Genomic DNA, 54,930 nt, shown 5'->3' on the forward strand with positions numbered 1-54,930 from the left:
CCGCCGCCAGCGCCTCACGATCGACAACCCCGCCCGAACTCATACCGCCAAACTAGGACCACCCACCGACAGAAATCGCTGGCTTGTGACCACAGAAACCAAAGTGACACAAGTGATTACAAAAGGGTGGCGTCTAGCTCCCGTCGGGCCACGGCCCGGCCGTGCTCATTACATCGGCGCCGTCGTCAGTGATGGCGACGGTGTCTCTGCGAAAGACCGCCCCGACGCCCTCCTGCCACACGTAGCCGGTGATCGCCAGCACCATCCCGGCATCGAGTTGATCGTGTTCGCCCGCGGCCCAAAGCGTCTCGGATACCACCGGCGCGTCGAATCCCAACCCCAGCCCGTGTGCGACGGGCATCGGCGGCACCGGCTCACCGGCCGCCGCATAGGCGGCGAGCAGCTCGTGAGTCGACGCGCCGGGACGGCACGCGGCAATCATGGTGTCGTACAGCGTCTTTGACCGATCGAAGAGGTCGCGGACCGGTCCGTCGTCGGTGCCGCCGGCGGGGCGGGTCCGGCCAACCTCGGCGACATAACCGCCCGCCAGGGCGCCGGCCGCGAAGGCGACAAGGTCGTCGGAGCGTACCTCGGTGTGCCGGGCGCGCCGCCACGGGTGTTCCCGCGAGGTCACCCAGGCGCCGTCCTGGGTGGCCGGCGTGCTCACCCCGCCCGCGGCCATGGCCTCCAGCAACGCCCCGGTCAACGTCCGCTCGGACACCCCCGGCCGCAATTCGCCGACGGCAGCGGCGAGTCCGGCCTGGGCGACGCGAAGCGCCTCGCCGATCGCCGCGACTTCATCGGTCGTCTTGATGCGGCGCGCCGCGCGCATCGCGAGCTCGGCGTCGACGATCTCGGCATGCGGAAACGCGTCGGGCAGCAAGGCCGCGAAAGTCGGTGTGAGCGCATCGGTTCCGACCCGGCGCGCCGCTTCGGCGCCGTCGATCTTCTTCAGGACGTCGATGAGCGTCATCGGGTTCCAGGCCAGCCCGTACAGGTGGTCGTGGCCGATCTCTTCGGGGACCCCTTCGTCGTCGGTGCTGTTCAGGTAGATGTCCCCAGTCGCGCGCACCACCACACACATCGGTCCGAACGGTCGCGTCCCGGCGATCCACAGCTGCGGGGCTCCGGTGACGTAACGAATATTGGCTTGCCGGCCGAGGACCAAGATGTCGAGGTCGTGGGCGTCCATCTGGGCCAGCGCCCGCTCCCGGCGACCGGTCCGCAAGGCCAGCGCGTCGGCCGAAACTTCAGTCGCCATAAGGGGAGTAGGGGTAGTCGGTGATCGGCGTGAAGCCGTCTTCGTTGATCACCACGATCTCTTCACTGCGGTAGCCGCCGGTCCCGTCCTCCCACACCACCGGCTCCAAAACCAGCACCATGCCCGGCGGAAAGACGAAGTTGTCGTCGAACTCCGCACCGAGATCCGTTCCGATCATCGGGGTTTCGGCGGGGTAGGTGCCGATGCCGTGGCCGAGGTAGAAGTGCGGCAGCCACGGCTTGCGGCCGCCGTTGGCGGCGATCGCCGCCCGCGCGAGATCGCCCGACGTCGCACCGGCTTTGGTCACCGCGAGCACGGCGTCCAGGATGTCTCGCCACTGCCGGAATTGATCTTGTTGCCGTTGCGTGGGTTGCTCGCCGACGACCCAGGTGCGGCCGAAGTCCGAGCAATACCCGGCGTAGGTGATGCTGATGTCGGTCCACAGCACATCGCCGGCGGTCAGTTCACGATCGGTGGGCAGCAGCGGCAGCGCGAGATCGCCGTGGGTCGTCCATACTCCCGCGTCCCGCGAACTCGGCATCACCTGCCAGATCGCGTCCAGCATGTTGGTGGTGGCGCCCAGCTCGAATGCGCGCCGCACCAGCGTGGCGGACAGCTCCGTCTGCCGTACGCCCGGCGCCAACGCGCGCTGCACATCCACGATCGCTTCTTCGGTGATGCGGGAGGCCCTGCGCAGACAGGAAAGCTCATCCCGCGTCTTGACCAACTGCGCCGCACCGACCACGATCGCCGCATCCATGGGCTCGCCCGCCGGGAAGAGCTTTCGAGCCGCGCGGCGCATTGCGCCGGTCAGCTCGTCGACCGCGATGCGCGCCCCCGCGGGGACCAGCTCGGCCAACTCGGCGGCGAAATGCTCTACGCCGTAGTCGAATTCGAGATAGGCCGGGCCGTGAAGGTGGTCGTCGGGCACCGGTGATTCCGCGGACGCACCGCTGCGGAAAGGCATGAAAAAATGCGGATGCTCGTCATCGGCCAGCACGACCGCCACCGGGCGCTCCACGTGCGAGAGGCCCGCATCCAAAAGCGGCCAGCTGACACCCGTCGCATACGTGACGTAGCCGTTCATCAAGAGGATCAGCGCGTCGATCCGATGGTCGGCCATCGCCGACCGCAGCCGCGCGCCGGTCTCCGCGCGCAAGCGGTCCCAGTCCGGCTCATCAGGAATGTCGATGACCGAGCCGCGGGCGGCGAGAGAGTTTGCCATCGGTCAACAGGATACGCAGGCCGGACCGCCGGGTAATAAGGTGAAGCGCGTGAATCCGCTGCAGCGGGTGGCGCGAAATCCAGCGGCGTACCGGCGGCTGTTCTTGCCGGGACGGGCCATCGCCGAGGCGCTCGAATCCCTGCTGCGCTTCGCCAGCAATGGGCGGTTCGGGGTGCTGGACCTTGCCGGGCTGCCCAACGTGCAGATCACGACCTCCGGCCGCAAAACGGGCCTTGCCCGCACAGCGACGGTCCAATACGTCCCCGACGGGGACGGGATGGTGCTGGTCGGGTCCAACTGGGGCCGCGAGCGCCACCCGTCGTGGTCGGCGAATCTCAAAGCGACAGAACGTGTCATCGTGCGCCGCAGCGGCCATCGGTTCGTCGCGAAGGTGCGTTTACTCACCGGCCTCGAACGCGATAGGGCCTGGGCCACGGTCGTCGCGCACTGGCCCAACTATCAAATCGCGCAGGACCACGCCGAGCCGCGTCAGTTCAGGCTGTTTCTCCTCACGCCGGCGCCGTGATTCAGGCCGCGGCGAGCGCGTCGAAGATCCCGGTGGCGTAGGTCGCGGTGCGCTCCGAACCGAGGATTCCGGGCCCCATCTTGTTCATGACGTAGGCGACGGTGGCACGCCGATCGGGCCACATCAACACCATCGAGCCACCCCATCCGCCCCAGAAGCAGATCTTCTCGTCCGGAACGTACGGGAGGGCCTCCGTCCCGGCCAGTCCGTATCCGAGGCCCCAGCGCAGCGCCGCCGGTATGACGAGGTCGGTCCCGTTGGCCTGCTCGTCGAAGATCATCTCGATGGTCTCCGGCCGCAGGAGTTGCACGCCACGAACGGTGCCTCCCAACGAGATCACCGACAGGATGGCGGCCAGGGAACGCGCATTCCCGTGGCCGTTGAGGGCGCCCATGTCGGCGTCGCGCCATGCCGGTGTGTTCGCGGCGTCGGCGTTGGGCGGCGGACCGCTGAACGTCTTGCGCATCGGGCTCTCTTCGGGCAGCAGGTCGAGCGGCAGCTCGAGGGGAGGCGGCGCGATGACCTCGGCGATGCGGTCGTAATCGGCAGGCACGGCGCCGATCTGGAAGTCGGCACCAAGCGGGCGGGCGATCTCGTCACGGACGAATTCCTTGAGCGTGCTCCCGGTGACACGCCGGATCACCTCGCCGATGAGGTGGCCTTGATTGTGCGCGTGGTATCCGGACGCCGTGCCCGGTTCCCACCAGGGCGCTTGCCGGGCGAGGGCCGCGGTCGACTTGTCCCAGTCGTACATGTCCTCGGTGGTAAACGGTAGGTCCCAGCCGGACACCCCGGACGTGTGCGACAGGATGTGACGAATCTCGATGTCCTGCTTGCCATTTGCGGCGAACTCCGGCCAGTAGGCGCAGACCGGTGCCGCGGGATCGACCAGGCCGCGGTCGATGAGCATCAGGGCGGCCAGGCTGGTGACGGTCTTCGTGGAGGACCACACGTTGACGATCGTGTCCTCGGTCCAGGCGGTTGTCCGCGCGGCGTCGGTGAAGCCGCCCCAGATGTCGACGACGGGTTCGCCGTCGATGTCCACGGCGATGCACGCGCCGACCTCCTCACCGGAGACGATGTTCTCGGCCAGAGCGACCCGGACTTTGTCGAAGCGCTCGTCGCATTGTCCGTGAATCGCGTCCATGGCTGCTACCGTAGCCCGCTTGCGGCCTTCAGATCGCGGCGAAGTTAATCCAGCGCAGGCTTGCCCCGTCCGGGCGACAATGGTCGTCATGACGGAGTCCGCTGCGCTGTGGGGCAAGCGCGACGACATGATCGTGCGCGGTCGTCTGCCGTACAACGCCGAGCCGCCGGCCGCGGTGTTGGCGCGCAGCGACATCACTCCGATCGACGCGTTCTACGCGCGCAACCACGGCCCGATCCCCGACATCTCGCCGCGGCAATGGCGACTCAGGGTGGACGGGTGCGTGGACGAGCCGCTCACCCTGACCTACGACCGGCTCACGACGGAGTTCGACCGGCACAGCGTGGTGGCGACGCTCGCATGCGCCGGCAATCGGCGTGCCGAGATGCTGCGGGTGCGACCGATCCCGGGCAAAGACCCGTGGGCGCACGGCGCGATCTCAACCGCGCGGTGGGGCGGGGTGCGCCTGGCGGACGTCCTCGCGGCCGCGCGATACCACGATGACGACGGCCTGCACGTCGCGTTCGAAGCGCCGGACAGCGCCGAGGAGGCCCGACCCGTTCAGTGCTACGGCAGCTCGATCCCGCTGAGCAAAGCGCTGTCAGGGGAAGTGCTGCTGGCGTTTCAGATGAACTCCGAACCGCTCCCGCGCGCCCACGGCGGCCCGGTTCGCGTTGTGGTGCCCGGGTATGTCGGCGCGCGCAGCGTCAAATGGGTCACCGGCATCCGGGTGCAATCCGGCCCGTCCGACAACTACTTCCAGGCCCACGATTACCGCATCCTTCCGCCGGAGACCGACGCGGACACCGTCGGGCCGGGTGAGGGCATTCCGCTGTCGTCGCTCGCGCTCAACTGCGACATCCTCGAGCCCACCGACGGCGACCAGGTACCGGCGGGTGAGCTGACCATCCGCGGCTACGGGATCGCCGGCGACGGCCGCAGCGTCGAGCGCGTCGACGTATCGGTCGACAACGGGCTCACGTGGCGGCAGGCCGACCTGCACCCGGCGCCCAGCAAATGGTCGTGGCGGCCGTGGTCGCTGCGCGTCGACGTCGAACCGGGGCCGTTGTGCATCGCCGCGCGCGCCTGGGACGACACCGGTGCGTTGCAACCGGAATCGGTGGCGTCGCTGTGGAATCCGCGGGGATACGGCAACAATGCCTGGGCCGTAGTCCCCGTGCGTGTCGCGTGACGGACGGCGACCCCGGCTTAGCCGCCCAGCCCCTTCTTGACGGCCGCGTCCTGCTTCTGGGCGACATCGTTGACGAAGTCGTCGGGCGGCAATGAGTCGGTCGGCCCATAGAACTCGAGCGTGACGAACGCCTTGCCCTCGGTGAACAGCAGGATCAACACGCCCTTCGACTTGTCCGGGGCGTTCCCCGACAGCGTGGTTGCGCCGGTCCCGACGTTGACGGTCCCCGTCTGCGGGTCTTTGATGTTGGCGGCCAGGCCCGGCTTCGCCGCGTTCAGCGCATCGGTAGCCGCGGCGGGGTCGCTCAGCACCTGGATGGTGTCCTTGATGACGTGGCTGTTGTCTTGGGTGCTGAACGTCGTGGCGACCCCGGGTTGACCGTTCGGGTTGCTCACCGGCGGGCTGCCGTTGAACTGCACCGGCGCGTTGATATCGGTCGCCTGGATCAGCAGCCCGGTGTAGTCGCTGGGCGCCGACGAAGCCGGCGCCGAGCTGCTTGCCGAGGTGGCGGACGTGGCCGACCCCGACTTCGTGGTCGACGTGGGCGACGACGTCTTGTTGCCGCCGCATCCGGCCACCGACACCGTCAGCGCGGTTGCCGCGGCTACGGCCGCGACCACCGTCCGGGAAATCCTCATCGCACCATGCTCCTTCCGGGTTGCCTGGGGCGACGCACTCGACTTCGTCCGCCCGAAACGCACAGTACAGTGCGCGCGTCGAGCAGGGGCCCGGTGAGCCCGTTACTCCAGCCGATCCCGCAGGGATCGCAGGGTGTTGGCCAGGATGCGCGAAACCTGCATTTGTGAGACGCCGATTCGCTCCGCGATCTGGCTTTGGGTCATCGATTCGAAGAACCGCATGTGCAAAACCTCGCGTTCACGCTGCGGCAGGGCGGACACCAGCTCGCGCACGGCCTCCCGGTTGGTGATGTGGTCGATCTGGGGGTCGATAGCGCCGATCGCGTCGGCCACCAGACGCGGCTTGCCCGAGCCGTCACCCACTGGGGCGTCCAGGGACTCCAGCTGGTAAGCGTCCCCGGCAACGAGGCATTCGATGACCTCCTCGCGGGGGACTCCCAGCGCGTGCGACAGCTCGGAGGCGGTGGGCGCTCGCCCGAGCGTTTGGACCAGATCGGCCGTCGTTCTGCTGATCTGGATGTGGAGCTCGCGCAGCCGGCGCGGTACGCGCATGCCCCAGCTGTAGTCGCGGAAATAGCGCCGGACCTCACCCATCATGGTGGGGATCGCGAAGCCGATGAAGCTCGGTCCCTTGGCCGGGTCGAACCGGTTGATGGCGTTCATCAGCCCCAGGCGTGCCACCTGGGTCAGGTCGTCGAGGCTTTCGCCGCGGCGCCCGAAGTGCCGGGCGACGTGGTCGGCCAGGGGTAGGCATCGGGCAACGATGCGTTCGCGCTGCTGCCGATATTCGTGCGATTCGGCGGGTAGCTCGCGCAGATCCAGGAACATGCCGACGACGTCGTCGTATGAATCGTCGGATTGTGTGGTGGCCGATCGGTTAGGGCGGGGTGGAGCAATTACGTCGATCATCTGCTGAACCGCCTCCTGCAGACTCAGCTAGTAGTGAAGACGCAGACGCGCGGACAGGTTTGCACCGCACACACTCCCTCTGAGCGTGCGCCGCTAGACTGTGCGCGCAGTCGTCCACCACTACACCCGTTTCAATGACGGGTCGGTTGTCAACAAGCGCACCCGATACTGCGGGAGAGGTGGCGTAAACGCTGTCGCCGTAGCCACGCAAGCCCAGCAGCCGTGTGTGCTGATTGGCCGCTTTGAGCTAAACGGCGACATGTCCAGAACGGACGTCGCCTTTGATAGTACCTCTCATGGCATGAACCGGCGATCGGGCACCGGGGTCGATCTTGAAAACAAGTAGATCTTGCGCGCGCGTAAATCATGCGGTAAGCACCCACAACGGTGCGCGACGGAACGCATCCTTTGAGCTGAGTGTGGAATGGGTGCCATGAGTGATCGCGGCCTATTGACCGGGCGTGGCGCGGTGGTCTCCGGCGGCAGCCGCGGTATCGGGCGCGCCGTCGCCGAACTGCTCGGCAACCTCGGCGCCGGCGTGGTGGTCAACGGGCGCGACGGCGACGCGGTGCGGGAGACCGTCGCGGCGATCACCGCATCGGAAGGACGGGCCGCGCCGGTGGTCGGAGCCGCGGACGACGAGCGCATTGCCGCCGCCCTCGTCGACGCATGCATGCAGACGTTCGGGCGACTCGACATCCTGATCAACTGCGCCGGCATCGCCGAGCCGACCGGTTCCTCGATCCTGACCATCGCGCCCGACGAATTCGATCGCCTGATCACCGCCCACCTCGGCACGGCGTTTCACACCTGTCGGATCGCGGCGCGTGTCATGGCGGCCCAGGGGCACGGGACGATCGTCAACACCAGCTCGGTGGCCTTCTTAGGTGACTACGGCGGCACCGGCTACCCGGCGGGCAAGGGCGCCGTCAACGCGCTGACCATGGCCATCGCCGCGGAACTCAAAGCCCACGGCGTGCGGGCCAACGTGGTGTGCCCCGGCGCGAGGACGCGGTTATCGACCGGCGCCGATTACGAGGCGCACATCGAGGACCTGCACCGGCGCGGGTTGCTCGACGAGATGACCATGCAAGCGTCGCTGGACGCCGCTGCGCCGGCGTTTGTGGCCCCGCTCTACGCCTACCTCGCCAGCGACCTGGCCCGGGATGTGACGGGCCAGATTTTCGTTGCCGCAGGCGGTTTCGTCGGCCAGTTCGACCGCCCGGCGCCGCGCGTGTTGGGTTATCGCGACCATCACGAAGCCGAACCGTGGTCGATTGCGCAGCTGCGCAAGATGATCGGCGGCGACTAAGCGATCAGCGGGAAGGCCACGAGTAGCGCCCCGTAAGCGATGGCGATCACCGTCGCACCGGCCAGGCTGATCCGCCCCGACGCCCCGTCGATGGGGTCCAGCCAGCGCCGGAAGGGCCGCGAAACGGCCGGGACGAGCACCCACTGCAGCAACGCGATGCTGATCACATTGCCGACGAACACCGACAGCGACTGCCCGACGCCCAGTCGGCTGAGCGCCGGCGACAGCCACGTGGAGAGCACCATGACGGTCGGGTAGAGGCACAGCAGCACCAGCATCGCGGTCTTCCACCCCGGCGTAATCCTGGTGTGCCCCTGGTCAATTCGGATCGTGGAGCCGAATGGGGCGTTGTGCGGAAGCTCGGCGAAGTCTCTGGTCAGTTTCCCCCGCAGGCGGGGCAGGGCTTCCTGACGTTCCCGCGAGCCGACCCACGCCGCCAGCTGCTGAGCTGTACGGAACCGCAGCACCGACATCCACTGCCCCGCGGAATCCGCCGGAAAGACCGCGGTGCCTTGGTATCCGGGAAAGACGGAGCTGCTGCGAGTCAGATCACCCTGCGCGGCAGTGAATTCGGATTCGCTTCCGGCGGCCACGCTGTGCAGAAAGATACCGACGTTACCCGGCGGTGGCTCACCCTCGACAAGGATCAAGTCGGAGTCGCAGCGCCAGTAGCCCTGGGCTTCGCCGTCGCTGAGTACCGCTTGGCGTTCAGGGCCGTCCAGCCATGCGTCGAGCCGATCCGCACGGTCGAACGTGACCTCGACGGCCCAATCGAGCCGGCTTCCTTGAACCGATTCGCGCGCGCTTACGTATCCAAGGGAGTGACGGGCGCACGCTTCGTACGCGGCTACCCACCCGCTGAACCGCTCGGGGTTGGAGGGCGGATGGAAGATCGTGATCGCGGAGGCCCCAGCAGACATACGAGCTGTCTACCACCACCGAGACGCCCGCTTCGGGTTCTTGTCGTCGGCGCGGGTGTCAGCGGGATCTCGGTCGCCAGGGGATTGCTGCGCGACGGCCACGACGTCACGGTTTTCGACCAGCGCACCGACACACGGGCGGGGGGCGGCGCCGTGACCATCTGGTCCAACGGCGAGACCGTGCTACGGCAGCTCGGCGTCGACATGGACGGCGCCGGTCAGCTGCTGTCCGGCGTGCAGGTCCTGACCTCACGCGGGCACCGCATCGCCAACCTCGACGTGACCACGATGGTGAAACGGCTGGGCGCGCCCGTCCGGATGGTGCCACGCCAGGTCCTCCTGGAAAGGCTGTTGGCCGGCTTCCCGACCCATCGCATTCGATGCGGCTCCCGCGCGGTGGGGATCGCCACCACCTCCACCGGTGTGCGGGTCGAATTCGAGGACGGCTCCGCGGTCGAGGGCGACTTGTTGATCGGAGCCGACGGCCTGCATTCGATGGTTCGCGACGTGGTTGGAGCGGAAGCGGCGCGGCCGACCGGGTGGTGCAGCTGGCAGGGACTCGTCACCGCTCCGGAGCTACCCGACAATGGCCTCGCGCTCATCGTGATCGGCGACCGCGGGAACACCGGCGTGTGGCCGGCGGGCGGCTCCGCGGTGCAGTGGTGGTTCGATCTGCCGTGGTCCGACGGCTTCGTGCGGCCACACCGTCCGGTCGAGGTGATCCGCTCCAACTTCACCGGCTGGTCCGACGCGGTCGATCTGGTGCTGGCGAAGTTGACCGACGAACATCTGGCCGGCTCGCCGTACCCGCATTTTCAGCATCCGATTCCCCGACCGCTGCACGCCGGTGCGGTGACGTTGCTCGGCGACGCCGCGCACACCATGCCGCCTACGCTCGCTCAGGGGACCAATCAGGCTCTGCTCGACACCATGGTGTTGTGCAAGGCGCTGTCGGATTTCCGGGCGAACGGCGGCACTGGCGAGCTGTCCGGGGCGTTGCGCTGGTACGAGCGCACCAGGCGGCGCCGGGTCAGGGCCGTATCCCGCGTGGCGTCGCTGCAGGTGGCCCACGGCGAGTCCGTGCTGCGACCGGCGACCTTGATATCCGACCGGTTGCATACCTGGACCCTGACGACCTTTTTGCGCTTGACCAGTCACCGCCGAATATCCGCGGAAATCGATCGCCGCCTTGGCGACCCGACCCCCGTCGCGGCATGCCCTCCGTGACCGAGCCCCTCACCGTTCGGGGCGATTACGACGCACCTTCGCGCTGGCTCTGGCTCGTCAAGTGGTGCGTGCTGGCCGTCCCGCACTACCCCATATTGATCGTTCTGTACCTGGTGTATCCGCCGCTCACCCTCGTGGCCGGCGTGGCGATCTTGTGCACCGGGCGGTATCCGCGGCCCATCTTCGACTTCAACGTGGGAGTGCTGCGCTGGTCGTGGCGCGTCATGAATTACCGGTTCCCGATGAACAGCACCGACAAATACCCGCCCTTCACCCTGAAGTCCCGGCCGGACTATCCGGGCGACCTCGAAGTCAACTATCCGCAGCGGCTGACTCGATGGGCGGTCCTGGTCAAATCGTGGCTGCTGGCGCTCCCGCAGATACTGCTGTGCTGGGCGATGGAACCCCTGCTGCAGGTGCTCACCGTCATCGCCGCCGTTACGCTCTTGTGCACCGGGACGATCCCGTCCGGAATGTTCGATCTCCTGATGGGCATCGTTCGGTGGCGCTACCGGGTGGCGGTGTATGTTTCGTTGATGAGCGACGAGTATCCGCCGTTCCGAATGGATCTAGGTAGCCGATAACGCGCGCTAATCCGTTGTTCCCCTACGTATATCGGTTTGGTCAGCCAATCTTCGACCGGCTCTTCTACAACCGATATCGTCGAGGCGCGCTCGCACACGCGGCAGGCCGGCTGCTGTTGGTCGGACTGGGGCCCGGGGCCGATCTGAAGTTTCTGCCGCCCGCGGTGACCTCGGTCGCGGCGGTGGAGCCGGTGGCCGCGTTCCGGCGAATGGCGTCGCGGCTCGCCGCTCGCCGCGGCATTGCCGCCGACATCGTCGACGGGGCCGGCGAGTCGATCCCGTTCGCGGACAACAGTTTTGACTCGGTTCACCTCGGGCTGGTGCTGTGCTCGGTGGACGATGTGGCCGCGACACTGCGCGAGATCCGGCGGGTGCTGGTGCCGGGCGGCAGGTTGGTCGTCCTCGAGCACGTCCGCGGGGACGGCGCCACGGGCCGCTTGCAGGACCTGATCGCGACGCCATGGTCCTGGGCGGCCGGGGGGTGCAAGCCGAATCGCCGGACCGGCGAGGCGATTGCCGCGGCCGGGTTCGACATCGCGGGACTGCGCGCCGTCTTGACTCCGGTGCCGTTCCCGTGCAAACCGCATCTGCAGGGATTCGCCACCATGGTGGACTAGCCGGGTGGACTAGCCGGGTGGACTAGCCCGCTACTCGACGCCTACCGCTTCGATGATGTTGAGTCGCGCGGCGCGCCGCGCGGGCGGCGCCGAGCCGAGCAGGCTGATCGCCACCGTCCCGAGGGTGAAGGCAAGCGCCGTCGGGCTGGGCCTGAAGGCGACCTGAAAATTCATCATGTCGCCGCTGACGAGGCTGAACAGCCATTGGTCCGCACACCCGAACGCCAGGCCCAAGGCGCCGCCGACAACGCCGATGCCCGTCGCCTCGACCAGCACCATCTGCAGGGTGAATCGGCGGCTGGCGCCCATCGCACGCAACACGCCGATTTCGCGGCGCCGTTCGAGCACCGACAGCGTCAGCGTGTTCAGCAGCGCCACCGCGGCCACGAGGACGACGATGATCCACACGGCGTTGGCGATGAACATGCTCTGATGCATCGGTGCCTCCAGGCCGGCGAGCTCGGCGCGGCCGTCATAGACATAGGTCGGCGCGGGCACCACGCGGCGGACGTCGGCCAGCAGTCGGTGCGGATCCACGCCTGGCGCGGCGGCGATCTGCAATGTCGTCGTCACCGGGCGGTCGAACCAGGCGCGCATCTGATCGAGGCCCATCCCGACGGTGCCGATGACCGTCGAGAAGTAGGGCACGAGCGCCAGCACGGTTGCCTGCTGCACCCCGTGCGGCGTCTGCATCCGTAGTTGATCGCCGACCCGGACGTGCAGAACCTTGCCCAGGTTCTGTGACAGCACCACGCCCCGGCCGTCCAGCAGCCGGTTGCGCACCCCCTCGTCAAGCGCGCGATACAGCGGGTCGGCGGATCCGGGGGAGAAGCCGTCCAGCATCACCCGGGCGCCCCCGACTTCCGCGAAACCGAACGCGCCTTCGATGACGCGGCCGACGCCCGGCACCGCGGCCACCTTCTCGGAAATCCCTTGCGGCAGCGGATCGGTGGGGAAGCTGTCGGGAGGATTTGCGCTCACCCAGACGGGGACGCCGGCGACCGGGGCGAAGATGCTTCGCGCAGATCGGATCATGTCGTTGTTCGTGCCGGTAATCGCGACGGTGGTGACCACCGCGATCAGCACGGTCATCACCGTCGCCCATACCCGTCGCGGTGCGCGCTCGATGGTCGCCGCCGCCAACGCCCCGACGGAGCCGAAGATGCGCGCGGTCGCGGCCGTCGCGTTGACGATGGGTACGGTCAGCGCGAAACCGAGCGCGACCTCGGCCGAGAACACCGCGGACATCGCAACAAAAGCCGCGACGCCCCGTTGGGTAATGACCACGAAAAGCGCCACCGCGAAGACGGCGACGGCCATTATCCCGGTCGTGATCCGCAGCCAGCGGGGCACGCGGTCCGCCGCGGAAACCCCGGCGGGCGCCAGCGCCTCGATCGGTGCCACCTTGTACACCTGCCGCGCGGCCATCGCCGACGCGATCACACTGGTGAGCGCGGTGGCCACGACGGCGGCCGGTATCGCGTAGCCGGGCAGCCAGTACTCGACACGCGCTTCGAGCCCCTGGGTCATGGCCGGCGGCAAACGGCCAATCGCGATGCGTCCCATCAGTATTCCGATGCCAGACCCGATGGCACCGCCGATCGTTCCCAGCAGCGCCGCCTCGGCGAGCATGTCCCGAACGATGATCGTGCGGCGGCCGCCGATGGCGCGCAGCATCGAGATGACCGGCCGGCGCTGCGTGATCGCCATGGTCATCGTGGTGTAGATCAGAAACGCACCGACCATCAGCGCGACCATCGCGCCCATCAGCGCCATGTAGTTCATCAGCTTGACACCGTCGCCGGCCCGGGTCGCCCTCATACTCGGATCGGCGACGATGGCTCTTCCGTTCACCGCGGCGCTGACCGCGGCGCGAACCTGGGCTAGGTCCGCGCCGGGATTGACGGTGATCAGGATCGAATCGAGCTGCCCCTGACGCCCGGTTATGTTCTGCGCCAACGCAAGTGGGGCGAGAACGTAGTGTCCGCCGTTGAGGGCCGCAACCTGCTTGCCCGTGAGCACCTCGGTCACCGTGACCGAACCGGAGCCGAGTTGAAAGGTCTCGTCTTTGGCGTGACCCACGCCCGGTCCGATGCGGACTCCGTTCGCCGGCCCGGCCGGCTGCGCAGCCCCGCCGCCCTTCAAGGCGTCTTTTAGGGCGCCGCCCAACGCCGCGACACGGTCGTCGGCGCCGAACAGCAGAACCGGTCCCGACGATGTGGACGCCGACGTGCGAATCATCGGCGCCGCAATCGCCACGCCGGGTACGCCGGCCACGTCGGCGGCTATCGTGTCGGGAAAACCCGCGTCGGTGATGCCCGACACCTCGAGCGAAGCGATGCCGGCGATGCCGTCGGCGAGGCGGTTGACCGATCCGGTGATCGAGCCGAAGATGCCGAACACGGCGACCAGATACATTGCGGATACCGCCATTACGGCGATCGACGCCAGCGTGCGCCGCCGATGCACGGCGAGTTCACGCAGGCTGAACACGCGCAGCCGGCTCGCCGCGGCACCGATTGCCCGGGCCGGTCTCACACCAGGACCGCCGAGCGGTCGTGTGAGACGACGCGGCCGTCCTGCAGCATGATCATCCGATCCGTCGCTTCGGCGGCCTCCGGATTGTGCGTCACCATCACCACCATCCGGCCACGGCCGGGTTCGTGCGCCACGTCGCGCAGCAGCGTCAAAATCGAAGCCCCCGTTGTGGAATCGAGGTTCCCGGTCGGTTCGTCGGCGAGAATCAGCGGCGGGTCCATCATCAGCGCGCGAGCCACGGCGACGCGCTGCATCTGGCCACCGGACAGCTCCGCGGGGCGGTGCTGGGTCCGGTTGCCCAGCCCCACTCGTTCGAGCAGCCGCATCGCCTCCGGTTTGGCCTTGCCCAGCCGGACGCCGTCGAGCAGCTTCGGCACCGCCACGTTCTCCCACGCCGACAGGGTTGGCAGCAGATTGAAGAACTGGAATATGAAGCCCACGCGATGATGGCGAAACTCCGACTGCTGCCCGTCGGAAAGTTGGCCGATCTCGTCGCCGTCGAATTCGATCGAACCGGAGTCCGGCGAGTCCAACGCGCCGAGCAGATGCAGCAATGTGCTCTTGCCCGCCCCCGACGGCCCGACCATCGAGATGAACTGCCCACCCTCGAGCCGCAGGCTGATCTTGTCGAGCGCGCGCACGGTTTGGCCGCCTATCCGGTACTCGCGCACCACGTCCAGGAGATCGATGGTCAGCAGTTTGTGTTTGGGACCGGCGCAGGTGTCGACCCGTCTGAACATGATCCTCCCGCGAGTCCGCACGGCGCTGATATCCGACATAACGAGTCCGAACCCCGATCGGTTCAGCCGGCGGCAGCGGGCGCGAGGGTCGGCCAGGCTCTGATGTTTAGGTTCCTCGCCGTTCGGGGAAGTCCGTCCGTCAACAACTGGGTGCGGGCGCGCCCGGGATGTCGTTGTGTCCGAATCCGCGAAATCGCATCGCGCTCATAGGGATTTAACGCGAAAAGACCTGTCAGACGGTGGATCTCCACATCTCTGCTACTTAAACTCTGTTGGGGAACCGGGGGTTCTCGACATCAATAGTCGAGAAGGCGAGTATGGAACGACTGAGTGGGCTTGACGCGTTCTTCCTCTATATGGAAACGCCGACGCAGCCGCTAAACGTGTGTTGCATCTTGGAGCTGGACACGTCGACGATGCCCGGCGGCTATACGTACCGCCGTTACCGCGCCGCACTGGCGAAGCACGTGAGGGCCGTACCGGAATTCCGCATGAAGCTCGCCGACAACCAGCTGAACCTGGACCACCCGGTGTGGGTGGACGACGAGAAGTTCCAACTGAGGCGCCACCTGCATCGTCTCGACGTGCCCGGGCCTGGGGGCCGCCGCGACCTGGCGGAGATCTGCGGGTATATCGCCGGGTTGCCGCTGGATCGCCATCGCCCGCTGTGGGAGATGTGGGTGCTCGAGGGCGGCGTACGGAGTGACGCGGTGACGGTGATGCTCAAGGTTCATCACGCCATCGTCGACGGGGTTGGGGGCGCGAACCTGCTCGCCCAACTCTGCAGCCTGCAGCCCGACGCGCCGGCACCCAGGGCAGTCCGGGGCGCCGGTGGCGGCAATCCGCTGCAGATCGCCGCGAGCGGACTGATGGGATTCGCGATGCGACCGTTGCGCCTGGCGACTGTGGTCCCCGCAACGATGCGAACACTGATACAGACGGCTCTGCGCGCGCGCGAAGGCCGCACCATGGCCGCGCCCTTCAATGCCCCACCGACCCCGTTCAATGGCCCGGTCGGTTCGACTCGCAACATCGCTTACACCCAGCTCGACATGCGCGACGTCAAGAGGGTCAAGGAGCGGTTCGGGGTGACCATCAACGACGTGGTGGTGGCCCTGTGCGCGGGGGTGTTGCGGCGATTCCTGCTCGAGCGCGGCGAGCTGCCCGACACCCCGCTGGTGGCCGCAGTGCCGGTGTCGGTGCACGGCAAATCCGACCGACCCGGGCGCAACCACACCACATGGATGTTCTGCCGCGTGGAGAGCCAGATCAGCGACCCCGCCACGCGCATTCACACGATCGCCACTGGAAACGCCGCCGCAAAGGACCACACCACGGCGATGGGTCCTACCTTGCTGCACGACTGGACTCAGTTCGGCGGCCCGACGATGTTCGGGACCGCCATGCGGATCCTGCCCCGTATTCCGCACAGTCCCGTCTACAACCTGATCCTGTCGAATGTGCCCGGACCGCAGGCCCAGTTGTATTTCCTCGGTTGCCAAGTCGACACGATGTATCCGCTCGGCCCGGTCCTCGGCTTCGCCGGACTCAACATCACCGTCATGTCGCTCAACACTGGACTCGGTATCGGCATCATCGCCTGCCCCGACCTGGTGCCGGACCTGTGGGGTATCGCCGACGCGTTTCCCGATGCGCTCAAAGAGTTGCTGGAATGCCCTGCAGGGCAACCGGAAGATAGCTGATGTCGCCGGTTAGTCGCCGGTTAGTCGCCGGTTAGAGGTGTGTGTGAGCCTCCTGCGTCCTACGCTGTGCGGGACCCAGGAGGATATTTGCCAATGCAACCGAACCCGCTCGACCCTGTCGCCAGCGAACGGCTGTCGCACGCCGGGAAGGTCTTTACATCTGACCTGTCGATCAATGAATTCGCCTTGCTGCATGGGGCGGGTTTCGAGCCGATTGAACTCGTGATGGGCGTCTCCGTCTATCACGTCGGCTACCAATTCACCGGCATCAGGCAACAATCGGAGTTGCCCGTGCTCACCGACGCGACGTACCGCGCGCGCTGGAACGCGATGTCGCGGATGCAGGCCGAGGCCGATTCGCTGGGTGCGGACGGCGTGGTGGGTGTGCGGCTCGAATGGCGTCATCAAGAGGGCGAACACCTCGAGTTCATCGCCGTCGGTACGGCCGTGCGCTACACGGCCAAGCCGGGGGCCTTTCGACGCGGCAACGGGCAGGCCTTCACCAGCCACCTGTCCGGACAGGATCTGACGACGCTGCTGCGCTCCGGGTATACGCCGGTTGCGTTCGTGATGGGCAACTGCGTGTTCCACGTTGCCGTGCAAGGGTTTTTGACGATGCTGAAGCAGGTGGGCCGCAACGCGGAGATGCCGCAGTGGACGCAGGGCAGCTACCAGGCCCGTGAACTGGCGATGTCACGCATGCAGAGCGAGGCCGAGCGAGACGGCGGCAACGGTATCGTCGGCGTGCATTTCGCCGTCTCCAACTATGCCTGGGGACATCACACCGTCGAGTTCTATGTTGCGGGAACCGCCGTGCGCCGCAACGGCGAACCCCAGACCATCACACCGTCGTTCGTGTTGCCGATGAGCGAGTGATGACGGGCTTCGACCACGACCGGGTCAGCCGCGCCGTCGGAACCGCGTTGGCCGGTCCCGGGGGGGTTGGGCTAGTGGTCAGGGTGTTCTGTGGTGTGCCGGGAGTGATCCTGACCCCGGCACGGCGGGGATTTTTCCGCTCGCAGCCCGAGCGCATCCAGATCGGTGACTGGCGCTACGAGCTCACCGCAGACGGGCGGCTCGCCGCGGCCCACGTGGTGAATGGCATCGTGCTGGCCGAGGAGGTCCTCGCCGCGGCCGCCGTCGGCCCGCACATCGCCCGCGCGCTCGGGCAGGTGGTGAGCAACTACGGTCCGACGATCATGCCCAACATCGACGCGGCCCTCGAAATGCTCGAGGCGGGGAGCTTCGGGTGATGGATCGTCAAGCGATGCAACTCATTTCGGCGCCTACGCCGTGTCGCGCGGGCCCGCCTGGTCGATCGCCAGCACCCACCGGCTGAATTTCCACATGCGGTCCTCCTTGACCGCGGTGAACTCGTAGCAGCCCGACAGGTCGGGGGTCGGCGGGCCGCCGTCCCGGATCGCGAACACCTGGACATAGCAGTATCCGGTCGCTTCGGTCGCGCCCTGGCTGGAGAACCAGAACGAATTCAGTGCGTGCCGGCGCTGGTTGTTCTCGGCCTTGAAGTCCTCTTTTCGGACTGCGAGCAACTTCATCACCGTGTCGACGTCTCCCGAGAGCGTTTTGCCCTCGTGCTGCAGGACGAGTTGCGGCGACTCGGTGAACAGCGCGCGGAAGTCGTCGAGGAGGTTCTCGTCATAGGTGTAGGCGTACGCGCCGAACAGGTTGATGATGGCCAACCGATCCGCCACGTCGAAGTCGGCGGTGCCGACGTCTCCCACCGACCGCAGCCCATCGTCCACGGTTCGACCTCCTCGATCTCGCCGCCCGTCACAGCGGCCCTCTATCGAGTGTGCGCTGACGGCTTCGAGTGTGCAGCGACGGCGCCGTGGGGGCACAGCCGTCCGGCGTTTCAGGCGACGGATGCCCCGAGTATGAGGTTGACCGCCTCGTCGAGTTGGCCGGCGATTTCGTCGTAGCTGACGAACCGCGCCGTCATCAGGGCACCGGCGAAAGTCATTTGCAGGGTGGATTTCACCGCGCGCGGCCAGCCCGGGCCCAGCGCGGCCCCGATCCGTCTGGACACCTCTTCGCCGATCTGTTCGCGCAGCGGCTTGACCGCCGGATCGTCGGCCATCAGCGCCGCCCCGCATGCGATGGTCAACTCCGGCTCGTCGGCGACGACCATCGCCATGTCCCGCATCGTCGCACTGACCCGGGTCTTGGTGGTGTCGTTGTGGGTGTGCAGCGGAAGTTCCCGCAGTAAGCGCAGATACACGGCCGCCACCAACGCGCTTTTCGACGGAAAGTACGTGTAGGCGCTGGCCGGCGATACACCGGCCCGGCTGGCGACGGCACGCATGGTCAGGGTGGCGTAGGACGATTCGCGCAATTCCGCCAGACCGGCGTCGAGTACTTTGCGGATCGTCTGCCCGGGCCGGCGGTCGGACCGGCGGGATGTGCGTGCCCCAGCGCGGACGGGAGGAGCAACGTCTCTAGACACCCGTCCAGTGTAGGGAACAAAAGGTAGAGCCGACAATTCTGCGCGCGGGCGGCGCCGATCCACCTATTACGGCGAATACGGCGTCCTTTCGCAGTTTGGTTGACCTTGCCCGCTGGCGGTGAAGCCGCTAGCCTCGGGCACCAAATACAGACATCTGTCCAGAAATTTGTCGAGGGGGGCCGCCATGACCGATAGTTGTGTTCTCGTTACGGGGGCATTCGGCCTGGTCGGCTCGGCGGTGGTGGCCGAGCTCGCCAGCCAGGGTTGCCGGGTTGTCGCGACGGATCTCGACGTTCCCGCGAATCGCAAACGCGCCGACGCCTTCACCGCCCGCCCCGGGGTGGACGTACGGTGGGCCGACCTGACCTCGGCGACGGACGTGGACGCCCTGCTCGCCGACGTAACACCCACGGCCGTCATTCATTTGGCCGCCATCATTCCGCCTTTCTGCTATGCGCGCCCCGGGCTGGCACACGCGGTCAATGTGGACGCCACCGCGAGCCTGGTCCGGGCGGCCTCGGCGATGCCGACCCCGCCGCGTTTCGTGCAAGCGTCCAGCGTCGCGGTCTACGGCGCCCGCAATCCGCACCGCACCGATGAGTTGTTGACGACGTCGACGCCGACGCAACCCAGCGACCTCTACGGCGCCCACAAGGTCCTGGCGGAGGAGTGCGTGACCAATTCGGAGCTGGACTGGGTGATACTCCGGCTCGGCGGGGTGCTCCTGGCCGAACCGCAGTGGGCACTGGACCGCGACCTGATCTTCTTCGAAGCGGTACTGCCCTCCGACGGACGCATCCAAACCGTCGACGTGCGCGACGTCGCCCGCGCGTTTCGCGCGGCCACCGAAACCGAGCACGTCCGCGAAATATTTCTCGTCGGCGGCGACGACACCCACCGCGTCACGCAGGCCAACGTGACCACCGAGGCCGTCGCGGCAATGGGCTTGCGGGGCGGGTTGCCGGCGGGACGGCCGGGCAACCCCGACGACGACCGGGCCTGGTTCGCCACCGACTGGATGGACACCGAGCACGCTCAGAATGTGCTTGGCTACCAACGCCATTCGCTGCCCGCCATGTACGCCGAGATCCGCGCCAGGGTCGGGTGGCGCCGCTGGCTGCTGCGGCCGCTCGCGCCCCTGCTGCGCTGGTATCTCAGACGGCGCTCGCCGTATCGCGGATTCCCCGGTCACCACGCGGACCCGTGGGGAGCGATCGCGAAACGCTGGGGCGACCCCCGTCCGGCGACCCATGTCGACGCGGAGACACCGGCCGTGCGGCGGTAGGCACCCACGCGCTTAAGGTGGCGCCTGTGAGCAGGGAGGACCGCCACCGCTGGGATCAGCGGTACACCAGCCGGGGCCCGGCCGACGCCGGCGACCCCGACCCACCCGGCGTGTTCGCCGGCTATGCGGAGGCATTCCCGACCGCGGGCCGGGCCCTCGATGTGGCATGCGGCCAGGGGCTCGGCGCGGTCTGGCTGGCCCGCCGAGGCTTGACCGTCTGGGGGCTGGACGTCTCTCCGGTGGCCATCACCCAGGCGCGGCATCTGGCCGAGCGACGCGGCGTCGCCGATCGCTGCCGGTTCGATGTCGTCGATCTCGACGACGGTCTGCCGGACGGGCCGCCCGTCGACGTCGTCCTCTGCCACAAATTCCGCGACCGCCGCCTGGACGGGGCAATCATCGGGCGGCTTGCGCCCGGCGGCTTGCTCGCGATCGCGGCACTCAGCGAAGTAGGGGCCGAGCCAGGGCCATTCCGTGCCACGCCCGGCGAGCTGCCCGCGGCATTCGCCGCACTCAACGTGGTGGCCGCCGGCGAAGGGGAGGGCTGCGCCTGGTTGCTGGCCCGCGCTTGACGACTCAGGCCTCCAGCCTGGCCCGCACCACGGCCATTCGCTCTTCGAGCTCCGCCTCGCCGATGACGCCACGCGCCACCAGCGAGTGCGCCAGCGCAACCAGCCGGTTCTCGGGGTAGGGCAGATTCGAGTAAACGGTTGCCGACAACGCGTCCTCTTCGTCACGCCGATCGACGAAGCTGAGTATTTCTGGGCCGCAAGCACTTTGGTCGAGCGCATCGCACATGCCGTCGAGGCTCGTCTTCCACGGCGGCACGGGGTTATCGACGCCATGCTTGGCCGCCATGCGGCTCCAGACCTGGTTGCGTTCAACAATTTTGGACAACGGTGCGATCGAATTGCTCATCTGTCGCTAGTCCACGGGATGGATGGCCGGGCGCGTTTGGGTGATCACGTTGGAGGTCACCCCCGCTTTGGGCAAAGCGACACCGATCAGGCAATCGCGGGTGACGATTTCGGCGAGCTGGTCTTCGGTCCAGCCCTCGGTTCCTTCAGGACGGACGGGCATCACCATGAAACGGTGCTTCTGGTTGGAATCCTCCACGCGAATCTCGACCTCTTCCGGGAGGTACAGCCCGAACTCCGCCAGCACTTGCCGCGGCCAGCGCACGATGCGGCGGCGGAAGTTGGGTGTGCGGTACCACTCGGGTGAATTGCCAAGAATGGGGCGCGGATAGCAGGAGCACAACGTGCACACGATGACGTGGTGCAGGGTGGGCGTGTCTTCGAGCACGTGAAAGGCCGTGAAGTCACTCGGTGTTCCGAAACCCGTCGGTTGCAGCCAGTCGACACCGACTTCCCTACTGGCCGCAAGCGGGTCGGAGAGGGCCAGCTTCTTGAAGCCAGGATCGAGCCATGCCCGGGCCACGAGGTGAGCGGCGGGCGTCGGGCCGATCTGCTCGGCGAATTCGGTGAAGCGGCGATGGTCCTCAGCGGTGAAAATCCCCTTCTCGATACATAATTCGCGAAGGGCGATCTCGAGTACTTCGAAGTCGGTGATCTCATCCACCATCGGTGCGGCGGTACGGTCGTGGTCGTGGTCGTGGTCGTGTGCGGTCACGCTGAGGTCCTTTCGCCGGCCGCTTCGAGCCACCGCTCGGGGATTTCCGTCTGCACCGTGTCAGTGTCCGGCCCGGTATAGCCGTGCCACAGCTCGGCGAGGTTGAACCGAACGATGTAGAACCATTCGGGCTTCTGGTCGGGCCCGTCCCAGGTTTCATCCTCGGCAGCGGGGCTTTCGTACGAGACGACGGCGATCTCGCCCTTGGCGCCACGCACATACTCCTGGGTGCGGGTATAGAACAGGATGGGCAGGTCCCGAACGACGACCTGGTCGCCGACCCGGAACTTCGGTTCGCCCGCTTGTCCGGCGTACACCTGGGGGTCGCCCTTGCCGACCGCGTGCGTGTGGTGACGGTTGCGGTCGACGGTGGACGGATCGCCTTCGAACTTCGGCTTGGCCTCGAGGGGCTTGCCCCGCAGGCCACCTTGATACCGGCCCTTCACCTCGGCCATCCGTTCGGCCAACTCGGTCAGGCCGATGTGATGCTTCTCGACAAGGATGCGCGCCACGGCCAGCAGCCAGCGCCCGTAGTAGGGCAGTCCGAGGTAGATCGTGCGACCGAGGTCGACGTTGCCCATCCGGCGGCGTTCCTCCGACAGCCAGATTCCGCGCCAGCCGAGAACCTCACACATGACATAGGTGTTTTCTTCCCATGCCTCGTATTGCTTGTTCTCCCACGGGATCGGGGCATCCGGTTCGCCGCCGACGTCGTGCGGGGTCTTGGTATACGCGTCGAACCGCTCGTGGTCGATCAGATCGGGCGTCGGCGCGTCGGGAAGTTCTGGGTAGGAGGATTTGAGCCGGGCAACCAGGTCGAGACGGGCTACCCGGTCCGACGGAGTCGTCATGGCCTACAGCTCACTCCTAGCGCCGAGATCGCGCAACCACTAAGCGAATCCCGTGTCCGGTAATGTCACGAAGATGGAGCGGCGCGAGCTCGAAGCGGTCATTTACGAACGCGAACCGCCGATTGCCCGGATCATTCTGAATCGGCCCGAAAAGGCCAACACCAAAGATGCGGTTCTGGTCACCGAAGTCGACGGCTGCCTGAAGGAGGCCGACCGCGACAAGGAGATCAAGGTCGTCATTCTCAAGGCCAACGGCAAGGGCTTCTGCGGCGGCCACGTGGCCCGCTGGGGTCCGGACGAGAACCCGTACCCGGATTTCGGGAATACGTTCGAGGATCTCTATAAGGGCACCGCGGACCTGTTCCTGTGGCCGACGCTGTATTTGTGGGAATTCCCCAAACCGACGATCTCGCAGATCCACGGTTATTGCATGGGCGGCGGGATTTATCTCGGGCTGCTGACGGATTTCTGCGTGGCGTCCGAGGACGCGTATTTCCAGATGCCGCTGGCCCAAAGCCTCGGGGAACCCGGCGGCCACACCATGATCGAGCCGTGGTTGATGATGAACTGGCACCGGACCATGGACTGGTTGTTGCTGGCGCCGACGCTGTCCGCGCAGCAAGCCCTGGATTGGGGCCTGCTCAACAGGGTGGTGCCACGCGAAGATCTCGAGGACACCGTCGAGGAGATGGCGCGCAAGATCGCGCAAATCCCGTTGACCACGCTGATGGCGGTGAAGAGCAACGTCAAGCGGGCCTGGGAGCTGATGGGCATGCGGGTACATCTGCAGGTCAGCCACATCCTGACCAACATGGTCGGTGCGGCGTCCGATGTTCAGGCGCGGCGGGCCGAGCTCATGCAGTCGGGCATGAAGCCGCGCGAATTTATCGGCCGCGACGAGACGGACTCGGGGGACTAGCCCCGCGAACGTGACGCTGCAGTCACGTTCGAGGCCGAGCGTGACGCTGCAGTCACGTTGGAGCCGGGCGCGGGGAGTTAGCGGCTCATCTCGCCGGCGATCTTGCGGCCCGCGGCATGGCGCGCCGCGACGTAACCGAACACCATCGTGTTGGCGATGCTCGCGCCGGCGCCCGGATACGTCCGGCCCATCACCGTCGCGGTGGTATTGCCGGTGGCGTACAGACCCTCGATCACCCGGTCCTGCTCGTCGAGGACCTGCGCGTATTCGTTGGTAATCACACCGCCACACGTCCCGACGTCCGCCGGGAGCACCCTGGTGGCGTAGTACGGCGCGCGGTCGAGCGGGCCGACCGCAGCGTTCGGGCGGTAGCCGGGATCGCCCAGGCAGTCGTTGTAGGCCGACTGCCCGCGGCCGAAGTCGGGGTCCAGGCCCTTGGCGGCGAACCGGTTGAACCGCGCGACGGTGCGCGCCAGTTCGTCTGCGGGAAGGTCGATTTCACGGGCGAGGTCGCCGATGGTGTCGGCCCGCTTCACCGCGCCGCCCTCGATCAGCTCGGGCGGCAGCTGCCGGTTGCGTTTGAGGGGATTGCTGCTGGTGACGTATCGGCGAACGTAACCCTCGTCGAAGATCATCCAGCACGGCACCGCCTTGTTGGCATACATCGCTTTGCCGACCTCGACGTAGGAGTTGGACTCGTTGCAGAACCGCCTGCCCGTCGAGTCGACGTAGATGGCCCCGGGTCGCTGCCTTCCCGACCCGAGTGACGCGGCCGCGGCGCCACCGTTGGCGATGAAAACCGAAGGCAGCCACCATGCTTCGTCCAGCAGATCGGTTTTGGCGCCCAGGCGCATCGCCGTCTGCAACACCTCGCCGGTGTCCCCGGCGTTGGCGATCGACCACTGCGCCTCGTTCGGCTGGTCCCCGCTGTATTTGCGCCGCATCTCCTTGTTGTGGCCAAAGCCGCCGGCGGCCAGCAGCACACCCTTGCGCGCCTCGATGTTCAGCGTTTCGCCGTCGTGGCGGACGCGGGCGCCGACGACCCGGCCGTCTTCGACGATGAGGTCCTCCATCGGGGCATCGGTCCACAACGGAGGCTCGCCCCCAGGATCCCCGCCGAGATCGATCAGCGCCTTCAACATCTGGGCAATCAGCGAGGCGCCGTTGGTCAGGATCTGGCGCCGGCGGATCCGCGCGGATGCGGTGCGCAGGAACACCTTTGTCGCCACCGCGAACGCGCGCGGCGAACGGTTGAAATACTGAACCGAGCGCAGCTCGTTGGTCAGCACCACGTACCCGTAGTTCTTCGCCAGCGGCGGCTGCACCTTGTCGTGCCAGCTCCCGAGCTCGGCGGCGTCGAAGGGAACGCCTTCGACCGCGCGTCCGGACTCGTTGCCGCCCTTATGGTTTGGGTAGTAGTCGCTCCAGCCGGCGCATCGGATCAGCCGGACCCCTTTGCGAACAAGGAAATTGATCATCTCGAAGCCGGCGGTGAGAAAGACTTCACGACGTGCGGGCGAGGACGCGGCGCCGATGTCGCCGACCACGTCGGCCAGATAAGCCAAACCGGCCTCGTGTGAATCGGCGATTCCGTCGGCCCGCATCAACGGGTTGTTCGGCATCCACACGATGCCGCCCGAGAGTCCGGTGGAACCGCCCACGAGGGCCTGCTTCTCGACGATCAGCGGCTCCAGCCCAGAGTCGAGCGCGGCCAGCCCGGCGACCATGCCACCGCCGCCGCTTCCGGCGATGAGCAGGTCGACGGAGCGGTCCCAACGGGTCGTCATCGTGCCTCCGCGGCGGTGCTCGAGCCAAAGCCGAGGTCGGCGACCGGAACGTCAATGGTGGTGTTGGTCTTCTGAATCGCGGGCACCAGCGATTCGTACGGCAGGCCGGCGAGGAAGCCGTCGACGACGCGTTCGAAATTGGAGATCAGTCCCTCGATCCGATTCGACAGCCGCATGTATTCGAATCCCTTGGAGTGCAGCCCTTTTTGCTGACGCGGCAGGTTCGAGAAGTCCTGGGCGGGGATCGGTGGCCAGCGCGGATCGTCGGGCGCCATCGGCTCGGGTGGTGTCGGCTTGCCCGCGGACCAGTCCGCGGGCAAACGCGTCAACGACCAGATTTCGAACAACGTTTCCTCGGGGCCCAGCGGGCGGATCCGGTACGACGAGGCGCTGCTGTAGGTGGGCAGGATGAAGTGGTGCGGGAAGCAGAAGCCGATCGCGTCGGTGATCCCGCGGCGGATCAGATCGTTGAGGTCCGGCATGTCGCTGCCGCGGGCCCGGTGCCAGCCGACCACGGCGTCGTTGAGGGCGCTACGCCAGGCGGTCATCGCCTCGGCCGGATCGGACGGAAGCGCGATGGTCTGCAGCCCCTCGGCGATGCGGATGTCGTTCTCGTGGGTCATGCCGCCCATGCCGTCGCCGAGGGTGCGCATGAAGTACAGGCTGCTGGCGACGACGGGATGCACCGCCTCGGACGGGCTGCCCGTCTGCGCCGAGGGGAGCAGCTGCGGGTGCGTCTGCGGGACGTGGTAGCCCTCCATGAACGCCGCCGTCGCGAGCTTCCAGTTCACCGGTAGTCGACACGATTGCCACCACTCGACGCGCAGCGATTCCACCTTCCAGGCGTCATAGATCGAGGCGAACGGCTCCATGCAGTCCCGCAACGGGGGCGCGCCGTCGTCGAGGTTGATCCATGCGCAGCCACCCCAAAGCTCGCACCGGACGGAGACGAGTTGCAGGTCGTGCGGGCGCAGGTTCTCCTCGGCGAACTCCTCCGGTCGCAACACGAACGTGTTGCGGCCGTCGATGCCCCAGCACCAGCCGTGGAACGGGCAGACGAAGGTACGCCGATTTCCGTTGCCCTCCACCAGCTTTACCCCGCGGTGACGGCACGCATTGTGGTACGCGCGGACGTTCTGGGCGTCGACTCGCACCACGATGATCGACTCGTCGAGGATCTCGTACTCCACGAAGTCGCCGGGCTTGGGGATTTCCTCGAGCCGGCAGGCCATCTGCCACACGCGCGGCCAGAACATCTCCTTCTCCAGCGCGTAGAACTCCGGATCGTAGTAGCGCTGCTTGGGAATCCGGTCGACCGTCTCCACCGCCCACGGCACCGGCAGCGGCGTCCAGTGCACATCGGTGCTCACCATTTTCGTTCCCTCGTTCATAGGATGCGCGACGCCCTGCCCTGCCAATAGCGTTCGCGGATACGCCTTTTGTAGAGCTTTCCGTTCGGGTCCCGGGGCAGTTCGGGCTCGAATTCGACGGTGCGCGGGCACTTGTAGCCGGCCAGGTGTGCCCGGCAGTATTCGATGAGCTCCGCCTCGAGATCGGGCCCGGGCGTGACGCCTTCGGCCGGTTGTACGACGGCCTTGACCTCTTCGCCGAACTCGTCGTTGGGCACGCCGAAAACCGCCGCATCGACCAGTTTCGGATGCATCACCAGGACGTTCTCGGCCTCCTGCGGGTAGATGTTCACCCCTCCGGAGACGATCATGAACGTCGATCGGTCGGTCAGGTACATGTACCCGTCCTCGTCGACGTAGCCCATGTCGCCCAGCGACCGCCAGCCGCGGTCGTTGGACACCGACGCGGTCTTCGCTGGGTCCTTGAAGTACTCGAAATCGGGCCCACCTTCGAAGTAAAGCTCTCCAGGCTGCCCCGTGGGAAGCTCCCGTCCGTCCTCGTCGAGGACGTGCACCGGCGCCATCGGTATGCCCACCGAACCGGGATGGGCCAGCCACTCCTCGGGACCGATCGTGGTACCCGCGAATCCCTCAGTGCCCCCGTAGTATTCGTGGATGATGGGCCCGAACCACTTCATCATCTGATGCTTGACGTCGACCGGGCAAGGGGCGGCCGCGTGGATGACACACCGCAGGCTGGAGACGTTGTATTTGTCGCGGACGGCCCTGGGCAGCTTGAGCATCCGGACGAACATCGTCGGCACGAACTGCGCGTGGGTGACGCCGTGCGTCTCGATCAGTCGCAAAACGGTCTCGGCGTCGAATTTCGCCATGACGATCGCCGCGGCGCCCACCCGATGGACCGCCATGGTGTAGTTCACCCCGGCGGCGTGGTAGAGCGGCGCGGGGGAGAGGTACACGCTCGATCGGTCCATCCCGTACTTGTGGGTGAGCGCCAGCTCCAGCACGGACTGGGCCCACGAGCCGTTGCCGTCGCCCGGAAGCGGACGGCGAACGGCCTTGGGACGTCCCGTGGTGCCCGACGAGTAGAGCATCTCCGAGCCGTCCGCCGTCGGCGGCGGATCACCGGCCGCGGCCAGCGCGTCCTCATAGGCCCGCCAGCCCGGCGGCGCGGCACCCCCGACGACCAGGTGGACCTCGACCGCCGCGTTGACGTCGCGAACGTGAGCCGCGAGTTCGCCCATCGAGGCATCGACAAAGACCGCCTTGGCGTCGGAGTCGTCGATGACATAGCAGACTTCTTCGGCAGTGAAGTGCGTGTTGACCGGCGTGTAGTAGAGCCCGGAAAGCTGGCAGCCCCAGGTGATTTCGAAGAACTCGGGCCGGTTCGGCAGCACCAGGGCGACCCCGTCGCCACGGCGCAGCCCGGCGCCGTGCAGCATCGCGGCGACCCGGAGGCTGCGGGCGTGCAACTCGCCGAACGAGATCGTGGGGCCGCCGGCCATGATCAAGGCCGGCGCCTCGGTGGCAGCGATCGCGTGATCGGCGATGTTCACCAGCGAACCTCGAACGGTTACGTGGTCGCGGCGCCGTCGGTCGACGCGGCCGCCGCGGCCTGGCGCCGGGCCTGCTCGGACGGCAGCACCTTGTCCTTGAACACCTGCTGTATCAGCTCCTGCACGTCCCTGCTGATCGAGGCCAACGCGACGAGGTCGTTGGAGCTTTGCCAGTGCACCCGCATTCCCATCAGCTCCCAGGCCCGCTTGAGGTTGGCCTTGGTCGCCAGCAACGTCGTCAGCGGTGCCTGGGCGATGTGGCGGGCGATGGCGTCGGCGCGCGCTTCCAGTTGGTCGTTCGGCACCACCTCGTTGACCAGGCCGACCTCCAGCGCCTTCTTGGCGTCGATGACCTCGGCGAGGTACAGGTAATAGGCCGCCCGGCGCCAGTTCATGAAGACCCACGGCTCGATCGAGCATTCGCCCGACGGCATGCCGAAGCCCTGCAGCGGCGGGTAGGAGAAGTAGGCGTCCTCGGCGGCGATGACGATGTCGGTGGTCAGCCCGTAGTGGGTGCCGCCGCCGACGCAGTAGCCGTGAACCGCCGCGATGGTCGGCTTGGAGAACTCCCACAGGTTCAGGATGGGCTTGACGAACAGGTCGGTCTGCGGCTTCCACGGTGTGCCCATATGTTTGGCGCCCTCGACGAACTCCGGGTAGTCGACCGCGTTGTTGCCGATGGCGTGCCCCGAGCAGAAGCCCTTGCCGTTGGCCTTGAGGATCAGCACCTTGATGTCGTAGTCGCGGTCCGCGTCCAGCAGTGCCGCGTCGACCTCTTCGGCCAGCTTCTGGTCCTGGGCGTTGGCCTTCTCGGGCCAGTTCAGCGTGACCCGTGCGATGGGGCCTTCCTTTTCGTAGATGATTCTCTCGCGAGTCTCGTTGAGGTCCATGTGTCTGCGTACCTTTCGCTTTGCCGATTACGAAGTAATGACGCCGATTTCGGCGCCGATGTCGTAGGTGGTGCCGAGCTGGCCCGTCCACTGCACGGTGCCCGACGCCCCGGCTTCGATTTCCTGCTCCACCTTTTCGGTGGCGATCACGTAGATCGGGGTGCCCTCTTCGACATGCTCACCGGCATCGACCAGGAAGTCGGTCAGCTCGGCTTCCGAGACGGCCACCGATACTCGTGGGATGCGAATGACGAAGTCAGCCACGGGCTTCCGCCCTGTCCAGGGTTCGCTGCGCGGCCGCTACGATCCGGGCCGGCGACGGGTACATCTGCGCCTCGAGCGCGGCCGCGGCCGGGTTGGGGACAAACCTGGCGCCGACCCGCTCGACGGGGGCGGCCAGCTCACCGAACAACTCCGATTGCAGAATCGCGGCGATTTCCGCTCCGGGCCCGGCGAATTGCACCGCGTCGTGGACGATTACGGCTCGGTGGGTGCGGCGCGCGGAATCGACGATCGTCTCGACGTCGAGGGGGACGAGGGTGCGCAGGTCGACGACCTCCGCGCTCACGCCCTGCTCGGCCAGCGTGTCCGCGGCCGCGAGCGCGTCGTGCACCGGGCGTCCGTAGGCGATCAGCGTCACGTCGGTGCCGGGGCGCTTGATGTCGGCCTGGCCGAGCGGAATCGAGAATTCCGGGTCGAGCGGAACCGGGCCCTTCTTCCCCTGTAGCCGGATCGTCTCGACGAACAGGCAGGGGTCCTCGTCGAAGATCGCCGATGTGAGAAGGCCTTTCCCGTCGCGGGGTGTGGAGGGCACGATCACCTTCATCCCGGGGATGTGCATGAACCACGCCTCCAGGCTCTGCGAGTGCGTGGCGCCGGTGGCCAGTCCCGCGTAGACCTGGGTGCGGACGGTGATCGGCGCCGTCGTGCGCCCGCCGGTCATGAATCGCAGTTTGGCGGCGTTGTTGATCAGCTGGTCGGCCGCGATGCCGATGAAGTCCATGATCATGATCTCGGCCACCGGCAGCAGTCCGTCGATCGCGGCGCCGATCGCCGCGCCGACGATCGCGGCTTCCGAGATCGGCGTGTCCAGGACACGGTCGTGGCCGTACTTCGTCGACAGCCCGGCGGTCGGACCGGAAGCCCCCGGATCGGCAATGTCCTCGCCCAGCAAGAAGACTCGGTCATCGGTCGCCAGCGCCTCGTCCAGCGCAAGGTTCAGCGCCTCGCGCATGGTCATCTCTTTGTCGTCCATGTCCTTACACCGGGAACTTGATCGGGGTTGCGTACACGTCCTGGTCGAGTTCCTCGCTCGACGGGGATTCCGCGCCCATGACGGTTTTCAACGCCGCCTCCACGGCCGCGACGGCATGGGTGTCGATGCGGTCGAGCTCGTCTTCGGTGCAGATGCCGGCTTCGGCGAGGTGGCCGCGGAACCGCGGCACCGGGTCGGCCGCCATCGCCTCCGCCAGTTGGTCCTTGGGGATGTACGGCATCCGATCGCCGAAGTAGTGGCCGCGGAAGCGGAACGTCACGCACTCGATGAAGGTGGGCCCGGCTCCGTCGCGCGCCCGCCGCAGCGCGTCGTCAAGCGCGGACTTCACCGCAAGCGGGTCGTTGCCGTCCACCCGGATGCCGGGCATGCCGTAACCGGCGGCCCGGTCGGCGACCCGTTCGAGCTTCATGGTGTCGGCGGTCGGCGTCATCTCGGCGTACTGGTTGTTCTGGCACACGAACACCATCGGCAGGTCCCACAACGCGGCCATGTTCGCCGCCTCGTGAAACGAGCCGGTGTTGGTGGCGCCGTCACCGAAGCTGACCACCGTGACGCGGTCGATGCCCTTGCGTTTGGCGGCCATCGCCAGGCCCACGGCCACCGGCGGCCCGGCTCCGACGATCCCGGTCGAAAGCATCACGCCTTTGTCGGGTTTGGCGATGTGCATGGTGCCGCCCTTGCCGCGGCTGGCGCCGACGGTGCGTCCCATCATCTCGCCGTAGATCTCCTCGAGCGGAACCCCCTTGCCGATGAGGTCGTGCAGACCCCGGTACGTGGTCACCAGCTGGTCGTCGGCTCGCAGCGAGACGCCCATCGCTGCGGCGATCGCCTCCTGGCCGCGCGAGGGCCAGTACACGCACATGAACTCGCCGGTGCCGATTCCTTTGGACAGTCGGTCATCGGCCGCCTTCATCAGGATCATGAGCGCGTAGATGTCACGCTGTACGTCTGGGGAGTGAGCGTCGGTCATCGCGTAGTTCCGTTGCGGTGCAGTCCGATTGGTGCCACTGCCGTCACGCACCCGACCAAGGCTTGACCTTGAGGAAGCCGCCGCCGTCCACTCGCAGCTGCTGACCGGTGATGTAGCGTGCCGCGTCGGAGGCGAGGAACACCACGGCCTCGCTGATGTCCTCGGGTTCGACGTAGGGGATCGGCATCGCCTGGACCACCGGGAAAACCGGTTCGGCATCCTCGCGTGTCGGTTCTTTCAAGTCGGGTCGGAAGGCCCGGTACATCGGTGCGCTGTGCAACATGTCGGTATTGACATTCGTCGGGTGCACGGCGTTCATCCGGATCGAGAACTTCGCCAACGCCAGGGCGAAGTCGTTGACGTAATGTGCGGCAGCGAGTTTGGCGAACGCATACCCGGCCCCGCCGGGACCGCCGTCGATCCCGGTGGTGTTCATCGACGACATGAATGCCGCGTTGGACCCGATCACGACGATCGACGCGCCGGCTTGCAGATGTTTCAGGCTCGCGTGCACCAGGTTGAGCACACCGAGCAGGTCCACGTCCACCGCGTCGGCGAAGGCCTGCGGCGGCAGCCCCGCGGTGAGCGGACAGATGCCCGCGTTGGCGACCACGACGTCGAGATGCCCGAACTCCGCGACACCTTCGTCGATCGCCGTGGCCAGCGCCACCCGGTCGCGGACGTCGGCAATCGCGGTGAACGCGCGCTGGCCCTCCTTCTCGACCAGGCGCGCGGTCTCTTCCAGATCCTCGGGCCGCGCCAGCGGGTACTCGTTGGTTTCGATATCCGCGCACAGATCCACCGCAATGATGTCCGCGCCCTCCGCGGCCAGCATCCGCGCATGCGACCGCCCCTGACCGCGCGCGGCGCCACTGATCACGGCCACCTTGCCCGCTACCCTGCCCATCGCCCGTCCTTTATCCCCGCGCTTATGTCAGCGACCCACGTTGGGGCCCAAAGCCGTTCGGATCGGATCAATGGTCGGCTCCATCGCATCTCTTCCACGTAAAACTGCGCATGGCTGCAGCCGGGCTCTCAGTATCCCTTAGAGTAGCTAGAATATCTAAAATAGCAAGAAATGGTGGCGGCTGAGGGGATCGGCGATGTCAGGCGTGCTGAGTGGGGTCCGGGTCGTCGAATTGGCCTCGTGGACGTACGTGCCGTCCGCCGGTGCCGCCCTGGCGGATTGGGGCGCCGACGTGATCAAGGTGGAAGGCGTCGCGTCCGGAGATCCGGGACGGGCGCTGGTCGTCGGTGGTTTCACCCGCGAAGCGGCCCGCCCGGACGCCGACTTCATTCTCGAGTTGGGCAACCGCGGCAAGCGCAGCATCGCCATCGACGTCAAGTCCGACACCGGGCGGGATCTGTTCGGCCGGCTGTTGGCCAGTGCGGATGTCTTCCTGACCAATTGGCTGCCCGCGGCACTCGAACGGGCCCGGCTGACCGTCGAGGACATCCGCGCGTTCAACCCGAAGATCATCATCGCGCGGGGGACCGGCCTCGGGGTGCGTGGCCCGGACCGGGATCGCGGCGGTTTCGACGCGGCCACCTACCTGGCGCGGGGCGGGGTCGCCTACACATTGACGCCGTTCGGGTCCGAAACACCCGCCGTCCAGGGCCCGGGGTTCGGGGATCTGCAGGGCGGGGCGACCCTGGCCGGGGGCGTGTGCGCCGCGTTGTTCCACCGGGAGCGCACCGGTGAGCCGACGATCGTCGATTCGTCACTGCTGGCCCAGGCGATGTGGGCCATCGCACCGGCGATTTGCGCGGCCGATTTCTTCGACATCGACGGTATTCCGGGCGCGCCGCCGGGGTTGGCCATCAATCCACTCGTGAATAGGTACAAGACCAAGGACGGCAGGTGGATTCAGCTGGTCTTCTTGCAGCCCGACAAATTCTGGGCCGGATTCTGCGAGCGGATCGGTCTGCCGGAGCTGGCCACCGACGAGCGCTTCGTGCCGTCGAGCAATCTGATCGCCAATGCGGCCGCGGCGACCGAGATCGTGGCCGAGACGTTCGCCCGCCATGACCTCGCGCACTGGCAGAGGGCGCTGGCCGACGAGCCGGGGGTATGGGCCGCGCTGGCCACGCCGCGGGAGACCCTCAACGACCCGCAAGTCGAACCCAACGGATACGTGGTGACCAACGTCGACGACCACGGCGAGAAATACCGGATCGTCGCGGCGCCCGTCCAATTCAACGAAACCCCGCCGGGTCCGGCGCGTGCTCCAGAGCATGGGCAGCATACCGAGGAGATTCTGCTCGAGCTCGACGTCGACTGGGACGACATCGCCAAGGCAAAGGACCTCAGAGCCATTCTGTGAGGCCGGCGGCCACCCCTTGATTTTGATACCCCATGGGGTATAGTGGCGGTTGGCGATATACCCCCAGGGGTACTGGTGGGTAGCGCAACGAAACGGAGGATCCAGTGGTCGGCGATCAGCACAGCATCACGGCGGTGCTCAACCGCCTGCGCCGCGCTCAGGGACAACTCGCCGGGGTGATCTCGATGATCGAGCAGGGCCGCGATTGCAAGGACGTCGTCACCCAGCTCGCCGCGGTGTCGCGAGCCCTCGACCGCGCCGGGTTCAAGATCGTGGCAACCGGCTTGAAGGACTGTGTCGCGGGTACCACCGCCGACGGCGCGGCACCCATGAGCGAAGCCGAGCTGGAGAAGCTGTTCCTGGCGCTCGCCTGAGGCGCGTGTGGGCAGCTTCCGGACAGGAAAGGAAAGTCGAATGGACATCGCGATCTCAACACCGCTGCGGGCCTCTTTCGAAGATGCGGTCGGACGGACTCGTGAGGCGCTCGCGGAGCAGGGATTTGGCGTACTGACCGAAATCGACATGAAGGCCACGCTGAAAGCCAAACTCGGCGAGGACATGGAGAACTACCTGATCCTCGGCGCCTGCAACCCGCCGCTGGCGCATCGGGCAGTGGAGGCGAATCGCCAGATCGGCCTACTGCTGCCGTGCAACGTCGTCGTGCGCGCGGACCCTGATGATGCGGACACCGTGCTCGTCGAAGCGATGAACCCAGGGCTGCTGGTGGAGGTTACCGGCGAGCCGGAGCTGCGTCCCGTCGCCGAAGAGGTTACGGGCAGGCTGCAAGCGGCAATCGACTCGTTGAAACACGATCAGCCGGTCAGCTGATAGGCTCACGCGAATTATCTTCTGCGCCCGCGTGTTTGGCATCTGATCGATCTCAACACGATCACAACCGCGTATCGATGTAGGCGCCGGTCTGGCACAACCACGTCGATCCACAAATCATGGCACAGGGCACCTTTGAAGGATCGGGTCGCGAGTTGCGGGGACTCGCAAGGGATCCTGGCTCCACTGAGTGGTGGATTTCGGCAAGGCGTCAACAGGAGGTATCCGCAGCATGATGGCGAACTGGGTCCCGGCCCAGACTACGTGTGGCCCGAACTCCGGTCGCATTCTCGATACCGCGCGGGGCATTCTCATCGGACTCCGGCGGTGCCGCTCGGACGCGGCTTTCGACGAATTGCACAGCGCGGCACTGCGTCACCGGGTGCCGGTGTTTGCAATGGCCTGGGCGCTGGTCCACCTGGCCGGTGATGGCGAGAAGACGACCAGCTTCACCGATGCGCAGTCCGCGGCGCGTCGCGAGTGGGGGCCGCTGTTCACCGAGTCCGCTGCGGTGATGAGTTGAGTGGCGAAGAGGAACTTGGCACGGCCGGGGTCCCGGGGGGTACCGCGGCCGTTGCCAACTCTCATCGAGCGAGTCAAAAGCCCTCGGAGCGTGATGTTTTCCCGCTGCGGCTGCATTGGCCCACTCGATCGCGGCGCACCAGGCACTACCGTAAGAGCGCGATACGTCCCGCCGTCACAGACGATCGCGTGGTGAATTTTCTTCGGTGACGCCTGCCGGTCGGCGTCTTGACGTCGTCAACGGGTCCAGGCCGGCGCGCCGGCCGCGGTGCGCAAAGCGTCGACAATGCGTTGCTCCTTCTCGAGGAAACGCTCGGTGGGTGCCGGCACAGATATTGCGACCACAATGTCACCCATCGCCCGTCGTGCGATCGCGGCCGCGGAAATGCCGGGGGTGTGTTCCCCGCGATCGAAAGCGATTCCGGTGCCGCGGATCTCGCTGATCTCGCGGCGCAACCCTTCGGCGACTACCGGGTCAAACCGGGCGATGAGGCTCTCGGCGTCGGCGTCGTCGAGCGCGGCGAGGGCCGCCTTTCCGTTCGCGGTGACATCTAACGGGAATCGCAGGCCGACGGCCGAAACGGCCCGCAGGCGGTGTGACGATTCGATCTGGTCCACGAACCACATCCGCTGGCCACGCAGTATCGACAGGTCGACGGTCTCGCCGTCGGTGGCGCGCGATACCCGCTCTATGGTCGGACGGAAGATCGCCGCGACGCGGTCACCGGCGGCGCTGCCGAACCCCAGCACGCGATCGCCCAGCGCGAAACGGCCATGCGAATCCACACTGGCCAGACCGACTTCGACAAGGCCCACCAGTAACCGGCGGGCGGTCGACTTGGCCAGCCCGAGCCGCTCACTGAGGTCGACGAGGCGCAGGCGTCCGGGCTCCGCGGCGATCTCATCCAGCGCTGCGGCGGCGCGACGCAGGACCTGGATGCCCTCGTCGCGATTCGTCTGAGATTTCTGTTCCATGCGCGGCACCACCCCACTATAGTGTTCCGCATTACGGATCGTAAAGAACCGTATTGTGGATCAAAGGAGCTCCCGATGAGTGCGCTACCTGCAGGTCGGCATTATTTCCGCGGCGACGACGGGTATGAAACCGCTCGCCGCGGCACCGTGTGGAACCAACGTGTTCCCGAGCGCTACCCGGAAGTGATCGTCGTGGCCGCGGGCGTCGACGATGTCGTCGGGGCGCTGCGCTACGCCCGGGCCAACGGCCTCAAGGTCAGCATCCGGTCGGGCGGCCACAGCTGGGCGGCCAACCATCTCCGTGACGGCTCCTTGCTGCTCGACATGAAAGGCGTCGACCACGCGACGATCGACGCCGATAAGGCCACCGCCGTCGTCGGCCCGGGGAAGGGTGGCAGTGTGCTCATGGGCGAGCTGGAGGCTCAGAATCTGTTCTTTCCCGCCGGCCACTGTAAGGGTGTCTGTGTCGGGGGCTATCTGCTTCAGGGCGGCTACGGCTGGAACAGCCGCGTCTGGGGTTTGGCGTGTGAGAGCGTGATCGGACTCGACGTGGTCACCGCGGCCGGCGAACTGATTCACTGCGACGCGGAGAACCATCCGGATCTGTACTGGGCCGCGCGCGGGGCAGGACCCGGCTTCTTCGGAGTGGTTACCTCCTTTCATCTCAAGCTCTTCCCGCGTCCGGCCGCTTGCGGTACGAGCGTGTACGTCTACCCGATCGAGCTGGCAGACGAGATCTATACCTGGGCCCGTAACGTCAGCGCCGAGGTCGACCGACGCGTCGAAATGCAAATAGTCGCAAGCAAAAGCGTCCCGAGCATGAACCTGGACGGCCCGGCCATCACGTTCGCCTCCCCGGCGTTCGCCGATTCCGAAAAGGAAGCGGAGGAGGCGCTGGCGATCTTTGGCACCGTCCCCGTTGTCGACAAAGCGCTCGTCAAAATTCCTTACCTCCCAACCGATATGCCCACCTGGTACGACGCCGTGATGAGCAACTACCTGTCCGACCATCGCTATGCCGCGGACAACATGTGGACATCGGCCTCCGCCGAAGACCTGCTGCCCGGCATTCGCAACATCATCGACACGATCCCGGACCATCCGTCGCACTTCCTGTGGCTGAACTGGGGGCCGTCACCGCAGCGCCCGGACATGGCCTACAGCATCGAAGACGAGGTGTATCTGGCGCTCTACGGCGCCTGGAAGAACGAATCCGACGACGAGAAGTACGGCGACTGGGCACGATCCAACATGGCGGCGATGTCGCACTTGGCCACCGGAATTCAGCTCGCCGACGAAAACCTGGGTCAGCGACCGGCCCGATTCGCCAGTGACGAGGCCATGGTTCGCCTGGACAGGGTGCGCGCCGCTTATGACCCCGACGGTTTGTTCAACAGCTGGATGGGACGAGTCTGATGAACGGCGAACTCTACCTCGGCTATCGCGACGGCGACGCCCAGACGCCGTTCGGCAAGTTCTTCAAGCCCGAGATGGCAACGCTGCCATCACATGTCGTCGAGGCGTTACATCATGGTCCGCAGGCCGGGCCCGCGCTGCTGGCGTTCGAATCCGCGGCGAGTCTCGCCGACGAGGGGTACCAGCAGACGGAGAACGGCTACGGCGTGCTCGACGACGGGAGCATGCAGGTGTCCGTCCGTACCGACATGCCCGGTGTCGCGCCCGCGATGTGGGCGTGGTGGTTCGGCTGGCACGGCAGCGACACCCATCGATACAAACTCTGGCATCCGCGCGCGCACCTGTCGGCTCGATGGAAAGACGGGGACGATGCGGGCCGTACGGGCGCGCAGCGCTACGTCGGGCGTTGGTCGATGATCAGCGAGTACATCGGTTCGGCAAGGCTGAATGCCGCAATTCAATTCGTCACGCCGGCCACCCTGGGCCTGCCCGCCGATAACGACGATGCGGTGGCGATCTGCGCGCGGCTGGGCTCGGGTCACGCCCCAGTGGACGCGGGCTGGTTCGTCCATCAGGTCCGGTCGACCCAGGGCGGCGCCGAAATGCGGTCACGGTTCTGGATGGGTGGGCCGCACATCGCGGTGCGCAACGCTCCTGGCGTGGCGTCGCGGGCCGTTCGTCCCCTCGCGGCGCGGGTGCTCGGCAACTCGGAGTCGTACGCCCGCAATCTTCTGGTGCACTGCGCCCAGGAGATGAATCACCTGGCGGGTTTCCTACCCGAGCTGTTCGACTCGTTCGGCGACGATTGACCGGGCTCAGGCGAATGCCGGCGGTTATTCCGCGGGCGGCAATTCGCGCGGGCCGTCGGGCGCACGGAGTCGACGGGGTCCGCTTCGCTCCACCAACTCCCGCCCGTGGTCGCGCTGCGGGAGTGACAAACCCTCCGCGTCGCCGCCGGGCAGCGGCCGCGACGAGTGCGGCTGATGACGACGTACCTCATCATGCGCGTGGCGTTCGCGCGACGATTGAATGCCGTGTCGGGACGGCTCGTCGGCCGGCTGCCGGTCGACGGGGTCCGAACTCTCGGAGTCGACCGTGATTTTGCGAGTCCGCTTGAGCGAGAACGTGATCTCCTCGACCTCTTCGAACACCTGACGGGCGGTACGCAGCGGCTGGGTGGTGTTGTCGATCACCCGCGCAACGAACGGCGGCACCAGCGGGCGAATCCAGCGCGCCGCGGCCTTCGTCGCGTCCGGAATCGAGGGGATCAACGGTGTGGCTCGTTCGTCGTGGGCGTCGACCTCGCCGCTTGCCTCGATCTCCGCCGGCAGGCTCTCGACGTCCTCCGGGCGGTGATCCTGTGCGCCGGTGGGCAATTGGGCGAGCGCTCGGCTGGCCGCCTCCGCTTCCGCGGCGATCGGCAGGTACATGTCTTCCTCCCTTGGCTCGAATGTACGCTGCGCCGACGCGCGCCGCGGTCCCTCGAGTGCTTCCGCGACCCGGCGACGTTGCTGCTCGCGGTCGATTTCGGCCTGGGCCTCGACAGCGAGGCGGGCCTGGGTGAGTTGGTGCTCGGCCCAGAGGATTTCGGCCTCGCGGCGAACCTCGGCCCGCTTGACCGCAATCGCGGTATCCGCCTCGAGTTCGGCGCGTTCACGCTCCGCTCGCGCCGAGGCATGCCGATCCTGAGTCGTCTCGCCACGCCAGAGCCGCAGGATCATGGGCAGCAGGTAGATCAGCACAAAGAACGCGATCGTCAGCAGCCGCAGCATCAGTGCCCCGGTGCTGGCGAAAGTGAGGTCGTTCATCGCGACCCAGCGTGCGCCGAGCCCGCGACCGGCGTCCGCGACCACGTGTTGGCGCGCCTGCGTCAGCGCCTGCTCCTCGCGGGAGACTATGGCGTCCAGCTCCGGGGCCAGGCGGTCGCGAGCCGCCAAAGCGGTGTCCAGCTCATGCTGCGCATCGGCGAGAAGCTGGTTGGCGGTTCGTGTTTCGGGCCCGGCACCGGGGACTCCGGTGATTCGCGTCTGCGGGCACGCCGGCGTGGGATTGAATTCGCAGCGCGCGACCACCAAGGCCTGGTCCTGATGCAGGCGGGCCTGTTCGACCGCGTTGTCGAGCGCGGTGCGCGCATCCCGTGTCTGTCGCAGCGACGCCGACGCTTGCGCGACGGCGGGCGACGAGTCCGCGCCGCGTAGGGCCCGCTCGTCGAGGCGATGCTCGATCGATGCGGCGAACACCACCAGCGCGGCGAGTTCGCCGACGACCACGCCGACCGCCGTCGCGACCGCCGCGCGTCCGGCAATGCCTGGTCGGCCACGGTCGGGACCTGTGGCGGTGCCCCGCGTCACCGCCCCTACCAGCAGGCCGAAGACGAGGGTCAGCGGCACGATGGCAAGCACCGGCCAGCGCGCCGACTCCGAAACGGCCAAGGTCGCCACCAGCCAGGCCAGCGCGGACCCGAACAGGACGACGGCGCCGGCGACGGCATGGGTGGACCGCTCGTGACGTTCGCCGAGTTCGCGCCAGTGTCCGCCGCCAACCCAGGTGAACAGTGCCGCGATCGCCGACGTGGCCGAGCGCGACTCGGTAGCTTCGTGGGCGCTCATAAGACTGAAAAACACCTCCAAGTCCTCCAGGGTCCCAGGCCGCCGGCCGACACACCGAATCGAAGCGACCGGGTGTGGTGTTGTTCACAACGGGATCAGGGCATCCGGTGCGAAATTCCTGCGACGCGAGCAGATCAGCGGCCGTTTCGGCAGGTGACATGAGACGGTATAGGCCTATGCAGAACCACGATTATGTCACCTACGAAGAGTTCGGCCGCCGGTTCTTCGAGGTCGCCGTGACCCCCGAGCGAGTCGCGAACGCGTTTGCCGACATCGCGGGCAGTGAGTTCGCCATGGAGCCGATTGCGCAGGGCCCCGGCGGCATTGCCAAGGTCAGCGCCAACGTAAAGATCCGCGACCCGCGAGTCACGCGCCGCCTGGGTGACAGCATCACGTTCGTCATACACATTCCGCTCTCGATCGACCTCCTGCTCGACCTACGGCTGGACAAGCAGCGGTTTGTGGTCTCCGGAGACATCGCGTTGCGCGCCACGGCACGAGCCGCCGAGCCGCTGCTGCTGATCGTCGACGTCGCGAAACCGCGGCCGTCCGATATCACCGTCAACGTGTCGTCCAAATCTTTTCGCGGCGAGATATTGCGCATCCTTGCCGGCGTTGACGGTGAGATCCGGCGCTTCATCGCGCTATACGTCGCCGAAGAAATCGACAAGCCTCAGTCGCAAGCCGCACAAGTTATCGACGTCGCCCGCCAGCTGAACGAGTCCTGGCCCTAGCGTTTACCGGCCGACGAGCGATTCGCGTTCGGCTTGTCGTATCCGCCTGCGGTCCATGGCAAGCCAGTCCAGACCGGCGCCCAGGGCCAGCAGCCCTACGATTGCCGCGTCGATGCCGGCGTTGGCGTGGCCCAACGCAAAATTGACCACGCAGACCACCAACGCAAGCACCGCGGCCGCAACCGCGACGCGCCCGGTGGTGCGGCCATGGCCGAAAAGATCGCGCGAGACGTGCCTCATCAGCCCTCCTCCGCTGTTTGACGCTGGCCCGGACAGCTCCTTTTACGAGCTACCCGAAAAACCTTCCCGCCAAACGACTTCGGAACGCCGGCGCCGTTGTGCCCTTAGAGCGTCTGGTGACGCCCGAAATATTTGTGGTCTTCGCTGTAGCCGCCATAGCCACTACCGATATCGGAGTAGTCGGCGACGAACTCGATGCCTTTGATCCACTTCACCAGCTTGAAGCCGTGCTGCAACTCGTTGCGCAGCCGCAGCGGTTTGCCGTGCATGTAGGGGAGAGGTTGGTCGTTCATGTTGTAGGCCAGCATCGTCATGTGGTGATCCATCTGGCCGATGTGATGGGCGTTGTAGTAGATGCCGCCGGTGGCGCCGAGGCCCATCGAATAGAACACCACCCATTTGGCCTCGGGCAGCGGTTTGACGATGTCCATGATGGTCCGCATCTGCACGCCGCCCCACTTGGCCACGCCGGACCAGGCCTGGATGCAGAAATGCTGGCTGATCTGGTCGTGATAAGGCAGTGCCTTCAAGTCGTCGAGCGAGAACTCCATCGGGTGCTCGACCAGGCCGTAAACCTTCAGCCGCCAATCACGAAAGTCGTTCTGCTCCAACTCTTTGTACTCAACGGTCTCGGGCAGGCGGCCATTGCGCCAGTGGTGCGGCGAGATGTCTTCTTCGGTGAAAGCACCGGGCTTGGGGTCGAGCTGCTCCAGCATCCGCTGGAACGGGCCGACGAGCGCGTAACCGACCCGCTGGACGACACGTGGGTGCTTGATGGTGAACGGGGTGGCCCACACCCAGGCGACGGCGGTCACCACCATCGCCGCGGCGAAGATCCAGAAACCCATCCAGCTGTTGTCGTCGCGGGCGGCGAACATGTGGTTGAGGTTTTTCAGCGCGCTGGTCGCGAACACCAGCGTCACGTGCACGACGATGAAGAAGAGGAAATACACCAGCACCAGGAAGTGCAGCGACCGCGCGTGCTGAATGCTCAATCGCTTGCTGAGCCAGTGCACGCGTTGCGACAGCGCCGGTGACATGCCCAGCCCCGTGATCAGCGCGGCCGGGGCGGCGATGAAAACGGTGGTGAAGTACGCCAACACCTGCAGGCCGTTGTAGGCGACCCACCCGTTGTCGGCCGGCCAGTGCTCCACCGACAGGTACTGAATCGCGACCGACGCCGCGTTGGGGAAGACGTCCCAGCTGGTCGGCACGATGTGGCGCCACTGCCCGGTGGTGAACAGCAGCACGTAGAAGACCGCGCCGTTGAGCAACCACAGCACGTCGATTCCGAGGTGCCACCAGCGGGCCAACCCGATCGAGTGGCGGAAACCGGGCAGCCCGAACTGCGGCGGTAACGCGACCGTGTCGGCGTTGGCGGTCCACAGCTCGTCGTCGGGTACCGGCGGGCCCACTCGCAGCCACTCGTCCTTGCCGGGGGTGGCGTTGCGGCTGAAATAGAGCCGCGGATGGTCACAGAGAATCTGGATGCCGGTCCGGATGATGAACATCATCATGAACAGGTTGAAGAAGTGGGTCCAGCCAAGCCACGCGGGCACGCCGGGCGCCTTGGCCGGGATGTCGGCGCCGGGGTAGCGCTGGATGAACGCGTGCACCGCCGGCATGTTGTACAGCCCCTTGCCGATCGCGACCGCCGCGACCAGCGCGGCGAAGCCGATGGGGATCAGCCACATGAGGTTGAACCACTTGTCGCGGCCGACGCGCAGCTTTGGAGCGGTGGCCCGCCGGGTGAGGTCGAACCCGCCCCCGTAAGCCTCGACGTCGATCGTGTCTTCGGCGGTATGAATCTCGTTGCGGTAGTCCGGAATTGACGTCAGCGGCGTGCCCACCGCCAGTGTCGATACAGAGCCGTCGTGTGCTGCCCGATGATCGGTATTCGTCACGCGGCAGAAATTACCCCAAAGCGCTTGTACTAATTGTCCCCGATCGGGACGAAACGGACCCGCCCCGCCCCTTGCGGCCGTCGGCAATAGTTGCTCAGGGGCAAAATCCGCCGCGGCATGGGTCACCACCTCCGCAATTGCCGGATAATAGCCTCGATTCCGCCGCAAACGCGGATCCTTGGGGTGCGCTGTGAGTTTGGGCAGAGTCTTCTGGCAGGCGCCGCTAGGCCGAGTCGCGCGGCAGCACTCGGCGCACCGACCGGGTTTCGATGGCGTTGATCGTCAACGCCCTGCGGCCGATGCGCCAACCCGCGTCGGTCAACTCGTAGTCGTCGTCGTAGCGCAGGTGCCAGACGACGTCGATGACCTCGTCGGGGCGTTGCGTCCAGTGATGCGCGATGCAGGCGATGCGTCCCCGCGCGCGGTCGGGGTAGGCGATCTCGTCGTATACCTCGCCGATGATCGCGTGCTCGGTACGCGCGACCGCACCGACCGCGCCGACGGCCGCCGCGATCGCCTGGGGACCCCGATGCGAATGTATCGGCTCCAGCGCGGACGGCGGGTCCGGCACCGCCAGCTCGCCGTCGGTGGTGAAAAGTCCAGCGACAGCGTCGAATTGACGATCGTCTACGCCGGCGGCGTACCGGTGCACCAGGTCGCTGAGTCCGGCCCGGTCGTCCGCTGAAAGGGTCATGACGGGATCAGGGACAGCCGTTGCGCGCAGGCGGACAGGATGTCTTGGGCCTCTTCGATATTGGAGGTCGGCGGCATCGACAGCACGATCCGATCGGCGCCTTGATCGATCAGGCTGCCGGCGCGGTCGGCGTCGATCTTGGTGACAGCGTGACCCAGCGACACTTCGAGACCCGCCGGATCACGGCCCGCCGACGACGCTTCCTCGCGCATCAGCGCGATCAGCGCCGCCAGCTTCGGGCCCGTCACGCCGAGCGGCTGAAAGCCGTCCCCGAAACGTCCGGCGCGCCGCGCGGCCGCGCGGCTGTGCCCCCCGATGTGAATCGGGAGCCGTTCGCCGGCAACGGGTTTGGGGTAGCACATGACATCATCGAAGCCGAAGAACTCGCCGTGATAGGACGCGCCGCCGGGCTGGTCGGCCCACAGCGCGCGTAACACGGCCAACTGCTCGTCGGCCCGTCGGCCCCGGCTGTCGAAATCCGCGCCGCATGCCTCGAGCTCTTCCCTGAGCCAGCCGACGCCGACGCACAGCCGCAGCCTGCCACCCGAGAGCGCGTCGACGGTCGCGGCGCGTTTGGCAAGCACCACCGGATGGTGGTTGGGCAGCACCAAAACCCCAGTGGCCAACCCCAGCCGGCTGGTGTGGCCGGCGAGAAACGCCAATAGATCGAGGGGATCCGGAATGGGACAGTCGGCCGCCAGCCCGACCCGGCCGGAATTGTCGTAGGGATACACGCTGTCGTACCGGGTGACCAGGACCGTGTGCTCCACAACGACGATCGATTCGAACCCGCACCGCTCCAGGTGGCTCGCGAAGGCCACCATCCAACCGGGATCCGCGGTGACGCCGTCGGCGACCGGGGCGACGACGGAAACCTTCATGGCACCCGAAGCTAACAGGTGGTCCTCGTCAGACGGCGGGAGGCGCGACAGATGCGCGAACGGCCTCGGCCAGCGTCGCCGCCCGGCGATCCGTGAACACGTCCTCGAGCATCACCGGCCGGCCGCTCGGGCCGGTCAGCGGAACGCGCCAGTTCGGGTATTCGTCGGTGGTGCCGGGCTGATTCTGCGTCCTGCGGTCCCCGACGGCGTCGGTCAGCGCCACCCCCAAAAGACGCGACGGCGTGCGGCCCAGGTATCGGTGCAGCGCGAGGACGATCTGTTCGGGATCTGCCTTGTCGGGCCCGTCTTCGCTCAGCAGCCCAACCCGGCGCAGTTCGGCCAGCCAGGCCGCCAGTTCGGCGCGGTCGGACTCCAGCTCGGCCTCGACGGGCCGGGTCAGCAATCCCAGAGATTCCCGCAGCCGCACATGATCGCCGGCGAGATAGCCGGCGGTGGGTGGCAGGTCGTGGGTGGTGACCGACGACAGGCAGTATTCGCGCCAGCGCTCGGCCGGCAGGGGCCCGCCATTCCCGTCGCGATCCAATTCGAACCAGAGGATCGAGGTGCCCAGCAGGCCGCGGAGTAGTAGGTAGTCGCGCACCCACGGTTCGACCGTGCCGAGGTCCTCGCCGACGACGAGGGCGCCGGCCCGGTGTGCTTCCAGCGCGACGATGCCGATCATCGCCTCGTGGTCGTAGCGCACGTAGGTGCCCTCGGTGGGCCGCGCGCCGTCGGGAATCCACCACAGCCGAAACAATCCGATGATGTGGTCGATGCGCACGCCGCCGGCATGGCGCAGCACCGAGGAGATCAGCGCGCGAAACGGCCGGTACTCCTGCTCTTCCAGCCGGTCGGGCCGCCACGGCGGCTGCGACCAGTCCTGGCCGAGCTGATTGAACTCGTCCGGCGGCGCCCCCGCGGTCACGCCGAGCGCCATCACGTCCTGCAGGGCCCAGGCGTCGGCACCGTTGGGGTGCACGCCGACGGCCAGGTCGTGCATGACGCCGATCGCCATACCGGCCCGCCGCGCCTGCGATTGCGCCATGGCGAGCTGCTCGTCGAGCTGCCACTGCATCCAGCGGTGGAAATCGACCGTGTCCGAATGCTTTTCGACGAATCGGGCCACCCCGGCTCCCGTGGGATGCCGCAGGAAGCTCGGCCAGTGATGCCAGTCGCCGCCATACTTCTCGGCCAGCGCACACCAGGTGGCGAAGTCGTCGAGGGCGCGGCCCTCACGGTCCCGGAATGCCGCGTAGGCCAGCTCACGACCCGCCGATCGGGGTGCCCGATGCAGTAGCTTGAGCGCCGACCGCTTGGCCAGCCAGGCGCTGTCGCGGTCGATGGCGTCGACCTCGGCGACCCGTTGCTGGACTTCCGAACGCAACCGCCGCACCCGGCCGCGCTTGGTCAGTTCGGAGTATTCGGGGATGGTCTCGACGCGAAGGTAGAGCGGGTTGAAGAAGCGGCGCGACGTCGGCAGGTACGGCGACGGCTCCATCGGGATCGTCGGGGTGGCTGCGTGCAGCGGATTGACCAGAACATAGTCGGCGCCGTGGCGGGATGCGGACCACACCGCGAGGTCGGTCAGATCGGTCAGGTCGCCGACGCCCCACGAGTGTCGGGACCGCACGCTGTAGAGCTGAGCGGCGAGCCCCCACGCGCGGCGGGCGCCGAGCTGCTCCGGCAGCCCCAACCAGTCCGGCGTCATGATGAGCGCCGCGCTGGTCTCGGAGTCACCGGAACGCAAATGCACCCGGTGGTAGCCCAGCGGCAGGTCGGCCGGCAAGACAAAGCTGGCCTCCCCGACCCAGCGGCCATCCAGATCGAACGGGGGAGAGAAGTTGTCAACCTGCTGGATCCCGCCGTGCACCGTGCCGTCCTCGAGCCGCAACCACACCTCCGCGGGATGACCGTGCGTCACGTGCGCCCAGAACCGCGTCGGTGCGCCGGTGCGCCCGACGATGGTCGCCGGCAGCCGACGTTCCCAATACGCGCGAAGTTGCGCCGTCATGGCAGCGTTGCGCTCCTGCTCGGTGCCTGCCGCCACACCGAGGGCCGCGAGCACCGCCACCAGCGTGCTCTCGCTGACCTGCACCCCCCGGCCCGTCCAGTCCTCGTAGGCGGTCGCGATGCCGAACCGCCTGGCAAGTTCGACCAGCGAGGGTGCGAGCTCAGTCATGCCGCCCATCTTGCGTCCATGACCCGACCGGCAGCGACTCGGCTCGGCGTCGCCTTGCTTTGCCGGCGACCGATCCACCCACTGTTCGCTCGCACGTCGGCAAACGTTCAACCAAACGCCTCGTCAACAGGACGAAGCCGCAAATTGCCGCTACCATTCCTAGGACACCAAGAAATCCGGCCGGGGGGTCAGCGGGGCTGGGTTCAGGGATATAGCAATACGTAAAAGCGAACGCGAACCGCGCCACATGGCGATGTGTTTGCGGGTGCCTTACGGTTATCGGGTAGTTCGCGCGCCGGACGACGTCCAGGCGTTCTAGCAGACCGGATGGTGAAAATAACGTGGCGGAGGAAAGTCGCGGGCAGCGTGGGTCGGGATACGGCCTCGGGTTGTCGACCCGGACCCAGGTAACCGGTTATCAGTTCCTGGCCCGGCGGACGGCAATGGCGCTGACCCGCTGGCGGGTCCGGATGGAGATCGAGCCCGGGCGCCGGCAGAACCTGGCCGTCGTCGCGTCCATTTCCGCGGCGCTCGTGATCTGCCTGGGAGCGTTGCTGTGGTCGTTCATCAGCCCGTCGGGCCAGATCAACGAGTCGCCGATCATCGCGGACCGCGACTCGGGCGCGCTGTACGTCCGCGTCGGTGACAAGTTGTACCCGGCGCTGAATCTGGCGTCGGCGCGCCTGATCACGGGGCGCCCGGACAACCCGCACCTGGTTCGCTCAAGCCAGATCGCCAAGCTTCCGCGCGGCCCGATGGTCGGCATCCCCGGTGCGCCGTCCACCTTCGGCCCCACCAGCCCCTCCTCGTCGTCATGGCTGGTGTGCGACACCATCGCCTCGACCGGAGCCGGGTCGCCGTCGGGGGTGACCGTGACGGTGATCGACGGCACCCCGGACCTCGGTGGCCACCGCCGGGTGCTGAACGGATCGGACGCGGTGGTGCTGAGCTACGGCGGCGACGCATGGGTCATCCGGGACGGGCGCCGGTCGCGTGTTGACGGCGCGAACCGGGCGGTGCTGCTGCCGCTCGGAATGACGCCCGAGCAAGTCAGCATGGCGAAGCCGATGAGCCGCGCCCTGTTCGACGCGTTGCCGGTGGGGCCCGAACTGACCGTGCCGGAAATCCAGAACGCGGGCGCGGCGGCGACGTTCCCCGGAGCTCCCGGTCCGGTGGGCACCGTGCTGGTCACCCCGCAAATTAGTGGGCCGCAACAGTATTCGCTGGTGCTGGCCGACGGCGTCCAGACGCTGCCACCGTTGGTGGCCCAGATTCTGCAGAATGCCGGCGGCCCGGCCAACGCCAAGCCCGTGACCGTCGAACCCGCGGCCCTGGCCAAAATGCCGGTCGTCAACAAGCTGGACCTCTCGTCCTATCCGGACAACCCGTTGAACGTGATGGACATCCGGGAGAACCCGGCGACCTGCTGGTGGTGGGAGAAGACGTCCGGAGAGAACCGGGCTCGCGTTCAGGTCATCTCCGGGCCGACCATTCCGGTCGCCCAGGGCAACACCAACAGGGTGGTGTCGCTGGTGAAGGCCGACACGAGCGGTCGCGAGGCCGACCAGGTCTACTTCGGACCCAACTTCGCGAACTTCGTGGCCGTCACCGGTAACGACCCCGGCGCCAAGACGACCGAATCCCTGTGGTGGCTCACCGATGCGGGCGCCCGGTTCGGAGTGGACGACACCCGTGATGTCCGCGAGGCGTTGGGGTTGCAAACGAAGCCCAGTCAGGCCCCGTGGGTGGCGCTGCGCCTGCTGCCGCAGGGACCGACGCTGTCGCGAGCGGATGCGTTGGTCCAGCACGACACCCTTCCGATGGATATGTCCCCTGCAGAGTTGGCGGTACCGAAGTGAAACGTGGTTTTGCCCGGCCCACACCGGAAAAGCCTCCGGTAATCAAGCCGGAAAACATCGTCCTACCAACGCCATTGAGCGTTCCTCCACCGGAGGGCAAACCGACGTGGCTGATCGTGGTGGGCGTTCTCGTCGTCGGCCTGCTGATCGGCATGGTGGCGATGGTCTTCGCCAGCGGCTCGCGCGTATTCGGCGGCGCCGGAGCGATTTTCCCGATCTTCATGATCGGTGGTGTCGCGATGATGATGTTCGGTGGCCGGTTCGGCGGCCAGCAGCAGATGAGCCGGCCGAAGCTGGACTCGATGCGCGCCCAGTTCATGTTGATGCTGGACATGCTGCGCGACACCGCCCACGAGTCGGCCGACAGCATGGACGCCAACTACCGGTGGTTCCACCCCGCACCCGACACGCTGGCGGCCGCGGTGGGGTCGCCGCGGATGTGGGAACGCAAGCCCGACGGCAAGGACCTCAACTTCGGTGTCGTCCGAGTCGGCGTGGGCATGACGCGTCCCGAGGTGACGTGGGGTGAACCCCAGAACATGCCGACCGACATCGAGCTGGAGCCGGTGACCGGTAAGGCGCTACAGGAGTTCGGGCGCTATCAAAGCGTCGTCTACAACCTGCCCAAGATGATTTCCCTGCTGGTCGAGCCGTGGTACTCCCTGGTCGGCGACCGCGAGCAGGTACTGGCGCTGATGCGGGCGATTGTGTGCCAGCTGGCGTTCTCACACGGCCCCGACCACGTGCAGATGGTCGTGGTGACTTCCGACCTGGAGGAGTGGGACTGGGTCAAGTGGCTGCCGCACTTCGGCGACCCGCGGCGCCAGGACGCGGCGGGCAATGCGCGGATGGTGTACGCGTCGGTGCGTGAGTTCGCCGCCGAGCAAGCCGAATTGTTCGCCGGCCGTGGCTCGTTCACGCCCCGGCACGCAAGTTCGTCGGCGCAGACCCCCACGCCCCACACGGTCATCATCGCGGACGCCGTTGATCCCCAGTGGGAGTACGTGATCAGTGCCGAGGGTGTCGACGGGGTGACGTTCTTTGACCTCACCGGGTCGTCGATGTGGTCATCCGTGCCCGAACGCACGCTGCGATTCGACGAGAAGGGCGTGATCGAGGCGCTGCCCCGCGACCGCGACACCTGGATGGTGATCGACGAGAAGCCCTGGTTCTTCGCACTGACCGACCAGCTCAGCGCCGCGGAGGCCGAGGAATTCGCGCAAAAGCTGGCGCGCTGGCGCATCGCCGAGGCGTACGAGGAGATCGGCCAGCGGGTGGCCCACATCGGCGCTCGGGACATCTTGTCCTACTACGGAATTGACGATCCGGCCGACATCGACTTCGACGCGCTGTGGGGTAGCCGCACCGACACCATGGGCCGGTCGAGGTTGCGCGCGCCGTTCGGCAACCGCTCCGACAACGGCGAGCTGCTGTTCTTGGACATGAAGTCGCTCGACGAGGGCGGCGACGGGCCGCACGGCGTCATGTCCGGGACAACAGGTTCGGGTAAGTCGACGCTTGTGCGAACGGTGATCGAGTCGCTGATGCTCAGCCACCCGCCCGAGGAGCTGCAGTTCGTTCTGGCCGACCTCAAGGGTGGGTCCGCGGTCAAGCCCTTCGCGGGGGTGCCGCACGTCTCGCGGATCATCACCGACCTCGAAGAAGACCAGGCGCTGATGGAGCGCTTCCTGGACGCGCTGTGGGGCGAGATCGCCCGCCGCAAGGCGGTGTGCGACAACGCCGGCGTCGACGACGCCAAGGAGTACAACAGCGTGCGGTCCAGGATGCGCGCCCGCGGCCAGGACATGCCGCCGCTGCCGATGCTCGTGGTCGTCATCGACGAGTTCTACGAGTGGTTCCGCATCATGCCGACCGCCGTCGACGTCCTCGACTCGATCGGCCGGCAGGGCCGCGCGTATTGGATCCACCTGATGATGGCGTCGCAGACCATCGAGAGCCGGGCCGAAAAGCTCATGGAGAACATGGGATATCGCTTGGTGCTGAAGGCCCGCACCGCGGGTGCGGCGCAGGCGGCCGGTGTGCCCAATGCGGTGAACCTCCCGGCCCAAGCGGGTCTCGGTTACTTCCGTAAGAGCCTCGAGGACATCATCCGGTTCCAGGCCGAGTTCCTGTGGAGGGACTACTACCCGCGCGGGATCGACCTCGACGGCGACGAGACGCCGCAGCTGGTCCACAGCATCGATTACGTACGCCCGCAATTGTTTACGAACTCGTTCACCCCGCTCGAGGTGAGCGTCGGCGGGCCGGACGTCGACACGGTGGCCGCCGAGTCGAATGGCGAGGCGCTCGAGGTCGAGTCCCTCGAGAGCGAGGACGACGAAGAGGGGATCAGGACACCGAAGGTCGGCACGGTGATCATCGATCAGCTCCGCAAGATCGATTTCGAGCCGTACCGGTTGTGGCAACCGCCGCTGACCCAGCCCGTCGCCATCGACGAGTTGGTCAACCGCTTCCTCGGCCGCCAGTGGCAACACGACTACGGCACCGCCAGGGATCTGGTGTTCCCGATCGGGATCATCGACCGCCCGTTCAAGCATGACCAGCCACCGTGGACGGTCGACACCTCCGGGCCCGGCGCCAACGTGCTGATTCTGGGCGCCGGCGGCTCGGGCAAGACCACCGCATTGCAGACACTGATCTGCTCGGCCGCGCTGACCCACACCCCGGAGCAGGTTCAGTTCTACTGCCTGGCCTACAGCAGCACCGCGCTGACGACCGTCGCCCGGCTGCCCCACGTCGGTGAGGTGGCCGGCCCAACGGATCCCTACGGTGTGCGCCGAACGGTGGCCGAACTGCTGGCGCTGGTGCGGGAGCGCAAGCGCAGCTTCCTCGAATACGGGATCGCGTCGATGGAGGTGTTCCGGAGGCGCAAGTTCGGTGGCGAGGCCGGCCCGGTGCCCAACGACGGGTTCGGCGATGTCTACCTCGTGATCGACAACTACCGGGCCCTGGCCGAGGAAAACGAGGTGCTGATCGAGCAGGTGAACATGATCATCAACCAGGGGCCCTCTTTCGGGGTCCATGTGGTGGTCACCGCCGATCGGGAATCGGAGCTGCGCCCGCCGGTCCGGAGCGGTTTCGGTTCCCGGGTCGAGTTGCGACTGGCAGCGGTGGAAGACGCCAAGCTGGTGCGGTCGCGGTTCGCCAAGGACGTTCCGGTCAAGCCGGGGCGCGGCATGGTCGCGGTCAACTACGTCCGACTCGACAGCGACCCGCAGGCGGGTCTGCACACGTTGGTGGCGCGGCCCGCGCTGGCCAACACGGCCAACAACGTCTTCGAGTCCGACAGCATCGTCGACGCCGTCAGCCGCGTCGCGAGCGGCCAGGCGACGCCGGTCCGCCGGCTGCCCGCCCGGTTCGGCGTGGAGCAGGTGCGCGAGCTGGCCGCCCGGGATACCCGCCAAGGCGTGGGTGCGGGCGGAATCGCCTGGGCCATATCGGAATTGGACCTGGCGCCGGTCTATCTCAATTTCGCCGAGAATGCCCACCTGATGGTGACGGGCCGTCGCGAATGTGGTCGAACCACGACGCTGGCCACCATCATGTCCGAGATCGGCCGTTTGTACGCGCCGGGCGCCACCAGCGCCCCGGCACCTCCGCCGGACCGGCCGTCGGCCCAGGTGTGGCTGGTCGACCCACGCCGTCAGCTGCTGACCGTGCTGGGCTCCGAGTACGTCGAGAAATTCGCCTACAACCTCGACGGCGTGCAGGCCATGATGGGTGAGCTCTCCGCGGTGCTGGCCAGTCGCCAACCGCCCCCAGGGCTGTCCGCGGAAGAGTTGTTGTCGCGGTCATGGTGGAGCGGGCCGGAGATCTTCCTGATCGTCGACGACGTCCAGCAGCTTCCCCCGGGCTTCGACTCGCCGCTGCATCAGGCCGCGCCCTGGGTGACCAGGGCGGCCGACGTCGGCTTGCACGTCCTCGTGACGCGGACGTTCGGCGGCTGGTCGTCGGCCGGCAGCGACCCGATCCTGCGGGCACTGCACCAGGCGAACGCACCATTGCTGGTGATGGACGCCGACCCCGACGAGGGCTTCATCCGCGGCAAGATGAAGGGTGGCCCGCTGCCCCGAGGCCGAGGCCTGCTGATGGCCGAGGACACCGGCGTGTTCGTTCAGGTGGCGGCGACCGAACTGCGCAAGTAGGTCACTCCCAGCGCAGCGGTAATGACTTGAGCGCGAAGGACTTTGACGGGAACTTGATTTCCGGGGCGTAGTCCGTCGGCACCTCGAAGTCGGGGATCTGCCGAAGCCATTCGCCGACGATCACCGTCAGCTCGATCCGTGCCAGATGGGAACCCAGGCAGCGGTGCGGTCCACCGCCAAATCCCCAGTGGCGGTGCACTTTTCCGTCCATGACCAGGTCATCGGTGGACCAGGCGTCGCTGCCGTCGCGGTTGACCGCGGCCATGCACAACCGGACCTGAGAGCCCGGCGGCAGCGTCATGCCGCCGACGTCGACGAACTCGGTGACGATCCTGGGCGCCACCGGCGCCGGCGGCTGCAGTCGAATGATCTCTTCGATGAAAACCCTTATTTGCTTGGGATTGCCGCGAAGCTCGGCGCGCAACTGCGGCCTGCGCGCCAGCTCGAACAGAGAAAAGCCGATGATCGCCGTCACCGTGTCCAAACCCGCCAGGATCAACAGGTGGCTCATGCCCAGCAGCTCGAGATCGGTGAAATCGCCCGGTCCGGTCATCACCCGCGACAGCATGTCCGGGCCCGGCTCCTCGCGGCGCTGTTGGACCGCCGCGCTGAGATACTCGAGCAGCTCCAGCTCTCCTGCCTGGATCTCGGCGATGGTGACGTTTTCCTTGTCGCCGATGATGGCGTCTTTCCATGCGATAAGTCGATCACGGTCCTCCAGCGGCAGACCGTAGAGGTCGAGGAAGGCCTGAAACGGGTAGAGCCTGGCGAAATCCGCCATGACCTCGCACTCGCCCCGGCCGGCGAGCTCCCCGATCATCTCGGCCGCGTGCCGCTGCAGCACCGGCTGAGACTTGCTGAGCGCGGCCGGGCTGAAATACGGCTGCAGGATTTTGCGGTAGCGGGTGTGCTGCGGCGGGTCGAACGCCAGCGGGAGCACCGGCAACGGATCCGAGGGCGGTTGCAGGATCGTTGACGAAAAGACCTTGGGATTGCGCAGCGCGGCAAGCACATCCTCGCGTCGCGTCAGGTAGTAGTAGCCATTCATGAACACCACGGGCCCGGCGTCGCGCAGCGTCTTCCATCCGACCCCGCGGTCTTCGGCCATCGGCAACGTGTGATAGTCGAGGCGCGGTAGGTAGAACGTGCCTGGCTGCCAATCGCCAAGGGTGCTCATGCGCTCCGATCTCCGCTTGTCTTTTCCGGTTTTGGTTTCCGAGTCACCGATGCGGCCGGCCAATACCGGCAAGCAATCTTCTAGACTCTAGCGACCGCCTGATCTACCCGCCGATTTGTCAAGTCCGATCCGCTGCACACGTCGAGCCGTCGGGGGAGGAAGCCGTGAGGGTTCGTCTCGAAAAGTCGAAATGCGTGGGCCACGCGCAGTGCTACGCCGTCGACCCAGACCTGTTCCCCATCGATGAGTCGGGCTATTCGATCCTCGAGGAGCACGAGGTAGCGCCCGGGGATGCGCAGTTGACTCGCGACGGTGTGGCTTCGTGTCCGGAAATGGCGCTGATCCTCGACGAGGATTGACGGCCGAAAAGCAAACTGCGGGTGAACACCCGGTTGTCGCAAATGAACAGAAGCTGGCCTGGAATGAATAGTGGCTGGCGGGTAACCAAAACGTCGCGCAGTTGGTCGAGCGCGCCTGCCATCACCGGCTAATGTCTTGTGCGAGCGGCAGTTCGGGCAAAAGTGAGCTGTCGCTCGGTTGCTGACAGTGGGGGTGAACTAGGCGGAATGCGCATGTCCTTCCTGGCCGGACACCGGGCCGTTCGGTTTGCCGAGTCGAAAGACCCCCGTCAGTGGCTCGCCTAGGGTCAGCGCGGTCCCTGAGGTGGCAATTGGCGACAACGCCCGTCGACCAAATTGCCACCCTGCCCACAGATTGTCTGACGGCTGCGATCGCAAGCGCGATCACAGCCAACTGAGGAGGACACGGTGTTGGACTTCGCGGCGTTACCGCCCGAAATCAATTCCGGTCTGATGTATGCGGGTCCGGGGTCGGGGCCGATGTTGGCGGCGGCTGCTGCATGGGATGAGTTGGCCGCGGAGTT

The 54,930-nt window shown here is 66.7% G+C and carries 52 protein-coding genes; 23 read left to right on the plus strand and 29 right to left on the minus strand.

Features of this window, described 5'->3' with window-relative positions; translation table 11 throughout:
* Positions 1-133 precede the first annotated feature (133 nt).
* Both A5744_RS07900 and A5744_RS07905 read right to left on the minus strand, forming a co-directional pair.
* On the minus strand, positions 134-1,261 hold the full coding sequence (locus A5744_RS07900; RefSeq protein ID WP_076059881.1) for a M24 family metallopeptidase: 1,128 nt from the start codon (positions 1,259-1,261) through the stop codon (positions 134-136).
* On the minus strand, positions 1,251-2,486 hold the full coding sequence (locus A5744_RS07905; protein ID WP_076059883.1) for a Xaa-Pro peptidase family protein: 1,236 nt from the start codon (positions 2,484-2,486) through the stop codon (positions 1,251-1,253). Before A5744_RS07905 ends, A5744_RS07900 begins: the two co-directional genes overlap by 11 nt.
* Before the next feature lie 49 nt (positions 2,487-2,535).
* On the opposite strand from A5744_RS07905, the gene A5744_RS07910 reads away from it, so the two are divergent.
* A complete protein-coding gene (locus A5744_RS07910) occupies positions 2,536-3,012 on the plus strand; it encodes a nitroreductase family deazaflavin-dependent oxidoreductase (protein WP_076059953.1) in 477 nt (158 codons plus the stop codon).
* Between the two features lies 1 nt (position 3,013).
* On the opposite strand, the gene A5744_RS07915 is transcribed toward A5744_RS07910, so the two are convergent.
* Positions 3,014-4,159 (minus strand): serine hydrolase domain-containing protein, encoded by a 1,146-nt coding sequence (locus A5744_RS07915; protein WP_076059885.1) that lies wholly within the window; start codon positions 4,157-4,159, stop codon positions 3,014-3,016.
* A gap of 88 nt (positions 4,160-4,247) precedes the next feature.
* On the opposite strand from A5744_RS07915, the gene A5744_RS07920 reads away from it, so the two are divergent.
* Positions 4,248-5,351: a sulfite oxidase gene (locus tag A5744_RS07920; RefSeq protein WP_076059955.1), complete on the plus strand. Its 1,104-nt coding sequence runs from the start codon at positions 4,248-4,250 to the stop codon at positions 5,349-5,351.
* A 17-nt stretch (positions 5,352-5,368) separates the two neighbouring features.
* Here the strand turns inward: A5744_RS07920 and A5744_RS07925 are convergent, their stop codons facing one another.
* Together A5744_RS07925 and A5744_RS07930 are read right to left on the minus strand one after the other, a co-directional pair.
* Positions 5,369-5,989 carry a hypothetical protein gene (locus A5744_RS07925; protein ID WP_076059887.1) on the minus strand — a complete coding sequence of 207 codons (621 nt, stop codon included), beginning with the start codon at positions 5,987-5,989 and terminating at the stop codon, positions 5,369-5,371.
* Positions 5,990-6,091: 102 nt separating this feature from the next.
* A complete protein-coding gene (locus A5744_RS07930; RefSeq protein WP_076059889.1) occupies positions 6,092-6,898 on the minus strand; it encodes a SigB/SigF/SigG family RNA polymerase sigma factor in 807 nt (268 codons plus the stop codon).
* 433 nt (positions 6,899-7,331) lie between these two features.
* Between A5744_RS07930 and A5744_RS07935 the strand changes: the two genes are divergently transcribed.
* Positions 7,332-8,210: an SDR family oxidoreductase gene (locus A5744_RS07935; protein WP_076059957.1), complete on the plus strand. Its 879-nt coding sequence runs from the start codon at positions 7,332-7,334 to the stop codon at positions 8,208-8,210.
* Here the strand turns inward: A5744_RS07935 and A5744_RS07940 are convergent.
* Complete coding sequence (locus A5744_RS07940; RefSeq protein WP_076059890.1) at positions 8,207-9,130, minus strand: antibiotic biosynthesis monooxygenase; 924 nt, start codon at positions 9,128-9,130, stop codon at positions 8,207-8,209. The genes A5744_RS07935 and A5744_RS07940 overlap by 4 nt on opposite strands.
* On the opposite strand from A5744_RS07940, the gene A5744_RS07945 reads away from it, so the two are divergent.
* From A5744_RS07945 to A5744_RS07955, 3 genes are read left to right on the plus strand one after another with little or no spacing between them, the layout of a single operon-like run.
* Positions 9,095-10,357 carry an NAD(P)/FAD-dependent oxidoreductase gene (locus tag A5744_RS07945; protein ID WP_076059892.1) on the plus strand — a complete coding sequence of 421 codons (1,263 nt, stop codon included), beginning with the start codon at positions 9,095-9,097 and terminating at the stop codon, positions 10,355-10,357. The genes A5744_RS07940 and A5744_RS07945 overlap by 36 nt on opposite strands.
* Positions 10,345-10,941: a DUF4389 domain-containing protein gene (locus A5744_RS07950; protein ID WP_076059894.1), complete on the plus strand. Its 597-nt coding sequence runs from the start codon at positions 10,345-10,347 to the stop codon at positions 10,939-10,941. The genes A5744_RS07945 and A5744_RS07950 overlap by 13 nt, the downstream gene beginning before the upstream one ends.
* Positions 10,938-11,558: a class I SAM-dependent methyltransferase gene (locus A5744_RS07955; protein WP_076059895.1), complete on the plus strand. Its 621-nt coding sequence runs from the start codon at positions 10,938-10,940 to the stop codon at positions 11,556-11,558. Before A5744_RS07950 ends, A5744_RS07955 begins: the two co-directional genes overlap by 4 nt.
* A 30-nt stretch (positions 11,559-11,588) precedes the next feature.
* Here A5744_RS07955 and A5744_RS07960 read toward each other — a convergent pair whose 3' ends face one another.
* Together A5744_RS07960 and A5744_RS07965 are read right to left on the minus strand one after the other, a co-directional pair.
* Complete coding sequence (locus A5744_RS07960) at positions 11,589-14,096, minus strand: FtsX-like permease family protein (RefSeq protein WP_076059897.1); 2,508 nt, start codon at positions 14,094-14,096, stop codon at positions 11,589-11,591.
* Positions 14,093-14,791 carry an ABC transporter ATP-binding protein gene (locus A5744_RS07965; protein WP_076059959.1) on the minus strand — a complete coding sequence of 233 codons (699 nt, stop codon included), beginning with the start codon at positions 14,789-14,791 and terminating at the stop codon, positions 14,093-14,095. Before A5744_RS07965 ends, A5744_RS07960 begins: the two co-directional genes overlap by 4 nt.
* 362 nt (positions 14,792-15,153) lie before the next feature.
* Here A5744_RS07965 and A5744_RS07970 point away from each other — a divergent pair, with 362 nt between their 5' ends.
* The 3 genes from A5744_RS07970 to A5744_RS07980 all read left to right on the plus strand — a co-directional run bounded on the left by A5744_RS07970 (position 15,154) and on the right by A5744_RS07980 (position 17,792).
* Positions 15,154-16,539 (plus strand): wax ester/triacylglycerol synthase family O-acyltransferase, encoded by a 1,386-nt coding sequence (locus A5744_RS07970; protein ID WP_076059898.1) that lies wholly within the window; start codon positions 15,154-15,156, stop codon positions 16,537-16,539.
* Between the two features lie 93 nt (positions 16,540-16,632).
* Positions 16,633-17,415 carry a heavy metal-binding domain-containing protein gene (locus A5744_RS07975; protein WP_076059900.1) on the plus strand — a complete coding sequence of 261 codons (783 nt, stop codon included), beginning with the start codon at positions 16,633-16,635 and terminating at the stop codon, positions 17,413-17,415.
* Positions 17,415-17,792 carry a DUF5073 family protein gene (locus A5744_RS07980; RefSeq protein WP_076059902.1) on the plus strand — a complete coding sequence of 126 codons (378 nt, stop codon included), beginning with the start codon at positions 17,415-17,417 and terminating at the stop codon, positions 17,790-17,792. The genes A5744_RS07975 and A5744_RS07980 overlap by 1 nt, the downstream gene beginning before the upstream one ends.
* Before the next feature lie 33 nt (positions 17,793-17,825).
* Here the strand turns inward: A5744_RS07980 and A5744_RS24620 are convergent, their stop codons facing one another.
* On the minus strand, positions 17,826-18,302 hold the full coding sequence (locus A5744_RS24620; RefSeq protein WP_076059904.1) for a nuclear transport factor 2 family protein: 477 nt from the start codon (positions 18,300-18,302) through the stop codon (positions 17,826-17,828).
* Between the two features lie 110 nt (positions 18,303-18,412).
* Entirely contained in the window at positions 18,413-19,003 is a 591-nt protein-coding gene (locus tag A5744_RS07990) for a TetR/AcrR family transcriptional regulator (RefSeq protein WP_076059906.1), read from the minus strand.
* A 184-nt stretch (positions 19,004-19,187) separates the two neighbouring features.
* Here A5744_RS07990 and A5744_RS07995 point away from each other — a divergent pair, with 184 nt between their 5' ends.
* Together A5744_RS07995 and A5744_RS08000 are read left to right on the plus strand one after the other, a co-directional pair.
* Positions 19,188-20,288, plus strand: coding sequence for an NAD-dependent epimerase/dehydratase family protein (locus tag A5744_RS07995; RefSeq protein WP_076059907.1), 1,101 nt, complete (start codon positions 19,188-19,190; stop codon positions 20,286-20,288).
* Positions 20,289-20,314: 26 nt separating this feature from the next.
* Positions 20,315-20,860, plus strand: coding sequence for a class I SAM-dependent methyltransferase (locus tag A5744_RS08000; protein ID WP_076059909.1), 546 nt, complete (start codon positions 20,315-20,317; stop codon positions 20,858-20,860).
* Between the two features lie 4 nt (positions 20,861-20,864).
* Here A5744_RS08000 and A5744_RS08005 read toward each other — a convergent pair whose 3' ends face one another.
* The 3 genes from A5744_RS08005 to A5744_RS08015 are packed head-to-tail and all read right to left on the minus strand — an operon-like array spanning position 20,865 to position 22,771.
* A complete protein-coding gene (locus tag A5744_RS08005) occupies positions 20,865-21,206 on the minus strand; it encodes a thiocyanate hydrolase (RefSeq protein ID WP_076059911.1) in 342 nt (113 codons plus the stop codon).
* A 6-nt stretch (positions 21,207-21,212) separates the two neighbouring features.
* The gene (gene scnC, locus A5744_RS08010) at positions 21,213-21,872 is read right to left on the minus strand and encodes a thiocyanate hydrolase subunit gamma (protein WP_076059960.1); all 660 of its coding nucleotides are present in this window, start codon (positions 21,870-21,872) and stop codon (positions 21,213-21,215) included.
* A gap of 44 nt (positions 21,873-21,916) precedes the next feature.
* Positions 21,917-22,771: an SH3-like domain-containing protein gene (locus tag A5744_RS08015; RefSeq protein WP_076059912.1), complete on the minus strand. Its 855-nt coding sequence runs from the start codon at positions 22,769-22,771 to the stop codon at positions 21,917-21,919.
* 73 nt (positions 22,772-22,844) lie between these two features.
* Here A5744_RS08015 and A5744_RS08020 point away from each other — a divergent pair, with 73 nt between their 5' ends.
* Positions 22,845-23,690 (plus strand): enoyl-CoA hydratase-related protein, encoded by an 846-nt coding sequence (locus A5744_RS08020; RefSeq protein WP_076059962.1) that lies wholly within the window; start codon positions 22,845-22,847, stop codon positions 23,688-23,690.
* A 77-nt stretch (positions 23,691-23,767) separates the two neighbouring features.
* Here the strand turns inward: A5744_RS08020 and A5744_RS08025 are convergent, their stop codons facing one another.
* Genes A5744_RS08025 through A5744_RS08060 form a run of 8 tightly spaced genes read right to left on the minus strand, consistent with a single transcriptional unit; the run spans position 23,768 to position 32,446 of the window.
* Positions 23,768-25,477 (minus strand): FAD-binding protein, encoded by a 1,710-nt coding sequence (locus A5744_RS08025; protein WP_076059914.1) that lies wholly within the window; start codon positions 25,475-25,477, stop codon positions 23,768-23,770.
* On the minus strand, positions 25,474-26,850 hold the full coding sequence (locus A5744_RS08030; protein ID WP_139331282.1) for an aromatic ring-hydroxylating dioxygenase subunit alpha: 1,377 nt from the start codon (positions 26,848-26,850) through the stop codon (positions 25,474-25,476). The genes A5744_RS08025 and A5744_RS08030 overlap by 4 nt, the downstream gene beginning before the upstream one ends.
* Positions 26,851-26,864: 14 nt before the next feature.
* The gene (locus A5744_RS08035; protein WP_076059918.1) at positions 26,865-28,403 is read right to left on the minus strand and encodes an acyl-CoA synthetase; all 1,539 of its coding nucleotides are present in this window, start codon (positions 28,401-28,403) and stop codon (positions 26,865-26,867) included.
* Between the two features lie 17 nt (positions 28,404-28,420).
* Positions 28,421-29,293 carry an enoyl-CoA hydratase-related protein gene (locus A5744_RS08040; RefSeq protein ID WP_076059919.1) on the minus strand — a complete coding sequence of 291 codons (873 nt, stop codon included), beginning with the start codon at positions 29,291-29,293 and terminating at the stop codon, positions 28,421-28,423.
* A 27-nt stretch (positions 29,294-29,320) separates the two neighbouring features.
* Positions 29,321-29,557: a biotin/lipoyl-containing protein gene (locus A5744_RS08045; protein WP_076059921.1), complete on the minus strand. Its 237-nt coding sequence runs from the start codon at positions 29,555-29,557 to the stop codon at positions 29,321-29,323.
* On the minus strand, positions 29,550-30,548 hold the full coding sequence (locus A5744_RS08050; protein ID WP_076059923.1) for a pyruvate dehydrogenase complex E1 component subunit beta: 999 nt from the start codon (positions 30,546-30,548) through the stop codon (positions 29,550-29,552). Before A5744_RS08050 ends, A5744_RS08045 begins: the two co-directional genes overlap by 8 nt.
* 4 nt (positions 30,549-30,552) lie before the next feature.
* Positions 30,553-31,539 carry a thiamine pyrophosphate-dependent dehydrogenase E1 component subunit alpha gene (locus tag A5744_RS08055; RefSeq protein ID WP_076059924.1) on the minus strand — a complete coding sequence of 329 codons (987 nt, stop codon included), beginning with the start codon at positions 31,537-31,539 and terminating at the stop codon, positions 30,553-30,555.
* Between the two features lie 43 nt (positions 31,540-31,582).
* On the minus strand, positions 31,583-32,446 hold the full coding sequence (locus A5744_RS08060) for a mycofactocin-coupled SDR family oxidoreductase (RefSeq protein ID WP_076059926.1): 864 nt from the start codon (positions 32,444-32,446) through the stop codon (positions 31,583-31,585).
* A gap of 196 nt (positions 32,447-32,642) precedes the next feature.
* Here A5744_RS08060 and A5744_RS08065 point away from each other — a divergent pair, with 196 nt between their 5' ends.
* From A5744_RS08065 to A5744_RS08080, 4 genes are all read left to right on the plus strand, one after another.
* A complete protein-coding gene (locus A5744_RS08065) occupies positions 32,643-33,863 on the plus strand; it encodes a CaiB/BaiF CoA-transferase family protein (RefSeq protein ID WP_076059928.1) in 1,221 nt (406 codons plus the stop codon).
* Positions 33,864-33,967: 104 nt separating this feature from the next.
* Positions 33,968-34,237: a metal-sensitive transcriptional regulator gene (locus A5744_RS08070; RefSeq protein WP_076059929.1), complete on the plus strand. Its 270-nt coding sequence runs from the start codon at positions 33,968-33,970 to the stop codon at positions 34,235-34,237.
* Between the two features lie 40 nt (positions 34,238-34,277).
* A complete protein-coding gene (locus A5744_RS08075) occupies positions 34,278-34,691 on the plus strand; it encodes a DUF302 domain-containing protein (protein WP_076059931.1) in 414 nt (137 codons plus the stop codon).
* 232 nt (positions 34,692-34,923) lie between these two features.
* Complete coding sequence (locus tag A5744_RS08080) at positions 34,924-35,214, plus strand: ANTAR domain-containing protein (protein WP_076059932.1); 291 nt, start codon at positions 34,924-34,926, stop codon at positions 35,212-35,214.
* 236 nt (positions 35,215-35,450) lie between these two features.
* On the opposite strand, the gene A5744_RS08085 is transcribed toward A5744_RS08080, so the two are convergent.
* On the minus strand, positions 35,451-36,197 hold the full coding sequence (locus A5744_RS08085; RefSeq protein ID WP_076059964.1) for an IclR family transcriptional regulator: 747 nt from the start codon (positions 36,195-36,197) through the stop codon (positions 35,451-35,453).
* 66 nt (positions 36,198-36,263) lie between these two features.
* Between A5744_RS08085 and A5744_RS08090 the strand changes: the two genes are divergently transcribed.
* Together A5744_RS08090 and A5744_RS08095 are read left to right on the plus strand one after the other, a co-directional pair.
* Complete coding sequence (locus A5744_RS08090; RefSeq protein WP_076059934.1) at positions 36,264-37,604, plus strand: FAD-binding oxidoreductase; 1,341 nt, start codon at positions 36,264-36,266, stop codon at positions 37,602-37,604.
* The gene (locus A5744_RS08095; RefSeq protein ID WP_076059936.1) at positions 37,604-38,413 is read left to right on the plus strand and encodes a hypothetical protein; all 810 of its coding nucleotides are present in this window, start codon (positions 37,604-37,606) and stop codon (positions 38,411-38,413) included. Before A5744_RS08090 ends, A5744_RS08095 begins: the two co-directional genes overlap by 1 nt.
* A 24-nt stretch (positions 38,414-38,437) precedes the next feature.
* Here A5744_RS08095 and A5744_RS08100 read toward each other — a convergent pair whose 3' ends face one another.
* Positions 38,438-40,213, minus strand: coding sequence for a DUF4407 domain-containing protein (locus A5744_RS08100; RefSeq protein WP_076059937.1), 1,776 nt, complete (start codon positions 40,211-40,213; stop codon positions 38,438-38,440).
* A gap of 176 nt (positions 40,214-40,389) precedes the next feature.
* Here A5744_RS08100 and A5744_RS08105 point away from each other — a divergent pair, with 176 nt between their 5' ends.
* A complete protein-coding gene (locus A5744_RS08105) occupies positions 40,390-40,947 on the plus strand; it encodes a hypothetical protein (RefSeq protein WP_076059939.1) in 558 nt (185 codons plus the stop codon).
* A gap of 3 nt (positions 40,948-40,950) precedes the next feature.
* Here the strand turns inward: A5744_RS08105 and A5744_RS08110 are convergent, their stop codons facing one another.
* The 5 genes from A5744_RS08110 to malQ form a co-directional block, all read right to left on the minus strand.
* Entirely contained in the window at positions 40,951-41,187 is a 237-nt protein-coding gene (locus A5744_RS08110; RefSeq protein ID WP_076059940.1) for a hypothetical protein, read from the minus strand.
* Positions 41,188-41,291: 104 nt separating this feature from the next.
* Positions 41,292-43,037 (minus strand): molybdopterin-dependent oxidoreductase, encoded by a 1,746-nt coding sequence (locus tag A5744_RS08115; protein ID WP_076059942.1) that lies wholly within the window; start codon positions 43,035-43,037, stop codon positions 41,292-41,294.
* A gap of 277 nt (positions 43,038-43,314) precedes the next feature.
* On the minus strand, positions 43,315-43,785 hold the full coding sequence (locus tag A5744_RS08120) for a nuclear transport factor 2 family protein (RefSeq protein ID WP_076059944.1): 471 nt from the start codon (positions 43,783-43,785) through the stop codon (positions 43,315-43,317).
* Positions 43,782-44,666, minus strand: a complete 885-nt coding sequence (locus tag A5744_RS08125; protein WP_076059946.1) for an LLM class F420-dependent oxidoreductase — start codon at positions 44,664-44,666, stop codon at positions 43,782-43,784. The genes A5744_RS08120 and A5744_RS08125 overlap by 4 nt, the downstream gene beginning before the upstream one ends.
* 28 nt (positions 44,667-44,694) lie before the next feature.
* Entirely contained in the window at positions 44,695-46,845 is a 2,151-nt protein-coding gene (gene malQ / locus A5744_RS08130) for a 4-alpha-glucanotransferase (protein WP_076059965.1), read from the minus strand.
* A 341-nt stretch (positions 46,846-47,186) separates the two neighbouring features.
* Here malQ and eccB point away from each other — a divergent pair, with 341 nt between their 5' ends.
* Both eccB and eccCa read left to right on the plus strand, forming a co-directional pair.
* Complete coding sequence (gene eccB, locus A5744_RS08135; RefSeq protein WP_076059948.1) at positions 47,187-48,704, plus strand: type VII secretion protein EccB; 1,518 nt, start codon at positions 47,187-47,189, stop codon at positions 48,702-48,704.
* Positions 48,701-52,870, plus strand: coding sequence for a type VII secretion protein EccCa (eccCa, locus tag A5744_RS08140; protein WP_076059950.1), 4,170 nt, complete (start codon positions 48,701-48,703; stop codon positions 52,868-52,870). Before eccB ends, eccCa begins: the two co-directional genes overlap by 4 nt.
* A 1-nt stretch (position 52,871) precedes the next feature.
* Here eccCa and A5744_RS08145 read toward each other — a convergent pair whose 3' ends face one another.
* Positions 52,872-54,047 (minus strand): cytochrome P450, encoded by a 1,176-nt coding sequence (locus tag A5744_RS08145; RefSeq protein ID WP_076059967.1) that lies wholly within the window; start codon positions 54,045-54,047, stop codon positions 52,872-52,874.
* 164 nt (positions 54,048-54,211) lie between these two features.
* On the opposite strand from A5744_RS08145, the gene A5744_RS08150 reads away from it, so the two are divergent.
* Both A5744_RS08150 and A5744_RS08155 read left to right on the plus strand, forming a co-directional pair.
* Complete coding sequence (locus A5744_RS08150; protein ID WP_076059952.1) at positions 54,212-54,406, plus strand: ferredoxin; 195 nt, start codon at positions 54,212-54,214, stop codon at positions 54,404-54,406.
* Between the two features lie 411 nt (positions 54,407-54,817).
* Positions 54,818-54,930 (plus strand): PPE domain-containing protein (locus tag A5744_RS08155; RefSeq protein WP_139331283.1); only part of this gene is annotated, 113 nt, incomplete at its 3' end.

It is taken from the genome of Mycobacterium sp. IS-1264 (assembly GCF_001954195.1).
Classification (GTDB): domain Bacteria; phylum Actinomycetota; class Actinomycetes; order Mycobacteriales; family Mycobacteriaceae; genus Mycobacterium.

Bases quoted from the DNA above. Each gene is read 5' to 3' on its own strand.
- A5744_RS08120 (WP_076059944.1), bottom strand. From the start codon at position 43,785: ATGACCCTTTCAGCGGACGACCGGGCCGGACTCAGCGACCTGGTGCAC.
- A5744_RS08005 (WP_076059911.1), bottom strand. From the start codon at position 21,206: ATGAGCAATTCGATCGCACCGTTGTCCAAAATTGTTGAACGCAACCAG.
- A5744_RS08055 (WP_076059924.1), bottom strand. From the start codon at position 31,539: ATGACCGACGCTCACTCCCCAGACGTACAGCGTGACATCTACGCGCTC.
- A5744_RS08015 (WP_076059912.1), bottom strand. From the start codon at position 22,771: ATGACGACTCCGTCGGACCGGGTAGCCCGTCTCGACCTGGTTGCCCGG.
- A5744_RS08060 (WP_076059926.1), bottom strand. From the start codon at position 32,446: ATGGGCAGGGTAGCGGGCAAGGTGGCCGTGATCAGTGGCGCCGCGCGC.
- A5744_RS08105 (WP_076059939.1), top strand. From the start codon at position 40,390: ATGCAGAACCACGATTATGTCACCTACGAAGAGTTCGGCCGCCGGTTC.
- A5744_RS07915 (WP_076059885.1), bottom strand. From the start codon at position 4,159: ATGGACGCGATTCACGGACAATGCGACGAGCGCTTCGACAAAGTCCGG.
- A5744_RS08075 (WP_076059931.1), top strand. From the start codon at position 34,278: ATGGACATCGCGATCTCAACACCGCTGCGGGCCTCTTTCGAAGATGCG.
- A5744_RS08020 (WP_076059962.1), top strand. From the start codon at position 22,845: ATGGAGCGGCGCGAGCTCGAAGCGGTCATTTACGAACGCGAACCGCCG.
- A5744_RS07980 (WP_076059902.1), top strand. From the start codon at position 17,415: ATGACGGGCTTCGACCACGACCGGGTCAGCCGCGCCGTCGGAACCGCG.
- A5744_RS08065 (WP_076059928.1), top strand. From the start codon at position 32,643: ATGTCAGGCGTGCTGAGTGGGGTCCGGGTCGTCGAATTGGCCTCGTGG.
- A5744_RS08145 (WP_076059967.1), bottom strand. From the start codon at position 54,047: ATGAGCACCCTTGGCGATTGGCAGCCAGGCACGTTCTACCTACCGCGC.
- A5744_RS07930 (WP_076059889.1), bottom strand. From the start codon at position 6,898: ATGATCGACGTAATTGCTCCACCCCGCCCTAACCGATCGGCCACCACA.
- A5744_RS07945 (WP_076059892.1), top strand. From the start codon at position 9,095: ATGGAAGATCGTGATCGCGGAGGCCCCAGCAGACATACGAGCTGTCTA.
- A5744_RS08125 (WP_076059946.1), bottom strand. From the start codon at position 44,666: ATGAAGGTTTCCGTCGTCGCCCCGGTCGCCGACGGCGTCACCGCGGAT.
- A5744_RS07970 (WP_076059898.1), top strand. From the start codon at position 15,154: ATGGAACGACTGAGTGGGCTTGACGCGTTCTTCCTCTATATGGAAACG.
- A5744_RS08030 (WP_139331282.1), bottom strand. From the start codon at position 26,850: ATGGTGAGCACCGATGTGCACTGGACGCCGCTGCCGGTGCCGTGGGCG.
- A5744_RS08100 (WP_076059937.1), bottom strand. From the start codon at position 40,213: ATGAGCGCCCACGAAGCTACCGAGTCGCGCTCGGCCACGTCGGCGATC.
- A5744_RS08025 (WP_076059914.1), bottom strand. From the start codon at position 25,477: ATGACGACCCGTTGGGACCGCTCCGTCGACCTGCTCATCGCCGGAAGC.
- A5744_RS08040 (WP_076059919.1), bottom strand. From the start codon at position 29,293: ATGGACCTCAACGAGACTCGCGAGAGAATCATCTACGAAAAGGAAGGC.
- A5744_RS07940 (WP_076059890.1), bottom strand. From the start codon at position 9,130: ATGTCTGCTGGGGCCTCCGCGATCACGATCTTCCATCCGCCCTCCAAC.
- malQ (WP_076059965.1), bottom strand. From the start codon at position 46,845: ATGACTGAGCTCGCACCCTCGCTGGTCGAACTTGCCAGGCGGTTCGGC.
- A5744_RS07975 (WP_076059900.1), top strand. From the start codon at position 16,633: ATGCAACCGAACCCGCTCGACCCTGTCGCCAGCGAACGGCTGTCGCAC.
- A5744_RS08095 (WP_076059936.1), top strand. From the start codon at position 37,604: ATGAACGGCGAACTCTACCTCGGCTATCGCGACGGCGACGCCCAGACG.
- A5744_RS07905 (WP_076059883.1), bottom strand. From the start codon at position 2,486: ATGGCAAACTCTCTCGCCGCCCGCGGCTCGGTCATCGACATTCCTGAT.
- A5744_RS07925 (WP_076059887.1), bottom strand. From the start codon at position 5,989: ATGAGGATTTCCCGGACGGTGGTCGCGGCCGTAGCCGCGGCAACCGCG.
- A5744_RS07900 (WP_076059881.1), bottom strand. From the start codon at position 1,261: ATGGCGACTGAAGTTTCGGCCGACGCGCTGGCCTTGCGGACCGGTCGC.
- A5744_RS07950 (WP_076059894.1), top strand. From the start codon at position 10,345: ATGCCCTCCGTGACCGAGCCCCTCACCGTTCGGGGCGATTACGACGCA.
- A5744_RS08080 (WP_076059932.1), top strand. From the start codon at position 34,924: ATGATGGCGAACTGGGTCCCGGCCCAGACTACGTGTGGCCCGAACTCC.
- A5744_RS08090 (WP_076059934.1), top strand. From the start codon at position 36,264: ATGAGTGCGCTACCTGCAGGTCGGCATTATTTCCGCGGCGACGACGGG.
- A5744_RS08050 (WP_076059923.1), bottom strand. From the start codon at position 30,548: ATGGACGACAAAGAGATGACCATGCGCGAGGCGCTGAACCTTGCGCTG.
- A5744_RS07920 (WP_076059955.1), top strand. From the start codon at position 4,248: ATGACGGAGTCCGCTGCGCTGTGGGGCAAGCGCGACGACATGATCGTG.
- scnC (WP_076059960.1), bottom strand. From the start codon at position 21,872: ATGGTGGATGAGATCACCGACTTCGAAGTACTCGAGATCGCCCTTCGC.
- A5744_RS07995 (WP_076059907.1), top strand. From the start codon at position 19,188: ATGACCGATAGTTGTGTTCTCGTTACGGGGGCATTCGGCCTGGTCGGC.
- A5744_RS07935 (WP_076059957.1), top strand. From the start codon at position 7,332: ATGAGTGATCGCGGCCTATTGACCGGGCGTGGCGCGGTGGTCTCCGGC.
- A5744_RS08110 (WP_076059940.1), bottom strand. From the start codon at position 41,187: ATGAGGCACGTCTCGCGCGATCTTTTCGGCCATGGCCGCACCACCGGG.